The following is a 57,136-nucleotide window of genomic DNA, read 5'->3' as shown; positions in this document are numbered from 1 at the left end:
GATCAATTTCTCATTCGTTACCGTTCGACATTATTCTTAACGTCTCGCCAGCAACTCTTATAATATAACATAGCCGCCAAGCAAAAGCAAGTTTTTTTTCAGAGGATTAAGTTTCAATCTCTTTAAAAATCATTACGCCTTTAAAAGGGGCGAAATATAATATAACCCATGCTGGCTAGCTAAGTCAAGGTCTACACAATATTTTCAATATAAAGCTGTCTTTCTTGGATCAAATTGATAATTTGTCCATTAACAGAGACAAGGGGTCTAGTAGGGTGATTACGATCAGAGAAAATGATCTCTCCGATTCGATCATCGCTTAGACGAACACGGGTCCCATTATGAAACTGAGTTACTTTATTTATAAAAGTCTGAACAATTGCCGGATCCAGCTTTCCAAAAGATTCAGATTGAAGCTGTTCCAGAACCATATAAGGAGACTGCGCCTTACGATAGCGTTTCTTGAGTGTCATAGCGTGGAAGATATCTGCTACAGCTACGATACGGGAATATACATGCATTTTGTCACCTGTTAAGCGTAGAGGGTATCCAGATCCATCTACTTTCTCGTGGTGCTGAAGAGCAGCCAACCTTACCCCTTCATTCAATGCAGCAGAATTCCTTAACATCTGATAGCCGTAAGTCGTATGCATGCGCATTTCCTCAACCTCTTCAGAAGATAAAGGCAGTGGGCTATAAAGAACCTTTGGGTCGATCTTTGCATTGCCTATGTCATGAAGAAGTCCCGCAAAGGCTACCTGCATCCAATCCTTCTGAGGCAGACCATACCACTGGGCAATCAAATAAGAGGTAAGCGCTGATAATATGCCATTGTGGTACATATAATCATATTCATTCATTCCACGGGGTGAGAAAGTCAGCACATTATAGTGTCTAAGCTGTGCAATTAATGCCTCTAACTGATTTCGTAGGTCAAGTACAGGAAGCTCCGACGCCAGAATGGATTGAAAGGAACTCTTAATCAAGTTGAGCATTCTGTCATACTCGGTATGCAGCTGATCCTGTGGAGACTTTTCCAATGCTTCTACCGCTGTGCTCTGCGCCTGGGCCTGTCCGTTCTTCCCAGCGTCCTTGCCTGCAACAGACTTCGATTCACTGCCTTCTACCTCAACCTGTTGAATGAGAAAAGCTTGGAGAATATCCAAGTCCCGGGGGAGGAGAATTTTTCCTTTATTAAAAAGAACCCCGCCCAGCGGAGTATGTACAGCTGATGCAATCTTCACACCAGGTTTGAGATCTACTACAGGGATACTAGCCATGATGGTATCATACCTCGCAAATTTAGACTTATTCGAAAAGAGTGAATAGATATATTCATAATATTTTTCCGTCATATCCATTATATTACGCTACCCGCTTCGCCTACAATCAAAAAAAGAGGCCCCCATGTTGGGAGCCCTTCTTAATTAATTATTAAGCTTATTCCTCAGTGTCATCTATTTCCGGAATAACTATCTCTTCACTCTCTGTAAGATCCAATAAATCTTCCGGTCCCGGTAAGGATACTTCCTCGTCCAGAAGCTCCTCAGCCTCTTCCGTCTTATCCGTACGGCATACCGTAGCTACAGAATCCTCATCCCGGATGTTGATCAGCCTTACGCCCTGCGTATTGCGTCCCATGGTTGAAATTCCAGCCATACTTGTACGGATCAACGTGCCGCTGCTCGTAATGATCATCAGATCTTCCTCATCCTTGACGACCTTCAAACCTACCACCGAGCCATTCTTCTCGGTTACATTGATTGTCTTAATCCCTTTACCGCCACGGCTTTGTATCCGGTATTCTCCGACTGGAGTACGTTTACCATAGCCTTTGGTAGTAACAATAAGGACATCCTGCTCAGGATCTACAATATCCATGCCGATTAGCTGATCATTCTCATCCAAAGTAATCCCTTTAACCCCGGTTGCACTTCTTCCCATGGAACGAACATCACCTTCGGAGAAGCGAATTGACATTCCCTGAGCTGTACCCATGATTAACTCCTGCCCGGAATGTGTCAGCTTCACTTCAATCAGATCATCGTCATCCCGAAGGTTGATAGCTATAAGCCCACCTTTACGGATATTCACATAATCATCCAGAGGTGTTTTCTTAACAATCCCTTGTCTAGTAGCAAAGAACAAGTGTTTGTCCTCTTCAAATTTCTCGACTGGGATAACCGCATTCACTGTCTCACCCTGTTCGATTTGAATCAGGTTGATGATAGGTGTCCCGCGAGCTGTTCGTCCCAGCTCTGGAATCTCATAGGCCTTAATTCGATATGCCTTACCTTTGTCTGTAAAGAACATGAGGTAATGGTGTGAATTCGTGACAAACAAGTGTTCAACAAAGTCGCTGTCCTTGGTATCCATACCAATGACCCCGCGGCCGCCCCGCTTCTGACTGCGGTATGTCGATACTGGCAGACGCTTGATGTAACCTGTATGAGTAATCGTAATGACCACATCTTCTCTTGGAATTAGATCCTCATCCAGAATACTCTCTTCTCCCACGGTAATTACCGTGCGGCGCTCATCTGCATATTTGTCTTTAATCTCTTGAAGCTCCCCGTCAATAATCTCTAGAACAAGGGACTCATTCGCAAGAATCTCACGATATTCTGCAATCTTCTGAAGAAGTTCATTGTATTCATTCTCGATCTTCTCACGTTCTAGTCCTGTCAGGCGCTGTAGACGCATATCCAGAATCGCTTGTGCCTGTTCAAAGCTAAGTCCAAAGCGTTCAATCAAGCCTTCACGGGCAATCTCCCCGGTCTGGGAGCTTCGGATCAGCTTGATGACTTCATCCAGATGGTCAAGAGCAATCCGCAGACCCTCGAGAATATGGGCACGAGCCTCCGCCTTCTTCAAGTCGAATTCGGTCCGGCGGCGTATAACTTCAATCTGGTGCTGCAGATAGTAATGGAGTACTTCACGCAGCGTCAGAATCCTTGGTTCTTTGTTGACAATGGCAAGCATGTTAATTCCAAAAGTGGACTGCATCGACGTATGCTTGTACAGGTTATTGAGCACTACATTCGGATTGACATCCCTGCGCAGCTCAATCACAATACGCATTCCATTACGGTCAGACTCATCTCTCAGGTCGGTTATTCCCTCAATCCGCTTCTCACGAACGAGTTCAGCAATTTTCTCCACCAGACGCGCCTTGTTAACCTGGTAAGGGATCTCGTGCACAATAATTCTTGCCTTGTTGTTGTTCTCTTCTATTGTTGCGTTAGCCCGCATCGTTACGGAGCCACGGCCTGTTGTGTAAGCTTGACGTATTCCTGAACGTCCGAGAATGAATCCGGCCGTCGGGAAATCCGGCCCACTGATGTAATCCATTAATTCAAGCGATGTAATCTCCGGATTCTTAATAAGGGCCTGCACACCGTCAATAACCTCTCCAAGGTTATGCGGCGGTATATTCGTAGCCATGCCCACGGCAATCCCAGTAACCCCGTTAACCAATAGGTTAGGAAACCGAGCTGGAAGTACAACAGGCTCACTCTCTTCCCCATCATAATTGGGCATAAAGTCAATGGTTTCTTTGTTGATATCACGCAGCATCTCCATAGCGATCTTGGAGAGACGTGCCTCGGTATAACGCATAGCAGCTGCCATATCACCGTCAATCGAACCAAAGTTACCATGACCATCGACAAGCATATTACGCATTGCAAAGTCTTGGGCCATACGCACCATGGATTCATAAACCGCACTATCACCATGTGGGTGGTACTTACCTATAACTTCGCCTACGATTCTGGCTGACTTCTTATATGGCTTGTCCGGCGACATGCCAAGATCACTCATTGCGTATAGAATGCGTCGGTGAACCGGCTTAAGCCCATCCCGCACATCCGGCAGGGCACGGCTAACAATGATGCTCATTGCGTAATCCATAAAGGATTCGCGCATCTCTACGCCAATATCCCGATCTATAATTTGCGAGCTATTCTCTTCCGCCATGCTGGACCTCCTTAAATATCTTACCCATGCCTAATAATCGCTGTATGGTATGGAGTGGACAAAGGTTGACTTATCACTCCAATTAACAAAAAAATTACAAACCATAAACTGAAATATATTCATTCTCCCTATGTATAGAAAAAGCTCACAAGAGCTTGAAACGGAGGAAAACTCCAACATTTATTATATTACTTTCACAAATCAAGCACAATTAAACGTTGATAGCCAGGCGGCCCTCTTCTCCCTCACGTTTGATGAAAAATGGGGATGTGTCCACTCCCATTGTTCACCTTTCACATACACTAGGATATAGGCATTTCCTCATTCCTTTAAAAAACCTGAAAAATCCCCATATCCTATAATTATATCATTGTTTTTCTCTTCTGTCCTATGTTTTTCATCTCCAGTGGATGACCATTCTCCTAGAAATGAAAGGAAGGAAGCTGACCTTGAGTATTCAACGAATAGCGAGCAAATGGAAGAAGACACAGATTATCCTGCAGCTACCCAACCTGCAGCCTTATATTCCTGAAACCCGAAAGTTCTCGGTAGAGGACCTGAGAGCTATGATTCATCAATACGGGCTTATATATATTAAGCCTGACAGAGGAACTTACGGAAATGGGGTCATGAGCGCGGAGTACTACCTGGCTGCTCCGGAAAAGAACGGAGAAATTGAAAATGAAGCAAACCTGGTAAAGGAGAGCCCTGCTCCCCAGTATAAATTACGATTTGGAATCCAAAGTCAGATTTACAATACCTTTGAAGAGCTGCATTCTGCCCTCATGGATAAAATCAAAAAGCGCGATTATCTGATCCAGCAAGGTATTCATCTGCTGACATACCATCGGCGGAAGTTCGACATCCGGGTACTGGTTCAGAAAAATTTAAAAAGGGAGTGGGAGACCACCGGTTATATCGCGCGTCTGGGCGCCCTCCAGAAGATTATAACCAACCATCATGGCGGAGGTACCTCCTACCCGGTTGAACAGCTCCTAAGCCCTCATATGGACGAGAGACAGCTTGAATTATTACTCTCGGAGCTTCGGCAAATAGGCACACAGGTAGGCTATCAACTTCAGCATGCTTATCCCAGACTCAAAGAGCTTGGCCTTGATATAGCCGTCGATGCTGAATTTAAAGCGTGGATTCTAGAGGTGAATACCCTGCCAGCACTGTTCCCCTTTAAAGAGCTCAAGGATAAAAGGATTTATAGACGGATCAGGAGGTACGCGGTCCATTACGGGAGACTTAAGAAAAGCAAGGTTACATCCTAAGCCGCTCTCGGCACAAAAAATAAAGCCGCAGCCTGGGCTGCAGCTCTGTATGAATTAAAAGTCTAGATTGGTCACATACTTGGCATGTTCCTGAATGAAATCACGGCGCGGTTCAACATTATCGCCCATCAGCGTATCAAAAATGGCATCAGCCTGAATCGCATCAGCAATCGATACCTGCTGCATGGTCCGGCTCTCCGGATCCATCGTTGTCTCCCAGAGCTGGGTAGCATTCATCTCACCCAGACCCTTATAACGCTGGATGTTGAATTTGGCATTCTCGCCGAATTCGGCAATAATCTCGTCGCGTTCTCTCTCGGAACCTGCGTAGCGCACCACTTTGTTCCGTTCAATCTTGAAAAGCGGCGGCTGAGCAATGTAGACATAACCGGCATCGATAATTTTGCGCATGTAACGGTAAAAGAAAGTAAGCATCAAGGTCCGAATATGAGCTCCATCCACGTCTGCATCCGTCATAATAATAACTTTGTGATAGCGGGCCTTGGCAATATCAAAGTCATCGCCGATCCCCGTGCCGAGAGCTGTTATAATCGCCCGAATCTCGGCATTTCCAAGGATCCGGTCAAGGCGGGCCTTCTCCACATTCAGGATCTTACCCCGCAGCGGGAGAATGGCCTGGAAGTGACGGTCCCGTCCCTGCTTGGCTGAGCCTCCGGCAGAGTCTCCCTCAACAATGTAGAGCTCACTGATTGCGGCATCCTTGGATGAACAGTCAGCAAGCTTACCCGGAAGTGAGCTGACTTCAAGTGCACTCTTGCGCCGTGTCAGTTCACGTGCTTTACGAGCCGCTTCGCGTGCGCGGGAAGCTTGGAGAGCCTTTTCCAGAATGCGCTTGGCTACGGAAGGATTCTCCTCCATAAACTCTTGCAGCTTCTCCGCAAATAAGGACTCGACAATCCCGCGGACTTCACTGTTACCGAGCTTGGTCTTGGTCTGACCTTCAAACTGCGGCTCAGGGATTTTGACAGAGATAATAGCGGTTAGGCCTTCCCGTACATCATCACCTGTGAGGTTGGAGTCATTGTCCTTGATTAGGTTATATTTGCGTGCATAATCGTTAATAATCCGGGTGAGTGCACTCTTAAAGCCCGATTCATGAGTCCCGCCCTCATGGGTATTAATATTATTAGCAAAAGAATAAATATTCTCCGTATAGCTGTCATTGTACTGCAGCGCTACTTCAACCTGAATCATATCTCTTGCGCCTTCGACATAGATCGGCGTTTCATGAAGAGCTTCGCGATTCTGATTCAGAAACTGGACATACTCTCCGATACCGCCCTCGTATTTGAACGCATTGGATTGCCCCGTACGTTCGTCATGCAGGGAGATGGAGATGCCTTTGTTCAGGAATGCCAATTCACGAATACGAGTAAGGAGAATATCATATTCAAACACTGTAGTTTCGGTAAAAATCTCCGGATCTGGCGTGAACGTAGTCTTCGTCCCCGTCTCCTCGGAATCCCCTATAATACGGATATCATATTGAGGGGCTCCCCGATGGTATTCCTGCTGATAAATGTGCCCGTCACGCTTAACCTCGACGACAACCTTCTCGGAAAGAGCGTTCACTACGGATACACCTACACCGTGCAGACCGCCGGATACTTTGTATCCTCCACCGCCAAATTTACCTCCGGCATGCAGGACAGTCATGACAACTTCCAGGGTGGAGCGTTTCAGCTTGGGATGCTCACCGACAGGGATGCCTCGCCCGTTATCAATAACCGTCACACTATTATCCTGGTGCACGATAACGTCAATATGGTCAGCATAGCCTCCAAGTGCTTCATCGATACTATTGTCTACGATCTCCCATACCAGATGATGAAGACCTCTAGAGCTGGTTGAACCTATATACATACCTGGACGTTTCCGTACGGCCTCAAGACCCTCAAGCACCTGTATCTGATTTTCATCATAGGATTGTTCATTCATCGACATGCCTTCACCTGCTTCTTTTATTGAGATTCAGTTCTTACCTCACGCATTTGCAAAAAATTGATGCGCACGCTTCTTAAGCGTTGCTGAGGAAATGGGGGAGTAGTACACGGTTTGCTTGGTCACCACGATGGACTTCGGTTCTTCCTCGCTGATGTGAACCACCTGCTTGTTCTTCTGGGCATAGGTCACGAACTGCTTGGATATCTTCGAAGACTTCTCGATAGAAATATCAAAAATAGCGACAAGCTCGGCAGATGAAACAATCTTCTCACCGCCTAAATGAATGTACATACCGTCCCTCCATTCTAGCTGTTTACTTGTCCCTCTTGGACATGATAAATACTGGCGTCCTTCAGCTTGCCGGCATTAATAGTCTCTATACCGGTTGCGGTAATGAACGTCTGTACTTTGCTTTGAAAAGTCTCGATCAATTGAGTCTGACGATAAGGATCAAGCTCAGAGAGAACATCGTCGAGCAGAAGAACCGGATACTCACCGATCTCCTCATGAATCAGCTCAATCTCAGCTAGCTTGAGAGAAAGTGCCGTTGTTCTCTGCTGGCCCTGGGATCCATACACTTGTGCTTCTTTGCCGTTGATATAGAAGGCTAGATCATCCCGGTGCGGTCCCGCAAGAGTCATGCCCCTCCGTATCTCCTGATCCTTCATTTGTGATAACTTTATCATAAACTGCCGCAATAAGACAGCTTCATCTTCTTCCTCAGCCTCACCGAAAGACGGCAGATAGATCAACTCCAGCCTCTCGGTCCCATTGGTGATTCCCTGGTGAATATCCGAGGCCCACTTTTGCAGTTTTCTTATGAATTGTTTCCGTTTCTTTATGATTTTAACACCATGCTCGGCGAGCTGCTCGTTCCATATTTCAAGCATGGTGGTCATATCGCTGCCGCCTCCCCAGGACTGCTTGAGCATATTATTGCGCTGAATCAGCACCTTCTGATACTGCTGCAGATGATATAAGTAGCTGGGTGTGACTTGGCCGATCTCCATGTCTAGGAACCTTCGTCTGATGCCTGGTGTTCCTTTTACGATTTCAAGATCCTCAGGTGCGAACATCACCACATTAAGTGCCCCGATAAAATCACTCAGCTTACGCTGCTCAAGGCCATTAATCTTTGCCTTCTTGCCCTGAGAAGAAAGCCTGAGCTCCAAGTTAACAGCTCCATACTTCTTGTCCACCTCAGCAGCAAGCTGGGCAGCATTCTGCTGGAACCCGATCAGCTCTTTATCCTTTGAAGTCCGGTGTGACTTGGTTAATGCCAGTACGAATATGGCTTCCAGCAGATTCGTCTTGCCTTGGGCATTGCGGCCAATCATGAGATTGACACTTCCAAACGAATCAAGCGTCAGCTCATCATAGTTGCGGAAATGCTGTAAGCTTAAATTTTTGACGAACATTGAACGGTTTCCCCCTCATCTTACGCTGCCTGTGCATAGGGCAGTAGCTCCGATTATCAGGGATTGTTACTTAGCAGCAACCTGAAAAGTCCCGCAGCCTTCCACCTCGACGAGGTCGCCTGGATACAGCTTGCGTCCCCGGCGTTCCTCCAGTTCCTGGTTCACCTTCACCGCACCGTCCTGCAGCAGGGCTTTAGCCATTCCGCCTGTCGGCACGCAGTCTGCCAGCTTCAGAAATTGATCCAGCTTAATAAACTCACTGTGGATAAGTATCTCCTTCATGCCAAAATTCCTTTCTCCTGCAGTTATCAACAGGTGCATAACTTTTTTTAGTTGGTGGTGCGGTAAGGAAGAATCAAATATAAGCTGCGACTTTCATCAACCGGCTTCACAATAATTGGGCTCATTGGACCGGTAAAGCCAATATGGAGCTGCTCACTCTCCACGACCTTGAGAACATCAAGCATATATTTGGAGTTAAAAGAGATACGCAGCGGATCCCCATTAAATTCAGCAACCTCCAGCTGCTCTGTTACTTTACCCAGCTCCGATGAGCTGGAGGAAATCTCTATTGTACCATCTTCCAGTGTCTGAAGCCGAACAATATTGGTCTTCTCCTCACGAGAGAGAAGGTATGCCCGGTCAATAGATTCGCTCAGCTTCTTGGTATCAAGTACAAGTTCTGTCTTGTAGTTGGTCGGAATAATCTTAGAAGTATCGGGATAGGTACCGTCTAATATACGTGAATAGAACAGGACACGGTCAATTTTGAACAATACCTGATTATCGGCAACGACGATGTCCACGCGCGTATTCTGATCTGGAATGATTTTGCTGAGCTCGTTCAGTGTCTTACCGGAAATAACGATATTGCTGAATTTTACGTTATCAGCATCTTCTAGCGGTGCAGTCCGGCTGGCCAGGCGGTGACGGTCTGTCGCAACGAATTTGAACAGACTATCACTCAAATTCCAGAGCACCCCGGTAAGAATAGGCGTTGTCTCTTGAGTGGAAATGGAGAATACGGTCTGCTTGATCATATTCCGAAGAAGATCGCCGGGGATCGAAATCACCTGATCCTCTTCAATGCTTGGCAGAACCGGGAATTCCTCCGGATCCAAACCTACCAGCTGAATGTCTGTGGAACCTGAGCGGATAAAGGTCTGAAATCCGTCCTTAACCTCCATCTCGATCTCTTGGGATGGCAGCTTCTTAATAATTTCCACAAAAAACTTGGCTGGGAGCACAACACTACCCGGACGCTCCACCTGAACAATGGTTTTCTTGTCGTCTTCAGCGGGAATGAATGCCTGAATGGAAATATCCGTATCACTTGCGGTCAGAATGACCCCTTGAAAATTCACTTCCAGCTTAATACCGGTAAGGATGGGGATGGTTGTCCGGCTGGAAATAGCTTTGGATACATGCTGGATGGATTCATTAAGATCATTTTTTAAGATGCGAATTTTCATGTTTTCAACTCCTAAACGTTTTATCAGGCATAAGTTTGAAATCTATGGCATAAGCTTTTGTAAGCTGATTTTTGGGGTTGCCGTTTTTAAATGGTCTGGGGATATTGTATCCGCACTTGTTATGAAGAAGTATATCTTTTAATTAATTATAGAAGTAGTAGGGGGCCTGAATATGTGGATAACCAGGCTAAAGACATAAAACGAAGCCTATTCACATGTGTATAAATTGTGCATAGGCTTTTGTGGTTTTTTGCTGAATTTTTATGCTGTTGGGACCAGCTAAGTTCCATATGTTTAGGAGGAATTTTTAATTTTCTCCGTTAAGGTATTAATGACTTTGTACAGCTCCTGATCGACCTTCAAATGCTGGGTGATCTTCTCATGAGCATGGATAACCGTTGTATGGTCACGCCCTCCGAATGCATCTCCAATCTTGGGAAGAGAATAATCGGTTAACTCCCGGGATAAATACATCGCAATCTGCCTCGGAAAAGCAATAGCTTTTGTCCGTTTGCGGGCTTTGAAATCTTCCATCCTCAAATTGTAATAATCCCCGACCTTCTGCTGGATATCCTGGATGGTGATCATCTTAGGTCTGCTTGAAGGAATGATATCCTTGAGCGCTTCTGCAGCCAAATGCGTTGTAACATCCTGATTAATTAGCGACGAATAGGCGACTACACGGATTAAAGCACCCTCAAGTTCACGAATGTTCGTATCGATCTGATTCGCGATATACATCATAGCTTCGTTGGGGATGTCCAGATTCTCCGCCTTCGCCTTCTTCCGAAGGATCGCAATCCGGGTCTCCAGATCCGGTGGCTGAATATCGGTAATGAGTCCCCATTCAAACCGGGATCTGAGCCGCTCCTCGAGTGTCGGAATTTCTTTTGGCGGGCGGTCACTTGAGATAATAATCTGCTTACGCTCTTCATGCAGCGCGTTGAAGGTATGGAAGAACTCCTCCTGGGTAGACTCTTTGCCGGCTAGGAACTGAATATCGTCGATCAGCAGAATATCGATATTCCGGTACTTGTTACGGAAGCTCTCCGCGCGGTTGTCCCGGATGGAGTTAATGAACTCATTCGTAAATTTCTCGGAAGAAATATAAACGACTTTGCTGCTTGGGCTGTGCTCCAGAATATAGTGCCCGATTGCATGCATAAGGTGCGTCTTGCCAAGTCCTACTCCTCCATACAAAAAAAGAGGGTTGTACGCACGGGCTGGGGCTTCGGCCACAGCAAGCGAAGCTGCATGTGCAAAACGGTTGCCTGAACCAATAACAAACGTGTCGAACGTATATTTCGGATTAAGCATATGGGAGATCGTATCTTCACTTGGAACGGGAGGTGGCGTCTGAGTCTGGGGAAGGCTGGGCTCAGTGGGTCTTGATTCCTCAATGACAAAGGAGACATCAACCTGCTTGCCCATGATTTCCATGACGGTAGTTGCTACCAGCTTGGTGTAGCGGCTCTCCAGCCATTCCACTGCAAAAGTAGTTGGAGCGGAAATGACGATAGTCTGATCTGTAAGGGAGACCGCTTTGGTTGCTTTAAACCAAGTGTCATAACTCGGCTTGCTCAGCTTGGTTTGGATGATGGATAAAATTTGTTGCCATATTTCAGAAGTATGGCTGTCCACAGACTGTCACTCCTTTAGAATCTTCCAATTGTGGTTAAAGCCATGCGTGGAATGTCGAAAAAAACTGAAATATGGGGGAATTATCCCCATTAATCAGTGAAACGGAAGGATATACACAAAGTATAATTTCAAATTGTTCACAATTTTATCCACAGGCTGTTGATAAACATATACGAAAAACTAAGATATTCACACAGAAAACAATTCAATCATAGCAAAAGAAGTGTTATATTTCAACGTAAAGCAGGAATTTATCCACAAATTCAATAACTTGTGTATAAATATAATTCACACCACTACATATTGTTTATAAATTGTTTAAATTTCGACAGAGCTCGTAGAAAATCAAAAAAAATTATGCACAGGTTGTTATAAAAAAATAACCGGCTGTCCCCAATCGATCGGGTTCAGCCGGTTTTATATTTCTATATAGAAGCTCGATTTTTGAGCTAAAATTTTCTGAAAATCGTTCGATTTTCAGTTATACACAGTAGGAGAGGGCATCAATGATCCAAAATTTTTCGTTGAATTTTGGATATCGCTGCGTACTCTTCCTCCAAATTGCGAGAAATACGGATATAGATCGGGAGCAGCTCCTGATACATCTCCACGTTCTCCTGGATCGGCGTATGACGATGCGTCGGCCCCACCATAGTTGAGACTATGGAAAGGGAGTCCACTTTACCCAGCGCATAGAGTCCAAGCACTACAGCACCTAGACAGGAGCTCTCAAAGCTCTCTGGAACAATCACTTCCTGATCAAAGATATCCGCCATCATTTGGCGCCAAATCGGCGACCTGGCGAAACCGCCTGTAGCCTGGATGACGGAAGGCTCCATTTGCTCCTTCATGGCCAGCAGGACGGTATACAGGTTGAAGATGACACCTTCCAGAACTGCACGAACCATGTGCTCCTTCTTATGATGAAGAGTCAGCCCGAAGAAGGAACCACGGGCATCCGGGTTCCAGAGCGGGGCTCTTTCCCCGGTCAAATAAGGATGGAAGAGCAAGCCATCAGAGCCGGGCCGCACTCTTTCGGCGATTTTGGTCAGAACATCATAAGGGTTGATTCCGAGTCTCTTGGCCGTCTCCACCTCGGAGGCCGCGAATTCGTCACGAACCCAGCGGAAGATCATCCCGCCGTTATTGACCGGGCCGCCAATGACCCACTGCTTGTCCGTTAAAGCATAGCAGAACGTTCTCCCTTTGGGATCGGTAACAGGCCGGTCTACAACCGTCCGAATAGCTCCGCTTGTGCCGATGGTTGCAGCCAGAACTCCTGGCTCTATAGCATTGACCCCTAAATTGGACAGCACCCCGTCACTGGCTCCGATGACAAAAGGGGTTGATGGCAGCAAACCCATCACCCCTGCATATATTGGATCCAGCTTGTCCAGCTTGTAGGTCGTCGGCACGAGCTGCGAAAGATGGCCTCTCGTAATTCCTGCCGTACGCAGCGCTTCTTCATCCCAATCGAGCTGCTGTAAGTTCAGCAGCCCGGTAGAAGAAGCGATGGAGTGGTCAACTACGTATTCATGGAACAGCTTAGCCGTTACGTATTCTTTAATAGAAATAAATTTGCTAGTACGTTTGAAAATTTCCGGATGATCTTCACGCAGCCAGATCAGCTTGGTGAGAGGGGACATCGGATGAACCGGTGTCCCTGTTCGCAAATAAATTTCATGTCCACCCATTTCGTGCTTGAGCTTGGCCGCCCAGGCGGCACTGCGGTTATCCGCCCAGGTGATACAAGCTGTGAGTGGTGTGCCATTCTCGTCAACAGCAATGATACTGTGCATCGCAGAGCTGAAAGCCCCAAACATAATTTGTTCCGGCCTTACTCCGCTTTTAACCATGACTTGCTGCACAGATTGCAGTACGGCATTAAAGATCTGCTCAGGATCCTGTTCAGCTACAGAGGAACTTGGCGTGTGCAGGGGATATTCGTTCGTTGCCGAGGTAATAACCCTGCCGTTCTCTTCAAATAAAACAGCCTTCGTGCTGGTTGTACCCATATCGATACCTATCATATAGTTGATGAAATTCATTTGTGTACCTTCTTTCTGTAATCCTGTGCCTTACATGAAGGCGCTGAGGATAAGGATGAGAACGAGTCCCATTACGGATAAGAGTGTCTCCATGACTGTCCAAGATTTGAGGGTTTGAGGGACGGTCATATTGAAGAATTCCTTAACCATCCAGAAGCCTGCATCATTCACATGTGACAAAATAATCGAACCCGCACCCGTCGCAAGAACGACCAGTTCTACGTTAGCACCCGGATTCAGAGCCAGGACTGGAGCAACAATGCCTGCAGCTGTGGTCATCGCCACTGTAGCAGATCCGGTTGCCACACGGATTAGTGCAGCTACAAGCCATGCGAACAGGATTACGTTAATATGCGCGCTGGTTGCCATCTCGGCAATCGCAGTACCTACACCACTGTTGATCAATACCTGCTTGAATGCGCCGCCTGCACCAATAATTAAAATAATGGTTGCCGTTGGGGCCAAGCATTCACTGGTGAATTTGCTAATATCCTCTTTGGAGAATTTTCTTGCGAATCCCAATGAGAAGAAGGAGAAGACTGCCGCAATGAGCAGCGCAATAATTTCATGGCCAATAAATTCACAGAAGCGGGTGAAACCATACGCTGCTTCTGGATCCAAAATATTGGCTACAGAGCCAATCAACATCAAGATTACGGGAAGAAGAATAGTGAACAGCGTAATACCAAAGCCAGGAAGACCCCGGTCACTCTTAAGGGAGAACTGCTCAGCCAATTTTGCCGGCGGTTCAACCTTGATACGTTTACCAATATATTTACCGAACAAAGGACCAGCGAAAATGGCTACAGGCAAGCCGACTAGAATTGAGTACAGAATAGTTTTGCCAAGATCCGCTTGATAAGCATCGATAGCAATCATAGGAGCCGGATGCGGGGGTACCAGGCCATGAACCGTAGACAGACCGGCTAAGATTGGAATCCCGATTTGAAGAAGGGACATTTTGGTCTTCTTAGCTACCGTAAATACAATTGGAATTAAGAGAATAACGCCGACTTCGAAAAAGACAGGAATACCCACAATAAAACCGACGAACATCATAGCCCAGTGAACCCGTTTCTCACCGAATCTATTCACTAAAGTTGTAGCAATTTGCTCAGCGCCGCCGGATTCGGCCATCATTTTGCCGAGCATGGTACCAAGCCCAATGACAATCGCGATAGTTCCCAGTGTTCCGCCAAGGCCGCCAGTTAGAGATTTAATGACCTCTTCAGGCTTCATACCGGCAAGCAGACCAAGCATTAATGCCGAAATCAGCAGAGTAACGAAGGGATTCCATTTATATTTTGAGATCAGGACAATTAGAAAAACAATGGCGATGAGTGTCCATATTAACAAGGTAACATTATGACTTAACCCGAAGATGCTATTCATGTAGTAGTGCTCCTTTTTATTATGAGTTTAAAACGCTTACAATTATTACTCATTTGATTTATAAGGTTAGCTATTCCGAGATTTCTTATTCTGTATACTTGTCGACAAGTTGAACGGAGAGAAGCTGATGCTTCTACAATAGGGACTGATACTAAATAAAATATTTTGTTCACTCCACATGACTGCTAACGAGGGAAGCTATGATGAAGAGTGCTGTGAGAATCCGAGAAGTATTCACGAACTACCTCTTCAATGCGCTCAGGGTTCTTGGACTCTAGTCCCTCAATAAGGATACGGTGCTTATTTACCACGAATTGAACCTTATCCTCTCCTTCAGAGAACACCTCTTCAGTAGTGACAAGCATTACGGTCATCACGATATGACGAATGCTCTTCCAAAGATGGAGAATCCGGGTATGGTCTGCTTCCAGAATCATGGCTTCGTGGAACGATAAATCCTGAAATGAAAAGTCAACTACATCCCGATGTTTGGCAGCCAGCTCCATTTTGTCAATAGTTTGCTTTAATGAAGGAATCAGGCCCGTTAATTTCTTTAACGGCAGCCGCTGCTGTACAAAGCTTTCTATAAGATAGCGTACATCGTACAGTTCCTCTACATTCTTGAGGCTGAGTCCCAGAACTACAGCTCCCATTCGTTCTAACCGAATAAGTCCTTCGCCCGAGAGCGTTCTCATAGCTTCGCGAACTGGGGATCGGCTCGTACCAAAATCCGCTGCAATGCGGTTCTCGGACAGGATTTCACCGGCCTTTACCGTACCTTTTATAATTTGCAATCTGAGTTCACAAGCGATCGATTCACCCAGTGAAGCTCCTTGGAGCCACGAAGAAGGATAATGCATCATCCATAACTCTCCTATCAAAAATTCGAGTATACGTAATTAAACGCGTAACCCGATCTTAGCATAGTTTCGTTATCGGCTTCCAGAATTCTACCTGATGATCGCCTTTCATCATCTCCTTTAAGACATTAGGTATACTTGTATACAACTTATACTAACCCAGACCTCATGATCTGTAAACCAAAAATGTAAGCGATACCACAGTTATTTTTTTCCTGGTGTAATCAGTAATGTATAAGACGCTTAGTCTCGACTAAAATAATTATGCACATGTGAATAAATAGTTTTAACCGCCTGAAGTGCTCAATTATTGTGGATAAGTAAATTGCTGCAGAGTTATCCACCGAAAAACTTAGTTTTTTGTTCTGAAATGGAAGGGTCTCTGGTTGACTTTATGAGGGTTTCGTGGTTAAATGTAAAAAGGCTTTTTCTGCGGTGTTTTTAAAGTAAGAAGAAGACAGTAATCCTGTGAGGGGGTGCAATATATGAAACCGACTTTCAAACCGAATGTGAGCAAACGTAGTAAGGTTCACGGTTTCCGTAAGAGAATGAGCACAAAAAACGGCCGTAAGGTGTTGGCTGCTCGCCGTCTGAAGGGTAGAAAAGTACTTAGTGCGTAATGATACGCGTGAAGACCACTGCGGTGGTCTTTTTTTCGTAAGAGGACGTAATTTGATGCTAGATCATTTCTGATTCTCCTTAATCTGATGAGGGTTTAGGGTGGACGAGATGGTTCATAATACAAGAAAGTTAATGGGTACATCTCTTCTATAAATTAGGTGTGCATTCCAAGGAGATTTGTCGTGCATAAGAAACTGCGTTTAAGAAACCGGGCTGATTTTGGACGGGTGTATCGTTATGGTAAGTCTTTTGCTAACCGCCAGCTGGTGGTCTATTGGTCTGTGAGAAATAATGTTGAGCAGTTCCGGCTCGGCATTTCCGTAAGCAAGAAGATCGGCAATGCGGTTGTTCGCAACCGGATGAGACGCTTAATCAAGGAGATTGTAAGGCTGCACAAGAGCGAAATCCGTGAGCACGTGGACATCATTTTTATTGTAAGAAAAGGTGCTGTGTCTATGGAGTATAAGGAACTTGAGAAAAGCGTACTTCATGCACTACGGAAAGCAGGTCTTGTAAGGGCTTCACGTGCCTGACAGCTTGTTTATTTGTCTGTACAATTATGGTATGATTTAGGCTGATGGATTGGTTAAGAGAGGGGTTATGAAGTGTCGCGATTGAAGTCAACTAAAAGCAAGTGGCTGCTTATTGCACTGGCAGTTGGAATGCTTGTTCTGCTTGCCGGCTGTACACCAAGTGCAACGCCAACACACACTACAGAGGACATGGCTAACAGCAGTTCCTTCTGGCAAAAAAATGTAGTCTACTATTTCTCACTTGCCCTTGATACGTTCGCCAGATGGTTCGGCGGGGAGTACGGGCTGGCGATCTTGGTCATGGTGATTATTGTGCGGACAATTATATTGCCGCTTACCCTTAAACAGGTGAAGAGTTCGAAGGCCATGCAGGCGATCCAGCCGCAGCTTGCGAAGATCAAAGAGCAGTACAAGGATAATCCGCAGCTTCAACAGCAGGAGACCATGAAGTTGTTCCAGGAGAATAAGGTTAATCCGATGGCAGGCTGCTTGCCGCTGATCATTCAGATGCCTGTATTCATTGCGCTGTATAACTCTATTATTTACAACTCAGCTATCCGGGAGCATCCGTTCTTGTGGCTTCAACTTGGCCAGCCGGACCATTTGTTCATCCTGCCGGCATTAGCTGCAATAAGTACATTTATTCAGACCAAGATGATGTCCAATATGAATCCAAGCGGAATGCAGGGACCTATGCAGTTCATGATGTTTATCTATCCTGTGTTGATCTTTATCATGGCTTACAACTTCCCTTCCGCACTTCCTTTATATTGGTTCTTCAGTAATATCTACACGATTGTTCAGAACTACTTCCTCTATAAGAAACCGGCTGGTGAAGTGGCTGTTGTTGAGGCCGCACCCGTGAGCGGTAAATCCAAGAGAGGTGGATCCAATCTGAAGGCCGGTACACCGGCAAGAGGCACCAACAAGGAGGCCAACAAGAAAAAATGAACAAAGTTGTGACGTCGGGAAAAACCATTGAAGATGCTGTTAGACAAGGATTGGCTAAGCTCGGCACCACCGAGAATCAAGTTGCCGTGAAAGTGTTGGAGCAGCCATCAAGAGGATTCCTGGGTCTGTTTGGAGTAAAGGAAGCCAAAGTAGAGATTACTTTGCTGACCGATACGACGACAGAACCGCCAAAGGTCGAAACTACTCATGTAGAGATTATAGAGCAGCCAGCTTTAAGCAGCGAAGAATTTCAGCATGAAGGCAAAGATCCTTTTCAAGAGGCGGCGTCATTTATCTCGGATGTAGGTGAAAGCATGGGCCTGCAGGTAGAGATAGAGATTGTGCACCGCAAGGACAGCACGATTCTTAACATTTCCGGTTCTGATCTTGGTCTACTCATAGGAAGAAGGGGTCAAACCCTTGATGCACTTCAATATTTAGCCAATATCGTAGCAAACCGCTACTCGGATAGCTTCATACGGCTTGTTCTGGATGCGGAGAACTTCAGAGAGCGTCGTAAGAAAACACTGGAGGAGTTGGCTCTGAGACTTGCTGGCAAAGTGGTCCGGACACAGAAGGAAGTCTCTCTGGAGCCTATGGCTCCTCAGGAGCGTAAGGTGATTCATGCGAAGCTGCAGGATCATCCTGAAGTGAAGACTTATAGCAAGGGCGAAGAGCCTAACCGCAGGGTAGTTATTACGGTGAGACAAAGTAAATGAATGTAATGGGAGTGACGTTTGCCTCGGCAATCGTCATTTCTTTTTATTTATATAGAAGAGGTGAGAAGATGGTTACAGATACAATTGCTGCGATCTCAACAGCTGTAGGGGAAGGTGGCATTGCTGTTATTCGGGTGAGTGGGCCGGAGGCTGTTGCTGAGGTTGGACGGCTTCTTCGTTCCAAGACGCCCTTAACCGAAGCGGATAGTCACACCGTTCATTACGGCTTTATTATAGACCCGGTTACGGGAGATAAGCTTGAAGAGGTTCTTGTCACAGTGATGAGAGCACCGCGTTCGTTCACAACGGAAGATGTGGTGGAGATTAGCACCCACGGTGGAGTAATTTCGGTGAAAAGGGTGATGGATCTGCTGCTGAAGCAGCCTCTAATCCGGCTTGCCGAACCGGGTGAATTCACCAAGCGGGCCTTTCTTAATGGGCGGATTGACTTGTCACAGGCTGAAGCGGTTATTGATCTGATTCGCTCCAAGTCTGACCGAGCCTTCTCCGTTGCCCTCAAGCAGGTAGAAGGGGATCTATCCCGGAGAATCCATGAGATCCGTCAGACGCTGCTGGAGACCCTTGCGCATATTGAAGTAAATATTGATTATCCGGAGCATGATGTAGAGTCGCTGACTTCGGAGTTTATCAAAGAGAAATGCACCCAGGCCCAGGCAGGAATTGATCGGCTGCTGAAGCGGGCCAATGAGGGAAAAATCCTTCGTGAGGGGATAACCACGGCGATTATTGGCCGGCCCAATGTCGGAAAATCCTCATTAATGAATGCCCTCGTGAGAGAGAACAAAGCCATTGTTACGGACATTCCCGGTACAACTCGTGATGTGATTGAAGAGTTCGTAACCATTAACAATATCCCTCTTAAGCTGCTGGATACGGCGGGAATTCGGGAGACGATCGATGTGGTGGAGCAGATTGGGGTAGAGCGCTCCAAAGCAGCAGTGAATGAGGCTGATCTGATTCTCCTTGTGCTAAATGGGGCAGAGCCGCTGCATGAGGATGAGATTACCCTGATGCAGCAAATTCAGCATCGTCAGGTTATCGTACTGATCAACAAGAGTGACCTTCCGCAGCAGATTGATTTAGAGGTGGTCGGGCGTTATTTCCCAGAGGAGAATCGCGTTAAGCTTTCTGTAAGAACATCAGAAGGACTGGAGAGTCTGGAGGAGGCCATTACCCACCTATTCCTGGGCGGGCAGCTTGAATCGGGTGATCTGACTTATGTCAGCAACGTAAGGCATATAGCGCTCCTTAACAAGGCAGCGGCCTCCTTGAAGGATGCTTATGAAGCAGCTGACTCGGGTATCCCCATTGACATTTACCAAATTGATGTCCGTCTCGCATGGGAGCAGCTTGGAGAGGTTATCGGGGACTCCGCACCGGATTCGCTGCTGGATCAAATATTCTCCCAATTCTGCTTAGGGAAATAAGTAAAGTATTTGCTCGGATGATCAGTTTATAGGCTGGGAACGTGGTATGATGGTGGATGTAGTTATTTTTAGCTCAATGCATATAGTTCAGTAAATAAACGGTTCCGATTGCGGTTATGATGAGATTCATAAGGCTGTGGAACGCTCGATATATAAGGAGGTAAAGAAAGAATGGGATACCCGGCGGGGGAATATGATGTGATCGTCGTGGGTGCGGGCCATGCTGGTGTAGAAGCGGCATTGGCAGCAGCTCGCATGGGCTGCAGTACGCTTATGGTTACCATCAACCTAGACATGGTTGCATTCATGCCATGTAACCCATCTATTGGTGGTCCTGCAAAAGGCCACGTAGTTAGGGAGATTGATGCGTTAGGCGGAGAAATGGGCCGGAATATTGATAAGACTTTTATCCAGATGCGTATGCTGAATACAGGGAAAGGGCCAGCCGTTCATGCACTGCGTGCTCAGGCGGACAAGTTCATGTATCAGCATGCCATGAAAGAAACCATGGAGAAGGAAGAGAATTTAACGCTTCGCCAAGGGATGGTCGAAGAGTTAATTATCGAAGATGGAAAGTGTGTGGGTGTTGTCACCAAGACTGGAGCAGAGTACCGCGGGAAAGCGGTAGTGTTAACAACAGGTACCTATCTGCGTGGCAAAATCATTATGGGCGAGCTGATGTACGAAAGTGGTCCGAATAATCAGCAGCCTTCAGTAAGATTAGCCGCTCATTTGAAAGAGCTTGGCTTAGAGCTCGTAAGATTCAAGACGGGAACACCTCCGCGTGTTCACAAGGATACCATTGACTTCTCACAGACGGAGATTCAACCTGGTGACGAGAAGCCTAAATTCTTTTCCTATGAAACCAAAAGTTCTGATAACGAACAGTTACCGTGCTGGTTGACATACACTTCAATTGAGACCCATGAGATTATTAATTCAAATCTTCATCGGGCTCCGATGTTCTCGGGTGTCATTGAGGGAACGGGTCCAAGATACTGTCCTTCAATAGAAGATAAAATTGTACGCTTCAGCGACAAGCCTAAGCATCAAATTTTCCTCGAGCCGGAAGGCAAGAACACTTCAGAGTATTACGTTCAAGGTTTGTCCACCAGTATGCCTGAAGATGTTCAGCTGCAGATTCTGCGCTCGATTCCAGGGCTGCAAAATGTGGAAATGATGCGTACGGGTTACGCGATCGAATATGACGCGATGGTGCCGACACAACTGTGGCCTTCGCTTGAGACTAAGCTTGTACCCGGTCTCTTCACGGCGGGTCAGTTGAACGGAACATCTGGATATGAGGAAGCAGCAGGACAAGGGATTATGGCGGGGATTAATGCGGCTCGCAAAGTGCAGGGGAAAGAGCCGGTAGTCCTTGATCGATCCCAGGGTTATATTGGTGTCCTTATTGATGATCTGGTTACTAAGGGCACAAATGAGCCCTATCGTCTTCTCACTTCTAGAGCTGAATACCGTCTTCTTCTTCGTCATGACAATGCTGATCTTCGTCTCACACCGATCGGTTATGATATTGGCTTGATCAAGCAGGATCGATATGATCAATTCCTTAACAAGAAGCAGAATGTTGAACTTGAGATCGAGCGTCTCAAATCAACCAAGGTGCGTCCAGTGGAGGTTAATCCAATTCTGGAGTCTATCGGTTCGGCTCCAATCCAAGATGGAAGCAACATGCTTAACATTCTTCGTCGCCCTGAAGTCAGCTACACTCATATTGAGCCTTTATCTCCTTCTACTCTTGAACTGGATGATGAAATGAAGGAGCAAGTAGAGATTCAAATCAAATATGCAGGCTACATTGAGAAGCAGCTGCTCCATGTGGAACGGCTTCAAAAGATGGAGAAGAAGAAGATTCCTGATAATATCAAGTATGATGACATCCATGGCATAGCGATGGAGGCACGGCAGAAGCTGGATCGCATTCGTCCAATCTCGATTGGTCAGGCTTCCCGGATATCTGGTGTTACTCCGGCTGATATTTCAATCCTTCTGGTCTATCTTGAGCATTATAATCGAGTGACTGCTGCAGGAGGATAAATTATGGATTCAGTTCAATCTGATTTTGTCAGCTTAATTCAGGCTCAAGGTATTCACCTAAGTGATAAACAGCTGGAGCAATTTGATATCTACTTCCAGGAGCTTGTATCCTGGAACGAGAAAATGAATTTGACTGGAATTACGGAACGGAATCAGGTGTATGTGAAGCATTTTTATGATTCATTGACACTTGCTTTTTATAAAGGAATGGACGCTGTTGGCCGTATGATCGATGTGGGCTCGGGTGCCGGATTTCCAGGCATTCCACTCAAAATCGCATTTCCTCATCTTAAGCTTACAATCGTGGATTCACTTAACAAGCGCATCTCATTCCTCCAGCATGTTGTGGATACTATTGGTTTGAAGGATGTACAGCTTATCCATGGCAGGGCAGAGGATATCGCAAGACTTCCAGAGCACCGCGATGCATACGACTTGGCTACGGCTAGAGCCGTTGCACGCTTAGCTGTGTTGAACGAATTCTGTCTTCCATTTGTGAAGCCGGGTGGGGTATTCGCCGCAATGAAGGGGAACAACCCAGATGAAGAGATCAAGGAAGCAGCTTTCAGTATGAAAGAACTTAAAGGCTCTTTAGTTGAAAGTTACAACTTTAACCTTCCTGTGGAAAATTCAGAGCGGCATATTATTTTGATTAAAAAGAACGCTTCGACACCGAAAAAGTATCCGCGCAAGGCGGGCACTCCATTAAAGACACCTCTTATATAGAGGTGTTATTTTTTTGGTATTTTTTGTGTTCCACGTGAAACAATCACGGATCAAGCTCGAATCACACAATTGTTAATTATTGAGAATGATTAACTGAATAATTAGTATTTTATTCATCAATATGGATTTAATATATAGTTATAGAGTTGACTATCTATCGTAAATAAATAGTTGCCTGCCCAATCGTCTACTTCTTTAGTTCCATATGGAATGATTGGTCAGAAACTGGTAAGATAGAGAATAGGATTATAGAGGAAAAAGTGATAGAATAGATTATATCCAAAGCATACGAATCTCGTTCTGAAACAGGATGTTTATCCCTTATAAGTCGGGAATTCAAGGCCTTTATCGGATGCCATTAACTCATTCCCTCGTGAATGAAGATCATAAGGCAGTGCCTTATGCTACTATGAAATTAGGTGGTAATCTACGGAATGAAAGAACAATTTTCTAAATTGTTTGGGTTGACCGAACGAAACAGCGGGGAAGAAGTAAAGCAACTTCCGGTAGATAACATTGTCGGCGGCCCCTACCAGCCTCGGACAGTTTTTGACGATGAAAGAATTGATGAGTTATGTCAAACAATCAAAACTCATGGTGTTATTCAGCCTATCGTGGTCCGTTACCGGAATGAGAAATATGAGATCATTGCTGGAGAACGTCGTTGGCGTGCAGTGAAGAAGCTGGGATTTGACACGATTCCTGCCATAGTTCGGGACTTTAATGATTCCCAGGCTGCCTCCATTGCATTAATCGAGAACTTGCAGAGGGAGAATCTTACCTCTATAGAGGAAGCTATCGCATACCAGAATCTGATTGACCTTCACCAGCTGACTCAGGAGAGTCTGGCACAGAGATTAGGAAAGAGTCAGTCCACAATCGCTAACAAGATCCGTCTCCTGCATCTGCCTGAAGTTGTGAAGAATGCTTTAATGGAACGGAAAATTACTGAGCGTCATGCTAGGGCTCTTTTGTCATTAGATACAGAAGAACTTCAGCTGAAGGTACTGGAAGAGATCATCGCTAAAGACTTGAATGTGAAGCAAACAGAAGCAAGAATTGCTTTTTATAAAGAAGTAGCTAAAAACAAAAAATCCAAGCGTATTTCTTTTACCAAAGATGTCCGTCTAGCTTTAAATACGATTCGGCAATCGATTGATATGGTATCGGGTTCCGGACTGCAGATCAAGAAGACTGAAACTGATCATGAAGATCATTATGAAATCGTAATAAAGATTCCTAAACGTTAATGGACAAGTATGCGCTAAGAAGGCGGCAGCAGTAGCCGCTTTTTCTGTCTTTTTGTAGCTGCCTCTTTGAGTTGACCCACACATGTACGGTGAAATGGCCTGAATAATCCATTCCACTGTATGGATCTACAAGAAGATTCTTAAATAATATTGAGGTGAAACAGGTTGTCTAAAATCATTGCCATTGCCAACCAAAAGGGCGGTGTAGGAAAAACTACGACATCGGTCAATTTGGGAGCCGGGCTGGCTACGCTGGGGAAGAAAGTTCTACTTGTAGATATCGATCCACAGGGGAATACGACCAGCGGTATTGGTATAAATAAAGCTGACGTTGCTAACTGCATTTATGATGTTCTAATCAATGAGGTTCATCCCAAAGAAGCAATTACACCTACCCAAATCGAAGGCTTGGACATGATTCCAGCTACGATTCAGTTGGCTGGGGCGGAGATTGAACTTGTGCCTACGATTTCACGTGAAGTACGGCTCAAGAAATCTCTACAGCAAGTGAAGAGCCAATATGACTATATCATTATCGATTGCCCTCCTTCATTAGGCATCCTGACGATCAATTCGTTAACCGCCGCGGACTCTGTCCTGATTCCAATTCAATGTGAATACTATGCCCTTGAAGGACTTAGTCAGCTGTTAAATACGGTGCGTCTGGTTCAGAAGCATCTTAACACCTCGCTGCAAATCGAGGGTGTGCTGCTTACGATGTTCGATGCCAGAACTAATCTGGGCATACAAGTTATTGAAGAAGTGAAGAAGTATTTCCAACAAAAGGTCTACAAAACAGTTATTCCGCGCAATGTTAGACTGAGTGAAGCGCCTTCTCACGGGCAGTCAATTATTACGTACGACCCTCGCTCAAAAGGGGCAGAGGTGTATTTAGAATTGGCAAAGGAAGTGATTTCTTATGAGTAAGCGTCTGGGAAAAGGACTTGATGCGCTGATTCCATCGCTTTCTGTTAGTGATGACGATAAGGTGGTAGAAATTCCACTTAATCAGCTTCGGGCAAATCCCTACCAGCCTCGTAAGACTTTTGATGAAGAAGCCATCAAGGACCTGGCAGAATCTATTCGTCAGCATGGTGTAATTCAGCCGATTATAGTTAGAAGTGTCCTTAAGGGATATGAAATCATTGCAGGTGAACGGCGATTCAGAGCTTCTCAATATTGTGGAAATACTACAGTACCAGCTGTCGTACGCAGCTTCACGGACCAGCAGGTTATGGAGATCGCTCTTATCGAGAACCTTCAACGGGAGAATCTGAATGCAATGGAGATTGCTGTTGCTTATCAGGGGCTAATGGATCAGTTCGAATTGACGCAGGAAGAATTATCCTTAAAGGTAGGGAAATCCCGTTCTCATATCGCCAACTTTCTTCGATTGCTGGCACTTCCTGATGAAGTGAAGGATTTTGTTTCACGTGGAACATTATCGATGGGACATGCGAGAGCCATTGTCGGACTGAAGGATACAGCACTAATAAAACAGCTTGCCAAACAATGTATCGAAAATGAGTGGAGTGTTAGAGAGCTGGAGGATGCAGTGCAGCAGCTTGATCGTAAAAAACTAGACACTTCTAAAGTGAAGATTGCTGCTAAGAAGAGAGATCCTTATATTGAAGAGGTTGAAGAAAGTCTTCGTGAAAGATTTAAGACTACAGTGAAAATCAAACCGGCCAAGGATAAAGGCAAGATAGAAATTAACTATTTTAGCCAGCAGGATTTACAGCGTTTACTTGACATGCTTCAATGATGAATTGACATATTTCTCCTTATGCAAGAAGGAGAGGTATGTCTTTCTTGATCTTATATTGAGTAAAGTTAACCTAGAGGGGAAGGGTGGGAATTAGTGATTTACTTAGATCATGCAGCGACCTCCTGGCCCAAACCTGCAGGAGTTATTAGGGCAGTTGAAGAAGCGCTTTCAGGAAGTGCGGCAAATCCGGGCAGGGGAAACCATGCCATGGCTATTCAAGCGGGCAGAGTCCTCATGAGGTCACGAAGTCGATTGGCCACACTTTTCGGAGTAGAGAACCCTGTAGACATCGCTTTTACATCCAATACGACAAGTGCGCTTAACCTTGCTATTAAGGGATTTCTTAAACCAGGCGATCATGTGATTGCCACGATGGTGGAACATAATTCTGTAAGGCGACCACTTGAGTTTCTAAAGCGTACTCTGGGGGTTAAGGTTGAGTATATACCTGTAAGTCAAGAGGGCGAGATTAACCTTTTAAGTATGAAGAGGGCATTTGAAGAAAATACTCGATTAGTGGTTTGCAGTCATAGCTCCAATTTGCTAGGAAGCATAGCCCCAATTGAGGAAATTGCCAAAATGACTCATCAGCATGGAGCCGTATTGCTTGTTGACGCGGCACAGACTGCTGGAGCGTATCCAATTGATGTGAAGGAAATGAATATAGACATGCTTGCCTTTCCAGGGCATAAAGCCTTACTTGGACCCCAGGGTACAGGAGGGCTCTATATTCGCCCCGATATAGATTTGGTTCCACATCTTCATGGAGGGACTGGGAGTCAATCTGAGGAGCTGGAACAGCCATCAGTTCGCCCTGATCGTTATGAAGCAGGCACTCCTAATACGGCAGGTATTGCCGGCTTAGGGGAAGGAGTCAAAGAAGTGCTAGCAGAGGGAGTAGAGAATATCTACAGCAGAGAATGGCAGTTGACGCAGGAACTTATGCGGGGACTAGCAGATATTCCAGGAATTAGCCTGCTCGGTCCAGCGCTGGGAGCGCCTAGAACTGGAATTGTAACTTTCAATGTAGCTGATCAAGATGCTGCCGAGGTAGCCTTCCGTCTTGACAGGGAATATCAAATCGCAGTAAGAGCCGGCTTTCATTGTACTCCGTTAGGGCATGAGACAGCAGGCACTACCTTAACCGGAGCAGTAAGAGCTAGCGTAGGTTACTCTACAACTGCCTATGAAGTGAACGCCCTTATAAAGGCGATGCAGCAGTTATACAGAGCATAAATTATGATAGAGGGGTAGAGCCAGGCATGGGGGAATGGAATAAACTTTTCAGCGAACAATTGGGATTAATCATCGTGGGAACCGCCTTGTTGTTTATCTTATTTCTCATCTGGAATATCGTACAGGGAAGCAAGCTGAAGAAGATGCGTCGTAAATATGAGATTATGATGGCCGGGGCAGGAGTAGAGAACCTGGAGACACTGCTTATTGATCTCAAGGTTCAATTGGATTCTATCGAGGATGAGCAGGGGGATCAGCAGCGGCAACTGCAATCCATCCAGAAGCTGCTTCCTAAGCAAAAAGCAAAAATAGGCATTAAACGATATAATGCCTTTAATGAACGAGGGAATGAACTTAGCTTCTCTGTGGCATTTATAGATAGTCAGCAGGACGGAATTGTCCTGACGGGCATCTACAACCGAGATGGCTCTTATGTATATGCGAAGCCAGTCGTTAAAGGGGAGTCGCCTTATTCACTCTCTCCTGAGGAAAAGGACGCCATTCTTCTCGCCGAACAAGAGGCCTAAAGCTGCGGTCCCATTCCTTTATGGCACCATACAGGCTGGTTGCGATAATATCAGACAAACGCATAACAAGACTAAGCCGAGTATTTTGTAATACAAAATATTCCATAAAGCCGCCGACATTGACGATGCCCGTAAGATGGATATCGCCGACCGGCGGCAGTTCTTTGTTTACCCCTGCACCAGGGCGAAGGGGACCATGAACAACCTGAATACAACCCACACTGGATGATTGACCAAGGCAGGCATCTATACCTATAACAAACGGATTATCATGAACCTGCTGGATGTGAAGAAGTGTGTCTTTAAGGTTCATGGCATGTACAGGTTCATCTAAGGTACCATAGAGATGGAAGCTACTGCACTGCAGTTTAGACAGGGCTGTTCCGACGAGGGGACCCAGACAATCACCTGTAGACCTGTCTGTACCAATACAGACAATGACGATCTCCTGCCGGACGGATAGCTTGGCAAAATGGAGAAGAAGCCGATGAATAATAGCTGAATGTATGCCGGGCTCAGTATGTAGTATTTTTAAATAAGGAATCTCCTGAGCAGCAAGGGTTGGATCTGTATGAGACATAAAATCTTCCTTTCCATTCAATATGGGAGAAGCGCTGCCGGTTACATAGTCTGTAGTTGTACCAATATAGTAGTTAGTATATGAATATTAGGAAGATTTTATACTTGGAGAGCACCTGCAATCCGCTTAAGAAGGAGAAACGTACGATGATGGATAATTGGCTTGTGATGGCCTTTGATTCTACCCAACAGGCGCTGCGCGCGGAAATGCTGCTCGAGTATGCAGAGGTAGAGATGGACCTGTTCCCGACACCGAAGGAGATAACAGCCGGGTGTGCGCTTTCTATTCAGTTTGAACCTGAGAGTTTGTCTGTGGTGAGAAATATAATAAGATCAGAAAGGGTAGAGATCAGGGGGATCTATTCGAAAGAAATGCAGGGTTATGTTACGATTGATCTAGATTCGGAGTGAGACTTAATTCAATTAAGTCAAAGCTTTGCTGTATGGAAGAGGAGGGAGTGCCATGTTCTTCGCTGCAGAAGCACCTAAAGGAATGACAGGCCAAGCATTACAAACGGCGGCAACTTGGAAAGATAAAATTTGGGAGTGGTTCACGAATATAGATATGTGGGAGAACGTGCTATTTTCCTGCATAAGAATTATAGTCATTATGATCATCACCCGGGTATTTATCAAAATTGTATTTAAATTTATTGACCATTCTCTTCAGCGTCATGAGGAAAGCCGCATTAATGTGAATCCGCGCCGATTCGTAACTGTCGGAGAATTGCTTAAGAATGTCATATCGATCGCGAGTAACTTTGTAATGATTATGCTTTTGCTCGGGGAGTTTGGAGTTGAATTGGCTCCTCTGCTTGCGGGAGCAGGCGTCTTCGGACTGGCAATCGGGTTTGGTGCACAAAGTCTTGTCAAAGATGTGATCACAGGATTCTTCATTATACTTGAGGATCAATTCGCCGTAGGAGATGTGATCCAGACTGGAACTTTAAAAGGGACTGTAGAGATCATTGGGCTGCGCACAACAAGATTGGTTAGTTGGACAGGTGAGGTACATATAATTCCAAATGGTATGATCACGAATGTTACCAATTACTCGCTTAATAATGCTCTGGCTGTTGTTGATATTCCGATAAGCAACCAAAGGAAGCTGGACGATTCTCTGGAAATCCTGAGAAGATCCATGACGCAATTAAAAGAGAACACAGAAGCATTGGCGAACGTGCCTAATGTACTCGGAGTTCAGTCCATTACAACAAGTGAATATGTAGTGAGAATTGCAGCTGAATGCTTGCCGGGCAAACGTTCAGAGGTAGAGCGGGAGATCCAGACTTATGCGAAGGAGGCCCTGGATGAAGTCGGGGATGGGCTCGCAGCTGAGGCATAAGACACATTCTTAGCTAATCTAAGCTTACATTGCGCGAAGGAGTTGTATGTATTGGAACGTAAAGTATTTCAGCTTGGTGATATTGTTCAAATGAAGAAAAGTCACCCTTGCGGCAGTAATGAAATGGAGATTATCCGGATGGGCATGGATATACGAATTAAGTGTGTAGGCTGCAAGCATAGCGTTCTGATTCCAAGAGCCAAGTTCGAGAAAAATATGAAGAAGGTACTTAGATCAGCAGAAGGGGACCAAGGCAGCGAGATGACATCAATATAGTCAGATTAAGTAAAAAAGGGCTGCTGATCCGGGAAGATTAAGCTATATTGCAAACTGTATGGCAATATGTTAAAATCATTATTGCTGCGGAAAGGTACCCAAGAGGCCCAAGGGGGCTGACTCGAAATCAGCTAGGCGTCGCAAGGCGTGCGTGGGTTCGAATCCCACTCTTTCCGCCACTTCTGAATATGATTTTAATTGAGATAATCTCCGTAACCGCGGAGATTTTTTTGTTGTTATATTCACCACATGCGATAAGTTAAACAAGATGAATTAAAAAGGTCCCCATAAGGGGACCTCTTTGTGGTAGACGGCGCACATTTGGAATTCTTCTCTCACACAAATGCAGGAGACATTCGGCAATTGCAACCTTACGCTGGAAGCACCAGGAAGAGGGGTCCTCCTTGGGCGCCTCACGTTCCTAACCAGAGAACTAAAGCATATACCCTGCAGCTTCTTCTTCACAGAAGAGGCACCGAATATTTCTTTAATTTACACTGAACATCGAGTTGTGAATAAGACTCCTAACGGATGTTTCGCTGAACAGGTCCAACGGAACCACACCTCTCTTGTACGCCGTCTAAAGATAGAATGTGCAGTAGGGCGAAATGTTATACAGTTTAGTGATTGGTAAAATATTACATTAATGAACGCGTGCCTTTTCGGCCTTTTTCCACTTGCGATTCTTTTTACTTGTTTCCGGGAAGATGTCCCCACGTTCTAGCTCGACACGCTTCGGATCCTGAATTTGGGTATGGAAGCTGCGCGCTTCACCTACCTCCGTATAAATGCCGGGGTTTGGCGCTTTATCTCCGGGTTCGAACTCAGTTTGCTCACCCATAATCACTGATCTCCCTTCCAATATTAAAGTAGGTTTTACTGCCTTAGTGTGCACGCTCCATTGGCAGTTCATGTGGAGATGCGGCGGCAGGAACTTGGAAGTTCATAACGGATTAGGAACATATATTCTTTATTTCATTCAGTTTCACTTGCATCAGGCTTTCAAATTTGTTATATTACTATGGTGCGAGTTTACGCTCGCTCCTTGCTCCCAAGCTATGCATTGGGGGCCGTGAGTCCAAGAGGAGGTGAAAGATATGCGCAAATACGAAGTGATGTACATTATTCGTCCAGATCTTGAGCAGGAAGCTCTTCAAGCTGTAGTCGAAAAATTCCAAGGCATCATCCAAAACGGCGGGGAAATTACAAAGCATGATGTTTTAGGCAAACGCCGGCTTGCGTATGAGATCAACAAGATTCGTGATGGAGTTTACGTACTAGTGAACTTTACTGCGACTACGGATGTAATTAACGAGTTGGAACGTATTTTGAAAATTTCCGACGAAGTTATCCGTTATCTCATTACAAAAGACGTTGCTTAAGATGTGTTTGTAAATTTATCGCTCAGAGGAGGGGACCAGATTGTTGAACCGTGTCATTCTCATCGGAAGACTTACTCGTGATCCAGAGCTGCGTTATACCCCAGCGGGCGTGGCGGTCACCCAGTTTACCATTGCGGTAGACAGACCATTCACCTCACAAGGCGGAGAACGCGAAGCGGACTTTATACCGGTCGTTACGTGGAGACAGCTGGCAGAGACTTGTGCCAACTACTTGCGTAAAGGTCGTCTGACCGCAGTCGAAGGACGCATTCAAGTACGGAATTACGATAATAACGAAGGTAAACGTGTATACGTGACCGAAGTCATCGCCGATAATGTCCGTTTCTTGGAGTCGAATCGAGAAGGTGGCGGTAGCGGTCAACGGGAAGAAGCACCATCGTTTGGTGGTAGCGGCGGCGGTGCGAACCGTGGCGGCAATAGCAATTCCCGAGGCAATCAAGATCCATTCTCCGATGACGGAAAACCGATCGATATATCGGATGACGATTTGCCATTTTAATATTGGAAAGGACTGATACAGCATGGCTTTTAAACCAAGAGAAGGCGGAGACAACGACAAAAGACCGGCTCGCCGTGGCGGCCGTAACAAACGTCGTAAAGTGTGCTTCTTCACTGTGAACAAAATTACTCACATTGACTATAAAGACACTGAACTGTTGAAGAAATTCATCAGCGAACGCGGAAAAATTTTGCCACGTCGTGTAACCGGCACTAGCGCAAAATACCAACGTTTGTTGACTATCGCAATCAAACGTTCCCGTCAAGTTGCATTGTTGCCTTACACAACAGAGTAGTACGGGGTATATAGAAAGCAGCCATCTAATGGCTGCTTTTTTTGTTATATGCACATTAAATTTTAAGCTTTAATTAAGTTTGTAAAACTATAAAAAGCTCAGTGAAAAGTATTTTCTATACGTTACATTAAAAAAAAATTAAAAACTGACTGTAAATATAGTTGGAATTTTAGTAAATTTAATGTATATTATTTACTAATAATGAATCATAGCATTAATAATATACTTGTTTTTATTTGGAAAACATAATGGAAGGCATTAACATTAAATTGACCCATGGTTAACTAAAGAACCGGGGGTAGACATCCAGAGTTTGCCATTAAAATTATAATTCCGAGTAAACTTATGTATATTATTGCTTTTTTTATTAGGATATATTGAACAACAATATATTAGAAGTTAATTAAACAATTCTAGGATTCTGAAACACAAGGGGGGTCACAGCCCACGTAAGCATATGAATGAACCAATTCATTCATACCGTAGACAGAATTAGAAGAACGTGAGGTTAGCTTCGGCCCGGAGGTAGGACAGTAAGACAACAAAATTGAGAAATGGGAGGAACACGTTAATGGTAAAAACAAAAAAATGGATTGCCCTATTAGCGACGCTAACATTGTTCGGAGCATTGTTTGTAGGATGCAGCAATACGAAATCAAGCGAGAGCAGCACTAAAGCCCCAACAGGTTCCGAAGTAGATGCTAGTAAATCTACAGATAAGCCAGTTGATGGAGGAACACTGACATTCAGCAGCTTCTCCGATATCGTATCGATTAACCCAATTTATGTAGACAACTCTGCATCTTCGGATGCCGCAAGATTTGTAATGGCAAATTTGTATGACCTTGATCGTAAAGGTAACCTTGTGGCTGAACCTTGGTCTCTTGCAGCAGCTCCTCTTGAAGTGTCGGCAGATGGTAAGACTTACACAGTTAAGCTGAAAAAAGAAGCAAAATGGAGTGACGGCCAGCCAGTTACTGCGGATGACGTAATTTTTACAATTAATACATTCCGTGATCCGAAGGCAGGTTCTCCTGGGATTGGCCAATTTGATAAAGTTGACAAACTCGACAAAGTTGACGATCAAACGATCAAGATCACGCTTAAGCAAGTATTTGCGCCTTTCCAATACAGCTTGTTCAATCAACTGATTCCTTATCACGTTCTTAAAGATGTGAAGCCAGAGCAGCTGAAAGACAACCCTTATGGTAAGGATCCTGCCAAGACGGTTACTAACGGAGCTTGGAAATGGACAGAATGGAAGCAAAAGCAGTATCTTACATTTGATAAAGATCCTAATTATTGGGGTCAAAAACCGCATATTGACAAAGTCGTATACAAAATCTACGCGGATCAGAACACAGAGGTATCTGCATTGATTAAGGGAGATACTGACCTGATTCAAGCTATCCCTGTTACTCAAATTGAAGCCGTGAAGAAGAAAAGTGGAATTTCAGTTCTTCTTGCCCCAGGTCCGTTGTATGAATATGTAGCCTTTAACTTCAAGCCAGAGAACTTCCCGGACAAATTCGTACCATTCACTGGGCAGAAGACAAGACAAGCGATTGCTACGGCGCTTAACCGCCAAGGTATGATTGATAACATTCTTAAGGGTACTGGTACTAAACTCAATGCACCGTTCCTTCCAGGTACTTGGGCTGACCCAGGATCTGCCGTTACTGAGTATAAATATGATCCTGCTGCAGCTAAGAAACTCCTTGCTGAAGATGGTTGGGTTGCAGGCTCCGACGGCATCTTGACTAAAGATGGTCACAGATTCTCATTCGAGCTTCAATACAACGCAGGGAACAGCCGTCGTCAACAGGTTGCAGCTGTAATTCAGCAGAACTTGAAAGAAGTAGGAATCGAAGTTACACCTAAAGCAATTGACTTCTCTTCCTGGGCTGATAATAACTTGACTCCAGGTAAGTTCCCAGCAGTACTCTTGTCTTGGTCCCTGAATAACCCGGACCCAGATGGCGAGCAAACCTTCTCTTCTAAATACTTCCCGCCAACTGGTCAAAACATGGGCTGGTACAAGAACGATAAGCTCGATAAGCTTTGGGTAGAAGGTTACTCAACAGTTGACCAAGCAGAACGTAAGAAGATTTATGAAGAAGTTGGTAAAGAAATTTCTACTGATCTTCCATATGTATTCCTGTATCAATATGGACAGCCAGAAGGTCTGGGACCACGCGTGAAATATGCTGAAGCAGACGCACCAGAAGCTTCACTACCTTATGGATATTTCTTCCACATTCAGAACTGGTGGGTAACTCAATAATTGCAAGATCACAAACGAGGGGGAAGGAGAGTCTTCTCCTCTCCCTTTTTTGTTTTCAGGCTTAAATTGATTGTACTAATGTGCAATCCTGGGAGGATCGTTAATGACTGAATATTTCATTCGCCGGGTTCTGCAGTCTATTTTGGTTCTGTTTCTTATCACACTCATTACTTTTGGTCTTATTCATGCTGCTCCGGGTGGACCTACTAAAATTTTCTTGGCACCGGGTCTGTCGCAGGAAGCAGCAAAGATACAGGCACACAATCTAGGGCTCGATCAACCGGTAGCGGTGCAATATATAAAGTGGGTAGGCGGACTGCTTAAAGGTGATCTTGGATATACATTTAAGAATCATCTTCCAGTAGGTCAGATTCTATGGCCTACAGTAGGCAACACGGTAGTACTCATGGGCGTGGCTTGGCTTTTGTCCCTGCTGATTGCTGTTCCATGGGGGATTTACAATAGTACCAAGGAATACGGACTTTCAGATCAGACAGCTTCATTTGTTTCTTATGTGGGCTTTGCCATGCCAACCTTTTGGTTTGGTATCCTTCTGCAGGAAATGTTCGCACTCAATCTGGATTGGCTACCTCTCTCAGATATGTGGACTATGGGGAAAGAGGGGAACATTGGTAACTTATTTATGCATTTAATCCTGCCTGTTACCGTACTGACCTTGGGCTTCCTGGCTGCTTATTCCAAATATGCTCGTTCCAGTATGCTGGAAGTGTTGGAACAGGACTATATTCGTACGGCTCGTGCAAAAGGTGTAAAAGAAAGAAGAGTTATTTTCCGGCATGCCTTACGCAACGCTCTTATTCCTATTATTACTGTCCTGGGTCTGGATCTGCCAATCTTGGTGGGCGGCGCAGCTCTAACAGAAAGTGTATTTAACTGGCCGGGAATGGGACGCCTGTTCATCGATATGGCTGTAGCCCGGGAATACTCGGTTCTTATGGCTATAACGTTAATTACGGCAGTGGTAGTTATCATTGGTAACCTGATTGCGGATATATTATATGCTGTGGTTGACCCAAGAGTTCAGCTGGGTAAGGGAGGAAGATCGGCATGAGTGCGAACCTCAATAATGATATTGCACCGGGTGGACAGCCTAGCGTACAGCCCCAGAGAGAGGATGTACAGCCGACTGCTCCTCTCAAGAAGCCGCCGGGTCCATGGATGACGGTATGGAAGAAATTTTCACGTAACGTATATGCGATGACAGGATTGGTTGTGGTACTTATTTTTGTTATTGCTGCTATACTAGCACCTCTACTTGCTCCTTATGAACCATCTCATATTGACCTTATGTTCGCGAATCTGCCGGCAGGAACAGATAATCATCTGCTGGGTACAGACGAGCTGGGTAGAGACATTTTTTCAAGACTATTGTACAGTTCACGTATCTCCTTGCTGGTCGGCTTCGCCGTTGCTGCAGCATCGGTTATTATCGGATCACTGATCGGTTCGCTTGCAGGATACTTTGGCGGCTGGCTCGATACGATCTTCATGCGTTTTGTTGACGTGATGAACTCTATCCCGCTTTTGTTCCTGAACATACTTGTACTTGCGATTTTCGGTTCAAAAGTCAGTTATATGATTATGATCCTGATCTTCACAAGCTGGATGAGCGTGGCCCGACTTGTCCGGGGAACCTTCCTGCAGCTGCGTGAGACGCAGTATGTGGAAGCCGCTAAGGCAATCGGGGTATCCAGCTGGGGAATTATTTTCAGACATTTGCTACGTAATGCAAGCTTCCCGATTATCGTAAATGCGACATTGATGGTCGGTGGTGCAATTCTGAGTGAGTCTGCATTATCCTACCTTGGACTTGGAGTACAAGAGCCGGATACGAGCTGGGGTAAAATGCTGAGTAATGCGCAGGAATTTATGCTGATTGATCCAATCCAGGCTGTATACCCGGGATTATGCATCTTTATCGTGGTATTGGCTGTTAACTTTGTAGGTGATGGCATCCGTGATGCTCTGGACCCTAGACAAAAAGCGATGGTATCCCGGAGGAGGCTGAAACAATGGCGGAAAGATTACTCGAAATAGAGAATCTGACAACCGGATTCATGACAGAGAAGGGGTTCGTGAAAGCAACGGACAATATCTCTTTAACAATAGAAAAAGGTAAGACACTCTGTCTCGTCGGAGAATCTGGCAGCGGGAAGAGTGTCACATCCTTATCAATTATGCGTCTAATTGATTATGCCGGCGGTTCAATTCTTGACGGTAAGATCGTATTCCGCGGAGACGACCTGGCCGCTAAAGACCAAGAGGAAATGCGTAAAATCCGCGGTAACAAGATTGCTATGATCTTTCAAGATCCAATGTCAGCTCTGAACCCGGTATTTTCGGTGGGCGACCAGATTGCAGAAAGTCTTAGACTTCATCAGAACAAGAGTGAGTCGGAAGCCTGGAAAGAAGCCGTTAACCTGCTTAGAATGGTCGGTATTCCAGCACCTGAGATCCGTGCCAAGCAGTATCCGCATGAGCTGTCAGGCGGTATGTGTCAGCGTGTCGTTATCGCGGTGGCGTTGGCCTGCAACCCTGAGCTTCTGATTGCGGATGAGCCTACAACAGCTCTTGACGTAACGGTGCAGGCACAGATTCTTGATCTGCTTCAGAAGTTGAAGCAGGAGCTGGGCATGTCCATTCTGCTGATTACCCACGATATGGGTGTGGCGGCAGAGATGGCTGACCGGATCGCGGTTATGTATGCGGGTGCAATTGTGGAGGAGGGGACGGTAGAAGAGATTTTTGCGAATCCTTCACATCCTTACACCGTAGGGCTGCTCCAGTCTATCCCAGGCTTCGAGGGAACTCGAGGCAAGGAACTGTACACTATCAAAGGTACAATCCCAGGTCTAGGCAACCTTCCAGGTGGATGTCGCTTCCACCCTCGTTGTCCGCATGTTATGGACAAGTGCAAGACCCAGGAGCCGCTTGACTTCAAAGTGGGCAATGATCATTCTGCCGTATGCTGGCTGTACGAGGATAAGGCACCTGTAGTACTTGGCAGAAACGGGGGCGAGACAAAATGAGTATGCAGGAACCCAAGATGGAAAGCCAAGAAAACCTGATTGAGGTTAAGCACCTTAAGAAATATTTCCCTATTAAAGCTGGTCTATTCAACCGTGTTGTGGGAAATGTTAAAGCCGTAGATGATGTATCGATCTCCATTCGTAAAGGGGAGACGTTCGGACTTGTAGGTGAATCCGGATGCGGGAAATCCACCTTCGGCCGCGTTGTGCTTAAGCTTCAAAGTGCTACGGAGGGCGAGGTTCTGTTCAACGGTCAAGATGTACACTCCTTGAACAATTCCGAGCTGCGCAAGCTTCGTGAAGAAATGCAGATTATATTCCAGGATCCATTTGGTTCATTGAACCCACGCTTCCTGGTCAAAGATATTATAGGTGAGCCTCTTCGTGTTCATCGCCATATGTCAGCCAAAGAAATCGACGACCGTGTGGTTGAACTGATGCAGCTGGTTGGCCTCGATCCAACTCGTCGTAACCGGTATCCGCATGAGTTCTCCGGTGGTCAGCGTCAGCGGATTGGCATTGCCCGGGCAATAGCGCTCAATCCACAGTTCATCGTAGCGGATGAAGCTGTGTCGGCCCTTGACGTATCCGTTCAGTCTCAGGTTATCAACCTGCTGATGAAGCTGCAGAAGGAGCTGGGCCTTACCTTCCTGTTCATTGCCCACGGTCTTAATGTGGTTCGTCATATTTCTGACCGGGTTGGGGTTATGTATCTTGGCAAAATGGTCGAGGTCGCCGAGACGGAAGAGCTGTTCGCTCATCCGCTTCATCCATACACTGCGGCTCTACTGTCGGCTATTCCTAAGCCATCACCAACCCGCAAGCGGGAGCGTATTGTATTGAAAGGGGATGTTCCATCTCCTGCGAACCCGCCATCCGGCTGCCGGTTCCATACCCGCTGTCCGCTTGCACAGGAGAAATGCAGTCAGGTCGAGCCGCTGCTGGAAGAAGTCCTTCCGGGCAGACAGGTTGCCTGCCACTTCCCATTGCTTGAAGGCAATGAATTGAAAAACCTTCAATAGTTGTAATCAGGATCATTGTAGCGGGTAGAGAAGAGATTCTCTGCCCGTTTTTTGTGATGAATTAGAAGTGCTTAACATAAGTTGAATTTAAGAATTACCTATTAGGTAAGAGGTAGGAATTTCTGTGTTAAAGTGAAGCATTCGTCTCTGTGGAAAGTGCATTTCGAACTGCTATCTTTGGTGCAACAGGGATACCTTAAGCATTACTTGCAATTCAGCTGAGACCTTCCTATACTGCTCTTCGGCAGACACTGTGCGGGCAGCTGTATACTAATTAGCAATACTACCAGTGTTTAATAGTTGATAGATGATAGTTACTTAGGTTATATTGGTCGATGTGCAAAGCGATTTTAACCTTTTTGTAGTGTTTTGGCGTTTCCTAGTAGTTACAATGAAGGATAGAGTTATATTTTGTAAAACAAAGACTTGGATCTCTGGTAATACACCATTCTGCCGCTATGATTTGAAGGAGGGCTGAGACCGGCGAGACTGAGATTATGAACAAGTAATGCAAAATCTAAGTATATAGCTAAATAAATTTTAAGTATGATTGCAATCATGAACTGCTTGATTAGAACGGTATACAGCAGACATGAAGATATATAGATGAGGACTTGCAGAGTCCACAAGCAGCATATAATTGGAGGCAATTTTATGACGGAACAATCATTGAAGAGATTAAAGCCGAAGAAGAGAAACAGGCTAAGAACCTGGGGGATTGTTCTTCTTGTTATTGCTGTTCTCGGCTCGGGTATATATGTATATAGGAAACCTTTGGCAGTAATGGCTTTTGATATGTTTTTATCTGGCCATGTGGAGAAGAAGCTGCAGAAGTCCTATGCACCCCTGCAGGGAGAGCAGCCAAAGCCGGTTGTATACCAGACTAAGCCGTTCACTGCGTTATTGCTGGGTGTCGATCAGCGGGACAATGAGCCTGCCCGTTCGGATACGATGATCTACTCTGTAATACGTCCAAGGGAAGGTAAGGTCCTGCTCATTTCGATCCCGAGAGATACCTATACGGAGATTGTTGGCCGGAACAAGAAGGATAAGATCAATCACGCCTATGCATTCGGCGGAGAGAAGATGTCCAAAGATACAGTGGAAGCTTTCCTCGGACATCAAGCTGAGTACTATGCGGCGATTAATTTTAAGGGACTTAGGGATGTAGTCGATGCCCTTGGCGGAGTGGAACTTCCAATTACCAAGGATATTGTGAATAAGGATAAGGACCACGAGAAATTCACGATCAGAGCGGGCCAGCCGATCTATAATGGCAAGGATGCGCTGAACTTTGTGCGCTACCGTGAGGATAGCGATTTTAACCGGACCAAGAGGCACCAGCTTTTCCTGAATGCGATGGTAAAAAGAGTGCTCCAGCTCGACCAGGTCTCCAAGATCCCTGAACTTATGGATATCGCCGGTGCTAATTTCAAGACCGATATTCTCCCAAGCAATATTATTGACCTTGCGAAGCAGCTGCTGACGGGTGACAACCCACCGCAGATTTACAGTTATACGATTATGGGTAAGGGCACCCGTATTAATAATGTGTTCTATGATCTGGCGGACAAGAAAGATGTAGAGTATGCTGAGAAGCTGATAGAAAGCTGGTCCAATCCAGATACGGCAGATTCAGATCTTCTGCTTCCAGAAAAGCAAGTAATTGAATGATTGTTCTTGAGATGCCATAATATATACAGAAGCGACTCTTGGACTGGATCCATTCTGTATATGAGCAAGTTAGACATCTATTCGGCAGTCCGGAGTACCGGCTGCCGATTTTTTCGCCTTGGGCGGAACAATGTCCGGCCTGATACGTACCAATAGGGGGACTTATACTTTCTCCTGTTTAGAGAAAGGATAGAGGAGGATTATTTTTGAAATGAATATTGCATTTTTTTTGCTCCCGAAGAGTGATGTGGTCTCGGTAACCCTCGATTCAACTTTAAGGCAGACCTTGGAGCGCATGGAATACCATCGTTACACGGCCGTCCCCATCATTGACAAGACCGGAGTGTATGTCGGGACGGTGACCGAAGGGGATCTGCTCTGGTATATGAAGAACTCTAAAGGAAAGGTAACCTTCGAGAACGCTTCCAAGTTCCTGCTTAAAGATATTCCGCTTCGGGTGGATAACAAGCCAGTCTCGATCGATGAAGATATGGAGGATCTGATCAACCTGGCCAAAGTTCAGAACTTTGTGCCTGTTGTTGATGATATGAACCGGTTCATCGGCATTGTGAGACGGAGTCAGATCATAGAATACTGTGAGAAATTCGTGTCCCGAAGTGAGACGGCACAGAGACAGTAGACTCGGGAGCAGCCCGCCTGTAGCGGTGATCCGGGCTTAGGTGGCAGAAGATGATTTTATGCTATAATGGAGAATAAAGCTTTTTCTAGGAGAGAGAGTGATCGGTCTACCATGCATAAAGAAATGGATGTGGCCAAAAGGGCCAAGGTCATTGAATGGCTGAAAACCGAAGTGGTTGATCACGTGTCCCGTCTGTTCAAAGCTCTATGGGAAGGCAGCACGACCCGGATAACGGATAGTCTGGCCAGTCTGATTGTTAGTAGTTATATTCTTGGACGGCGACTTGGGATCTCATTCCGTGATTTGGATGAGAGTATTGTGGAGAAGCTGAAAAGGCATAAGCAGGAAGGCCATCAGCTTGAAGATTGGTATCAAGATATTTCTGCATTGGAAGAACATATGCGTAAGAGGTGAACCTATTGAAATTTCACTGGACAACTGCTGCCTGGAGCATAGTCTACTTTCTGCTCCTGCTATCTCTGGTAACACCGCTGACTGTGGTCACGGTATTGTTCCTTCTGGTGCCAGGCGTGATATTGTACACGACCTTGTCGAGAACTTCATTTATACTGCACGTTGTACCTGTACTCTTGCTTCTGCTATTTTTGCTAGGCCCTTATTATATATTGGTTCCGCTGTACTTCTTGATCCCTTCTATTATCATGGGTCATATGTACAAGACACGGGCGCCAGCCGCACGGACACTCCTTGTTGGAGCTGCTACTATTCTGGTTGAATTCATTCTGCTGCTCTTGGTCAGTACGGTGTTCTTCGATTTCAATCTTGCTCAGACCATTGAGGATGTGATTAATACCACGTCGATGCCACTGCGGGACATGACAGGCAGCAACCTGGTATCAGGGCTGGATTGGACGGAGAAGAAGACAGAGCTGCTGTCGGATCTGGTAAGAACGATTCCTTTTACCATGACGGTGACTTCCCTTGCTATAGCGGCAGTGACGCATGCTATTGCTAGGCCGACTTTAAGCAGTCTGGGGCAGATTACCCCAAAAATGAAGCCGTTTCGGGAGCTTAGGCTGCCTCGTTCCTTGGTCTGGTATTACTGCATCGGGCTCATTATTCAGCTGTTTGCAGGTACTGCTGCTAGAGAAGGGTTCCTCGGAACAGTGCTCGTCAACCTGATGCCGCTCCTTCAATTCGGGTTTATTATTCAGGCGGCGGGCCTCTTCTTCTATCTGGCTTACGTTAAGAAGTGGAATCTGGTGATCCCGATCCTGCTGACGATAGCTATGATATTTATTCGCCCTCTTTGGATTATCGGTTTGTTTGACATTGCATTTCCACTGCGGGATATGATTACTAGATCAAGACGATAGGGTGAGAAGGCATGCCAAATTTATTGCAAAAGCGCTGGTACGGCTATCAGACCGTGTGGGCGTTCATGCTCATGCTGCTGCTTGTCATTTTCATATCCTATTACAATTGGGTTCTGGGTCTGGTAAGTATGTGTCTGGTAGGAGCCTTGGCTTATGTAATGCTGCAAGCAGAGCGTAGATTCCGCAAGGAGATGGTCCAATACATTACGGATCTGACCTTTCGAATCAAAAGAGTGGAGGGCGAAGCCATCAGCCGGCTTCCCTTCGGGGTTATGCTGTATTCCGAGGATAAGACCGTGGAATGGCACAATCGCTTCGTGACCGGGATGTTCGGCCGGGGGACCGTGGTAGGACAGCCGCTCACCGAGCTGCTGCCTCCCCTTCCCCAGTTGTCCAGGGACAAACGTGAGGGCGACCACAATCGTTCTACGGTAGAGGTTATTATCAATGATCGTAACTATGAATTAACGATACAAGCCGATGAGCGGCTTATCTATGTGCATGACATGACAGAGCTTGCTGTTCTGCGTGAGAAACATGAGGATGAACGTCTGGCGCTAGGCATTATCATGCTGGACAACCTGGACGAGGCTTCTCAGGGTATGGACGACCAGCAGCGTGCTGCACTGATTGCCAGAGTCGCATCGTCCCTTACGGCATGGGCCAAGCAGTACAAGGTATATCTGCGCCGTCTGTCCTCTGAACGTTACTTGATGATGTTCAATCATCTGTCACTCAAGGAGCTTGAGCAGAGCCGGTTCGTAATTCTGGATGAGGTTCGGGAAATGACCGCCGACCTGAAGGTGCCGATGACGCTTAGTATCGGTCTTGCCTTTGGGGCAGACAGTATCAGTGAGCTTGGTGAGCTGGCCCAGTCGAGTCTGGACATGGCGCTTGGCCGCGGAGGCGACCAGGCTGCTGTGAAGTCCGGGCAAAGGCTGAGCTTCTATGGAGGCAAGACTACGGCGGTAGAGAAGCGCACACGGGTCCGCGCGCGAGTTATTGCTCATGCACTGCGGGACTTAATGCAGGAGAGCGACCGCGTTATCATCATGGGTCATAGAGTGCCGGATCTGGACGTAATTGGAGCCTCGATCGGGGTCCTCAAGGCGGCGGATATGTATCATGTTGAGGCGCACATTGTACTGGACGGTGTTAATCCTGCCATTGAACGTATCATGGAGCGCATTGAGAAGGATGAGGCCTTAAGGAAAAGGTTCATCAGCCCGGATCAAGCCATGGCGCTCATGTCAAATAATACGCTGCTAATTATTGTAGACACCCACAAGGCCTCGATGACGATGGAACCAGGACTTGTCCAGGAAGCACGGCGGGTAGTTATTGTGGATCATCACCGCAGGGGCGAGGAATTCATTAACGATGCGGTGCTTGTATATCTGGAGCCCTATGCCTCATCCGCCAGCGAGCTGGTGACTGAGCTGCTTCAGTATATCCATGAGAAAGTTGAGCTCAGTCCGCTTGAAGCTACTGCGCTGCTCGCCGGAATTACCGTGGACACGAAGCATTTTGCGCTTCATACGGGTTCAAGGACCTTCGAGGCGGCCGGCTTCCTGCGTCGAGGCGGAGCTGACACGGTAATGGTGCAGCGCATTCTGAAGGAAGACCTGCAGGAGTATATCGAGAAGGCGGAGATTATCAAGCATGCCCGTATGATCCATGGGCATATTGCGCTTGCGGTAACCGAGCCGAATCGCAAAATACCGCAGCTGCTGATCGCACAGGTTGCAGATACGCTGCTCAATATGACGAACGTGCTGGCCTCTTTTGTCATAAGCAGCCGGCCTGATGGCATGATCGGGATCAGCGCGAGATCGCTGGGCACTATGAATGTGCAGGTGGTCATGGAGCGGCTTGGCGGTGGGGGACATTTGACGAATGCAGCCGCTCAGCTGGAATGCTCACAGGCCGAAGCGGAGAGAAGGCTGCTGGAAGTATTAGATGAAATCGAAAAAGAAGAGGGGTTATTTGAATGAAAGTAATTTTCTTGCAGGATGTTAAGGGACAAGGTAAAAAGGGACAGGTGAAGGAAGTATCGGAAGGCTACGCACAGAACTTCCTGCTGCCTAAAGGTCTTGTGAAGCCGGCAACACAAGGTAATGTGAAGACACTTGAGAATCAATCCGCAGCAGAGCTTAAGCGCAAACAGCAGGAGAAGGAAGAGGCTATAGAACTTGGCAAGAAGCTTGAAGAGATGACCGTGGGGCTTAAAGCGAAATCCGGCGAAGGCGGCCGATTGTTCGGAGCGATCACAAGCAAGCAGATTGCCGAAGCTATGCAGGGGCTTGGCGTGAAGATCGATAAGCGGAAGATCGAGCTGAACGATCCGATCCGTACACTCGGTGTAACCCAGGTTACGGTAAAGCTTCATCCTGAAGTGAAAACAACGCTCAAGGTCCAAGTGACGGAGGAATAAGATGGGCATGGGCACAGAGTTATTTGTCGATCGAATTCCTCCTCAGAACCTAGAAGCAGAACAGGCGGTTCTCGGTGCCATTCTGCTCCAGTCCGAAGCGCTGATCACAGCGATGGAACGGGTGCGTACCGAGGATTTCTACGATAAGTCCCATCAAATGATCTATGAGACCATGATCGAGCTTGGCGAGGCGAGCCAGCCTATTGATCTGATCACGCTGACCTCCCGCCTGCAGGATAAAGGCGAGCTGGAGGAGATCGGCGGGGTCAGCCACCTGGCCAGATTAGCCCACGCCGTGCCGACAGCGGCCAACGTGGATTATTATGCCCGAATTATAGAAGAGAAATCGATGCTGCGGCGGCTCATTCGCACGGCCACCCAGATCGTAAGTGATGGCTACACGAACGGCGATGATGTAGGCGGGATGCTGAGCGACGCGGAGCGCAAGATTCTGGAGATCTCCAACGGACGGTCCGGAAGCGGATTTATTGCGATCCGTGACGTGCTGATGGAAGTATTCGAGCGCGTTGAGGTACTGCATCAGAATAAAGGTACGACAACCGGGATTTCGTCCGGCTTCGTGGATCTGGATAAGATGACTGCCGGATTCCAGCGAAATGATTTGATCATTGTAGCGGCCCGTCCTTCCGTAGGTAAGACGGCATTTGCCCTAAATATTGCTCAGAATGCGGCCGTGCGAAGCAAGGAGACTGTAGCTATCTTCAGTCTGGAGATGTCCGCGGCGCAGCTTGTACAGCGGATGATCTGTGCGGAAGCGAATTTGGACGCCAGTGTGATGCGGACAGGTGACTTCAAGAGTGATGATGACTGGTCGAAGCTGACGATGGGCATCGCTGCTCTCTCCGAAGCAGAGATCTATATTGATGATACGCCGGGTGTCACCGTAGCGGATATCCGCGCCAAGTGCCGCCGCCTCAAGAAGGAGAGGGGCCTCGGTATGATCGTCATCGACTACCTGCAGCTGATTCACGGGCGCGGGAAGGCGGGCGAGAACCGCCAACAGGAAGTATCCGAAATATCCCGTACACTGAAACAGATTGCCCGTGAGCTTGAAGTGCCTGTAATTGCACTGTCCCAGCTCAGCCGGGGCGTGGAGCAGCGTCAGGACAAGCGTCCCATGATGTCTGACCTTCGGGAATCCGGTTCCATCGAGCAGGATGCCGATATCGTGGCCTTCTTATACCGGGATGATTATTACAATCAGGAGACCGAGAAGAAGAATATTATCGAGATTATTATTGCTAAGCAGCGTAACGGTCCGGTAGGTACCGTGGAGCTGGTCTTCTTGAAGAATTATAATAAGTTCGCGAATTATGAGCGGGCTCATGCGGATCCTTTTGCCGGATAACGGATTCGAACTACAGAACTCATCTTTTTATAACTATGCATATTTCCGAACAATTCTGCACCGGGGTGTGGGATTGTTCGTTTTTGATTTGACTTTGAAAAAGCAGGCTGGTACACTTGTATTGCTGCTTTAGGGCAGTAAATGGATACATTATGTATAAAGTTCAAGACGTTCGGGAAGCTAAATGGATTGAGGCTTGGCCGTAAGGGAATCCATGGACGCGGACAAGGCGTCTATTCTGAATGAAAATAAAGGTGCGTGAGTGCACCGACGGGGGAATGTACATGTCAACAGTAGTCGTTGTGGGCACACAATGGGGAGACGAAGGCAAAGGCAAAATCACGGATTATCTGGCGGAGAGCGCTGATGTGGTGGCCCGTTATCAAGGCGGTAACAACGCCGGTCATACTATACTGATTGATGGCAAGAAGTACAAACTGAGCTTGATTCCATCCGGTGTTTTTTATGAAGACAAGATCTGTGTCATCGGGAACGGAATGGTCATTAATCCGGAAGCTTTGATTCAGGAGATCACATATATTCACGAGAATGGATTCAGTACAAAGAATCTGAAGATCAGCGACCGTGCGCATGTCATTCTTCCTTATCATATGGTGCTGGACGCGCTTGAAGAGGACCGCAAAGGACCGAACAAGATCGGCACAACCCGCAAAGGAATCGGGCCAGCTTACATGGATAAGGCTGCTAGAAACGGCATTCGTATCGCGGATCTACTTGATGCGGAAGAGTTCGAGCTTAAGCTTCGCCATTTAGTGAAGGAGAAGAACCACATTATTCAGCAGGTATACGGTGCGGAGCCGCTTGATGTGGAAGAAATCCTTAAGCAGTATCTGGAATATGCAGAATTCGTTCGTCCATATGTTACTGATACGTCCGTGGTCCTTAATGATGCGATTGATGAAGAACGGAAGGTCCTGTTCGAAGGTGCGCAAGGTGTAATGCTGGATATCGACCAAGGTACGTATCCGTTCGTGACTTCTTCCAACCCATCCGCAGGCGGCGTATGTATTGGTTCGGGAGTAGGTCCTTCCAAGATCAAGCAGGTCATCGGTGTAGCCAAGTCTTACACTACCCGTGTCGGGGACGGTCCTTTCCCTACAGAGCTTCATGATGAAGTTGGCGATCTGATCCGCGAGACAGGTCATGAGTACGGAACTGTAACAGGCCGTCCGCGCCGTGTGGGCTGGTTCGATAGTGTTGTTGTTCGCCATGCTCGCCGTGTAAGCGGTCTGACCGGCTTGTCACTTAACTCGCTGGACGTCCTGACCGGTCTTGAGACGGTGAAGATCTGCACAGGATATAAATTCCGCGGTGAGGTCATCACCCACTACCCTGCAAGCCTCAAGATGCTGGCGGAATGTGAAGCGGTATACGAAGAGCTTCCAGGCTGGTCTGAGGATATTACGGGTGCGAAGACGCTGGAAGACCTTCCAGAGACAACTCGTAACTACGTTAAACGGGTATCCGAGCTGACAGGGATTCCGATTGCTATCTTCTCGGTAGGCCGTAACCGGAATCAGACGAATCAAGTTCTGCCGATATACGAATAAGTTTCAGATGCAGCAAGCCTCTTTCTACGGAAAGGGGCTTTTTTTCGTGCTAGGAAGTAGAAAGTCCAGGGAATCCGTCCATACTGACTACTAGAGGGAATGAACTAAAGATATGAACGTTTGAATTCTGGGAACTGCTTGTAGCGCTAAGAAATCAATTACGCAGCAGTCTTTAGTTCAATCCATATTGGTAGAGCTAGAATGCAAGAGAGAGAAGGAGGGAACTCATTTGAAATGGGTTACAAGGATCGCATTGATCGTGCTGGGCACCGTACTGATTAGCGGGGTAACTATGCTGACAACCGGTTATGTTGTGAATGCCTATGTACAGTCCTTATTAACAAGTCTGAATATAAAGTGGGAGGGCCAGCCATCCGGCTTTGGGGGTCTTCTTCAAGGAGCCGTTGGTCTGGGTTCAGGGACGAAAACAGACAAGACCACGGGCAGCCCAGGCCAAAAATCGGGAAATACGAATGATAATAAGGCACTTGGAGAAAATAACTCAGGCGTGGACAGCAGCAATTCGAGCAGTCCCAGCAGCAGCGCTTCAGCAGCAGAGGGAGCCGATCATACTTCCAAAGGATCGAGTTATAATGATGAGAACCAAAGTGATAATCCCACAGATACGAAGGACACGGGAGATGTCCCTGACAATGCCCTGCCCGTTATGGGCAGCCAGAGTGGAGAAGCATCGACGTCCTCTTCCGGGGCCAAGGAAGATATTGTGGTCACACCTGATGATCTGGCCGCAAAGAAAAAGGAACTGCCGGACAAGGACAAGGAGGACATCTTTCAAATCTTGATGGCCAAGCTGCCGCAAAGCGAAATGCAGTCCATTACGGCTTCCTTGGAGGATGGGCTTACCGAGGCGGAAATGATCCAGATTCAGCAGATTATGTCCAAATATCTAGACAAAAGCGAATATGCAAAAGTGATGAAGGTATTAGGGAAATAAGCTGCTATAAAGGTGATATTAACAAAATTGTCACTAAAAACCTAACCGTGCCATTATGAGGTATATCGGAAAAGCCCGCGTTTTAAGCGGGTTTTTAGTTTTTTGGGTAAAGTTGAAATGGGAGTTTGGGATATGTTAAGGTTATTAAGTGTCATAAAGGTTAAAATTTTGAAACCTTTTAAACAACCGTGAAAAAGGAGAACATCATGAAAGGTTCCAATACAAAATCTAAAATGCGCTTAGGCATCATCGCTGCGGCGGGAAGTCTGCTCGCGGCAGGGAGTCTGTTCTGGGCAGGCCAGCAGTACGTCGAGGCGAATACAGTACCTTACTATCGTGTATATAAAGATGGACAGGAAATAGGTACGGTTCGTCATAAGGAAGAGCTTACGAAGCTCTATAACCGCAAGCAGGCACAGTATAAACTTGAATACCCCGATGCAAATACCCAGCTCGATACGGAGCATATTACAGCAGTGTACGAGAAGGCCTATAAGGCTAATATCGATCAGGATACGGCCCTCGCGAAGCTGGATCAGCTTCTGAAGCCTACAGCCGTAGGGGTTGAGCTGAAGGTAGACGGTAAGGCTATCGGTATTGTAAAAGACAAAGCGGCGGCAGCATTCGTACTTAACCAAGTGAAGAACAAGTACATACCGGAAGCAAGGCCTGTTTTTGCAAATAAAATTGTGCATACTTCATACTCACCCGGCAAAGCTGTGAAAGCCTCGGCTGAGCCTGCAGAACGCCTTGAATCTGCAATCTTTGTAGAAAAAATTGATCAAAGACAGGTAGAGACTGACCCGGCAAAGGTCTTGTCTGCGGAAGAAGCCTTGAGGCTGCTGACCCACGGCAGCCAGGAGACGGCGATCTATGAGGTTAAGCCGGGAGACACATTCAGCTCCATTGCCAAGCAGGCGGGGATCAGCCGGAAGCAGCTCATGAGCATGAATCCGGGGATTAAGGAGAAGGCGCTGCAGATTGGTGAGGGTCTGAAGCTATCGGCCAGCGAACCTGTCCTCACCGTGAAGACGGTCGAGAGCATCGCCAAGGAAGCGGTCACGAGTCCAGAGGTTGAAATCCGGAAGACCAACCAGCTTCGGAAAGGCGTAACCAAAGTGGTCGCCCCCGGAGTAAGCGGCAAGAAGCTAATGTCCTTCCGGGTTGTGAAGGAGAACGGGCAGGTAGTTCAGAAGCAGTTCTTAAGTCAGCAGGTCACAAGCCGCTCACAGCCCAAAGTTATTCTTCAGGGTACCAAAGTAGCCAGCACCTCGGGCTCAGGCCGGTTCGCATGGCCGGTCACTGCGCATTCCATCACCAGCACTTTCGGTGAGCGATGGAATAAGATGCACAAAGGAATTGACATGATCTCCTCCGATTATCGCATTCTAGCCGCAGACGGCGGTACAGTCAGCTTTGCCGGGGTAAAGACCGGGTACGGGAACTGCATTGTCATCAGCCACGGCAATGGATATGAGACGCTGTACGGGCATCTCAGCCGGATCAACGTGAAGCGGGGCGATAAGGTGGAGCGCGGTGAGCCTATTGGCATCATGGGCGATACCGGTCATTCTTTCGGCATTCATCTTCATTTCGAGATTCATAAGAACGGGTCGCTGCAGAACCCGATCAAATATTTAGGCTGATATAAGTTGAATTAATGACTTACACTTGCGTGCATCCATTTGAAATGTTCTTCCGATCGCTGTTGTTCCCGGATTTCCTGATTAGAGAATTTATAGGGTGGAAATCCAGTCACAAAGCATATGCTTCCGATGTAGCTTTCTTTCAGAAAGCTTGTAGGCGAACGCTCCGCTTCTACAGAATCATTTCACTCTCCTGCCTAATGTAATTCTTTAAGTTCAACTTATACAGGAGGCTGGTAGAAGGGCACCCCGAACACGGATAGACGTGTTCGGGGTGCTCTTTTTGGGTTGCCTGAATGGGAGAATGGAAGGGGAAATGGTCCTTTCAGGTTATTTTTATACCAGTTTAGGATGGAGCGGTTCAGGTATGTTAAAATAGAAGAAGCGCGTGGGCGAAAGGCCTGGAAATATGGGGTGACAAGAGAGAATGCAGGGGAAAATTCTAGTGGTAGACGATGAACAGCCCATTGCGGACATTCTAAAGTTCAATTTAGAAAAAGAGGGTTATGAGGTTATTCTTGCTTTCGACGGAATCAGTGCGGTGGATCTTGCGCTGTCTGAACATCCGGATCTGATCCTGCTGGATCTGATGCTCCCCGGCAAGGATGGCATGGATGTGTGCCGCGAGGTACGTGCCAAGCTGGAGACGCCCATTATTATGCTGACCGCCAAAGACGGCGAAATTGATAAAGTGCTGGGTCTGGAGCTGGGTGCGGATGATTACGTCACAAAGCCTTTCAGCACAAGAGAACTGCTGGCGCGAGTCAAGGCACAGATGCGCCGCCGCCAGAGCAGGCCGGGCGAGACTGCTGAGAGCGCCGAGAGCGGTGCCGGTAAGCAGGGACTTCATTTGTTCGATTTGTTCATAGATACAGATATGTATACCGTATATAAGAGCGGAGAACCGCTTGATCTGACTCACCGTGAATATGAGCTTGTCTATTATATGGCGCGCAATGCCGGTAAGGTGATGACCCGGGAGCATCTGCTTCAGGCCGTGTGGGGATTCGAATATTTCGGAGATGTACGGACCGTGGATGTGACCATCCGGCGACTCCGGGAGAAGATTGAAGATGATCCGAGCAAGCCGGAATATATTCTGACCCGGCGAGGCCTCGGGTACCTGATGCGCAGCTCGAAGACGGGTGGGCTCTAGCATGAAGCTTGAGCTGAAGCTGCCCGCCTTTTTCCGGACGATTCAAGCCAAATTAATTATAATCTACGTCTTATTAATCCTGATCGCGATGCAGTTGATCGGGGTTTATTTCGTCAGTGCGATGAAAAATTCTCTGACCAGCAACTTTACACAGGAACTGAAGGCTCGGGCCGAGCTGCTGTCCGTGCTCGCTGCGCAGAATCTGGGGGCAGCCGGAACGGCGGAGTCGCGGGAGGACAAGCTGGATAATCTGGGTGTGCTCGTAGACAACCTGTTCAACCAGACCGGGGCCGAGATCCAGGTTCTGGATCCAAGCGGCAAGGTGCTCAAGACCTCCAAATGGTCCCATGCCGATTATGTAGGACGCAAGAACACCCAGACGGTCGTCAGCATGGCTTTACAAGGCATTGAAGATAACGAAGAATATATTATTGATGATGATAATGTCCGCAAAAAAGTGGTGGCGAGACCCGTCGTCAATGACGGCAAAATCGTCGGTGCCATCTATATCGCAGCATCCATGAGCGAGCTGTACGCCACCATGGACCGGATTAACAGCATCTTCATCTCCGGGATTCTGCTCGCGCTCGGCCTGACCGCCATTCTTGGCGTCATTCTCGCACATACGATTACATCGCCGATCAAAGAGCTGACCCGCCGGGCGACCGCGGTAGCCGAAGGCCAGCTCTACCAGAAGGTTCCGGTGCTCGGCAATGACGAGATCGGCCAGCTGAGCAAGGCGTTCAACTATATGACCAGCCGGCTGCGGGATGCGCTGGCCCAGAACGAAGAGGAGAAGGAGAAGCTGGCTTCCATCCTGACGAATATGAGTGATGGGGTCATCGCGACCGATGAAGTGGGCACGGTCATTCTGATGAACCGCAGAGCCAGTGCGATGCTGTTCACGGAAGGTGAGGACAGGCTGGGGACAAGCATTCAGAGTCTGCTGAGCCTGTCCCAGGATGGACGCATGGCCTTCGCCCAAGGCAGCATGCCGACCGAGCTGCTGGAGATTGCTACGCCGGAAGGCGGCGCGTCCCTCGTGCGGGTGACCTTCACGCCGATTCACCGGCGGGAATTCGGCATCATCGGCACGATTGCCGTGCTGCAGGATGTCACGGAGCAGGAGAAGCTGGAGGCTTCCCGCCGCGAATTCGTGGCGAATGTCTCCCATGAGCTTCGCACACCGCTGACGACGATCAAGAGCTATACAGAAGCGCTCGAAGACGGCGCGCTTCAGGATCAGGAGCTGGCGCCGCGCTTCGTCGGCGTCATCCAGAATGAGACCGAGCGGATGATCCGCCTGGTCACAGACCTGCTGCATCTCTCCCGGCTCGATTCCAAAGAATCGCCGCTGCGCATGCAGCAGACGGATATTAACGAGATGCTGGACGAAGTGGCAGACCGGTTTTCTTTTCAAATGCAGGAGAAGGGTATTGAAGTTCGTGTTCAGGTGGAGGACGGGATTCACCAGGTATGGTTCGACCGGGACCAGATCGACCAGGTGCTCGATAACTTGATCTCGAATGCGATGAAATATACATCGGGGGGCTCCATTACAATCCGGGCGTATCTTACAGACGATGGGATACTTGCCATCTCGGTTGAGGACACGGGAATCGGAATTCCGAAGAAGGATCTGGATCGGATCTTTGAGCGGTTCTATCGGGTGGACAAGGCCCGCTCCAGGAATATGGGGGGCACGGGACTTGGATTATCCATTGCCCGGGAAATTGTAAAAGCGCATGGCGGGACGATCTCCCTGGAATCCGAGCTTGGCACGGGCACCAAAGTAACTTTTACGCTGCCAGTTGAGATGAAAGGGGGCCATGAACGGTGAAGAAGACCGTTAAATCTACAGTTCTGGTGCTGCTTATCGCCTGCAGTCTGGTGCAGAGTTATTTCCTGATCTATCGGCTGCCCGGTAATGACCCTGTGGTGAAGTCAGAAAGCGATTATGTAAAAACCGAGAATATGGGTACGGAGATGAAGGCGGAGGAGCTGGTTTTTCCTGCCGAAATGATCGTTCATATGGGTGCTGGGGAGCATACCCTCTTCTACCCGGGTTCTACCTTCTATAAACTGATCAATACCCGGCTGCAGGGCCGGCTGTTCGATGGTTTTCAGCGCTATGATGCTTCAGGTACGAACTGGAATACGATACGCCAGCAGAATGAGGGGATTGAGCTTCGTTTTGGCAAGGGCGTGCCGGTAGCCCTGCTGCAGAAGGTCATGCAAATCTCGAATGATCCGCTGCTTCAGGAGGAGACGATCAACCGGATTCTCATCTATAATATGAAGAATGAGGACAAGGTGCGGGCGTTCTTCTTCAGTTCCCAGGGGGGTACCGTCTATGAGGCTACGAATGCGGACCTGACGGTTCAGGATGTGAAGCAGCAGGTTGGCTTCGGCAAGGAATGGAACCCTTCCTACACCTTGATGGACAGCGGTTATTATGTCCCAGACGGGAAGACTGAGGCGCTTCAGGTTACTCTGGACACGGGTGTGTTCACTACGGATCAGATGCAGAAAAGCCTGTTCTCTGACCCAAGCATTACCCGGAATATCCGGGAGAAGGACGGGTCCGAGATCTATACCGATATTAAGCGCAGTCTTCAATTCAAGCAGAATCAGAACTGGATTAACTATACAGATCCGGCTGCCTCGGGCGGCACGGATAACAGCCTAGGCAAGAATGCGTTGTCTGCCGTGGACTTCGTGAACCAGCATGGAGGCTGGGACGCGGGAAGCGGAGGTGCTTACCGGATGGAGGTATCCGGTGAATCCGGGTATAGCGGTGACAGTAAGCGCCGGCAGGACACCGTCACATTTCAGCAGTATTATCGCTCACTGCCCATCCTGGACCTTGAAGGATTCCATTATGGCGTAATGAGGCTGGATATGCACCAAGGTACGGTGACCAGCTATGAACGCTCATTGATCTATACCAAAGGCAGGGCCACGGACAAAATGATCAAGAAGCAGCTTGCGGGCGGCAAGGAGCTGACCGATTTAATTGCTGCGGCTGCAAAGGATCGGCCTATCAGCTGGTTGTATCCGGCCTATCAGCCGTCACTTACAGACGAGGGGCTTCATCTTACGCCCGTATGGATGCTGGTGTACGCGAACGGAGAGAGCGAAATATTGCAGTAGTACCCGGAAAGGGAGGATGAATAATGCATTGGGGCAGAGCCAAAAATGTACTAATCTACGCGTTTCTGCTGCTGAATCTGGTTCTCGGCTACCAGCTGTGGATGGACAAGCAGGATCAGGCGAGTGCCAATCTGGACCTCACCTCCCTAGCCGAGAGTACGCAGAGGAGTATGGACGAGAAGCAGATTCAGGTCCGGGCTCAGATCCCGGCAGAGACGCCGGCGCTGCCGAAGATTAACTATCGGCTGCTTAAGCCGGGCAGCAAGGAGCCGGTAAAACTCGCCGAACCGGTGGACAGCCGGCTGATCTTCAATTCCAAGGACTTGGTGAGTGCTCTTGAAGCGCAGATTCCTTCGATCGGCAATTATCGTTATGATCAGGAGAGCAGCGGAGACAGTGTATTTGTCCTTCATCCGCTAGCGCTGGAGGAGTGGCCGCTGTTCAATATTAATCTGGAGCTGAATTACAGCAATCAGAAGGTGCTCTCTTACCGGCTGGAGGCAATCGAAGTGGTTCAGATGGATGAAGAGAAGATGCAGCAGGTACTGCCTGCTTCCAAGGCGCTGGGGTTCCTGATTGACAAGTTCCTGCCGCCCAAAACAATTGTTACAGATATAGAGCTTGGTTATTATGGGCAGGTATTTAATTCAGACGCCCAAGTTGCCGCGCCCGCCTGGCGGTTCACGCTGGGGAACGGGGAGAAGTATTACGTGCTGGGCAGCGGAGACGTGATTAGCCCGGATGCAGAGAAAATAAAGGAGTAATCAGGACCATGGGGATACAATTTACAGTCTTGTCCAGCGGATCGACCGGAAATGCGACAGTCATTACGGACGGTCAAGTCACGCTTATGATTGACGCGGGATTCAGCGCCCGCCGAATTGATGAGCTGCTGGGCATGCGCGATTTGACAGGAGATCAGCTTACCGGAATACTCATTACTCATGAGCATTCGGATCATATAAAGGGCCTAGGTGCCGTGGCCCGTAAATACAATCTTCCCGTCTATGCCAATGAGAAGACCTGGGAGGCGATGAACCGTAGTGTCGGCAAGCTTGCGGACGATCAGCGCATTATATTTGGAACGGGAGAGGCCCGTGACTTCGGGTCCCTGCGGGTAGAATCCTTCGCGATCTCCCATGATGCCGCGGAGCCGGTGGGTTATGTATTCCAGGACGGGAAGCACAAGCTAAGTGTTGTAACTGACCTTGGCTATGCCAGCGATAAAGTAAAAGAGACGATTGTGGATTCCGATGTACTCGTGCTTGAGGCCAACCACGATATCGAGATGCTTAGAATGGGCCGGTATCCCTGGAACACAAAGCGCAGAATTCTGGGCGATATGGGGCATTTATCGAACGAAGCCTCGGGTGAGGCGCTAAGTGAGCTGCTTAACGGCCGTCTGAGGCGGACCTACCTGGCTCACCTCAGCCGTGAGCATAATATGCTCGATCTGGCCAAGCTCTCTGTGCGGGGGGCGATGGAAGATCGGGGCTGCTTCTATAAGGACAGCGAGTTCAAGCTGTGTGAGACCTACTATGACCGGCCTACGCCGTGGGATAAGGTGGGGGAACCATAAAGGCATCAAGTTCGGCTGCCTTTCTGGCGATTTCCTCCCGGGTCAGAACGCCCTTCTCAATCAACAACTCAATAGCAACGCTGAGGGCCAGCAGAGTATGGTAGTGCTCGTCTTTCAGATCGGCCAGCTTGGCCATGATATTAACTTCGTTCATAGGGGATGATAACTGATCCATAAGTTCAGCTCCTTGAGCGTATTTTTTTTGCGATAGAGGCACTTTCAAAGGGTGAAAGACCCGGAAATCGGGTAAAAGGTGTATACAGCAAACTGCAAGCAAATGGGCCAAATCCGGTGCGTGGGTACTCCCAGCAAAATCCGTAATTTATTTCTCCTACAGCGGGCTTAATTTTGATAGAATGAATATATCTATGAGGCTTGTACTAGTGTAGTCTTCTATGAGGGAAATCATTCCTATTTTTTCGGAAAAATAGTCAGTGATTTGCTTGTGAGAGGGGTAACTTATTGAGCACTCACTACGTCAAGTATTACGGGTGAACAGGATAACAGAAACCTTCTCTTTCAATGGGTTAAAAAAGATGGAAATGAGCGGGTTCAGCCATCATACATGGATACGCACAAAGCATAACATGAAGAGGCGAATATCTAATCTAGGCGAGTAAATCCCCCTCCATAATTACCGAATACCATGCAGGCACGAAGAGTGGCTGATTAGGGATAGAGCAGAAGCAACAATGCAGCACACATATAGAGATATGATTACCAGGACAAGGAAAGTACCGGGAGTGTAACAACGGAGGGAGAGAATCACCCATGGGATTGTTTGACGACGACTTTTATTCCACCAAAGTATCAAGACGGCTAACCCGCAGGACGAACACGGACAGCACCAGATGGTCCTCAGGGTCTAAGAGCCGGAGGAGCCTGAGCACGTTTCAAATTTCATTAATCTGTTCCGTACTCAGTGCAGTTGTCGCTGTCCTGCTGTACAGCTTCATTGCAAGTCCTCCCTCCAAGATGCAA

Annotated in this window: 54 protein-coding genes and 1 tRNA gene (1 of these 55 cut by a window edge); 41 read left to right on the top strand and 14 right to left on the bottom strand. The window is 47.1% G+C overall.

Translation table 11 applies throughout. The features are described from left to right. Positions 1-191 precede the first annotated feature (191 nt). Positions 192-1,280: an HD-GYP domain-containing protein gene (locus EJP77_RS09055; protein ID WP_127198881.1), complete on the bottom strand. Its 1,089-nt coding sequence runs from the start codon at positions 1,278-1,280 to the stop codon at positions 192-194. 160 nt (positions 1,281-1,440) lie between these two features. After that, positions 1,441-3,978 (bottom strand): DNA gyrase subunit A, encoded by a 2,538-nt coding sequence (gene gyrA, locus EJP77_RS09050; RefSeq protein WP_127198880.1) that lies wholly within the window; start codon positions 3,976-3,978, stop codon positions 1,441-1,443. A gap of 449 nt (positions 3,979-4,427) precedes the next feature. Between gyrA and EJP77_RS09045 the strand changes: the two genes are divergently transcribed. Further along, positions 4,428-5,255, top strand: a complete 828-nt coding sequence (locus EJP77_RS09045; RefSeq protein ID WP_246021797.1) for a YheC/YheD family protein — start codon at positions 4,428-4,430, stop codon at positions 5,253-5,255. 54 nt (positions 5,256-5,309) lie between these two features. On the opposite strand, the gene gyrB is transcribed toward EJP77_RS09045, so the two are convergent. The 9 genes from gyrB to EJP77_RS09000 form a co-directional block, all read right to left on the bottom strand. Next, positions 5,310-7,220, bottom strand: coding sequence for a DNA topoisomerase (ATP-hydrolyzing) subunit B (gyrB, locus tag EJP77_RS09040; protein WP_127198878.1), 1,911 nt, complete (start codon positions 7,218-7,220; stop codon positions 5,310-5,312). A 39-nt stretch (positions 7,221-7,259) separates the two neighbouring features. Beyond that, on the bottom strand, positions 7,260-7,511 hold the full coding sequence (gene remB, locus EJP77_RS09035; protein WP_127198877.1) for an extracellular matrix regulator RemB: 252 nt from the start codon (positions 7,509-7,511) through the stop codon (positions 7,260-7,262). Positions 7,512-7,525: 14 nt separating this feature from the next. Continuing rightward, a complete protein-coding gene (gene recF, locus EJP77_RS09030) occupies positions 7,526-8,638 on the bottom strand; it encodes a DNA replication/repair protein RecF (RefSeq protein ID WP_127198876.1) in 1,113 nt (370 codons plus the stop codon). 66 nt (positions 8,639-8,704) lie between these two features. Continuing rightward, positions 8,705-8,920, bottom strand: coding sequence for a S4 domain-containing protein YaaA (gene yaaA / locus EJP77_RS09025; protein ID WP_127198875.1), 216 nt, complete (start codon positions 8,918-8,920; stop codon positions 8,705-8,707). A gap of 47 nt (positions 8,921-8,967) precedes the next feature. Beyond that, a complete protein-coding gene (gene dnaN, locus EJP77_RS09020) occupies positions 8,968-10,110 on the bottom strand; it encodes a DNA polymerase III subunit beta (RefSeq protein WP_127198874.1) in 1,143 nt (380 codons plus the stop codon). Positions 10,111-10,404: 294 nt separating this feature from the next. After that, positions 10,405-11,751 (bottom strand): chromosomal replication initiator protein DnaA, encoded by a 1,347-nt coding sequence (dnaA, locus tag EJP77_RS09015; RefSeq protein ID WP_127198873.1) that lies wholly within the window; start codon positions 11,749-11,751, stop codon positions 10,405-10,407. 503 nt (positions 11,752-12,254) lie between these two features. Then, positions 12,255-13,799 carry a gluconokinase gene (gntK, locus tag EJP77_RS09010; protein ID WP_127198872.1) on the bottom strand — a complete coding sequence of 515 codons (1,545 nt, stop codon included), beginning with the start codon at positions 13,797-13,799 and terminating at the stop codon, positions 12,255-12,257. 30 nt (positions 13,800-13,829) lie between these two features. After that, positions 13,830-15,191, bottom strand: coding sequence for a GntP family permease (locus EJP77_RS09005; RefSeq protein ID WP_127198871.1), 1,362 nt, complete (start codon positions 15,189-15,191; stop codon positions 13,830-13,832). A gap of 185 nt (positions 15,192-15,376) precedes the next feature. Continuing rightward, positions 15,377-16,051, bottom strand: coding sequence for a GntR family transcriptional regulator (locus EJP77_RS09000; protein WP_127198921.1), 675 nt, complete (start codon positions 16,049-16,051; stop codon positions 15,377-15,379). A gap of 485 nt (positions 16,052-16,536) precedes the next feature. Between EJP77_RS09000 and rpmH the strand changes: the two genes are divergently transcribed. From rpmH to EJP77_RS08940, 12 genes are all read left to right on the top strand, one after another. Next, on the top strand, positions 16,537-16,671 hold the full coding sequence (gene rpmH / locus EJP77_RS08995) for a 50S ribosomal protein L34 (RefSeq protein WP_068621644.1): 135 nt from the start codon (positions 16,537-16,539) through the stop codon (positions 16,669-16,671). 183 nt (positions 16,672-16,854) lie between these two features. After that, positions 16,855-17,205 (top strand): ribonuclease P protein component, encoded by a 351-nt coding sequence (gene rnpA / locus EJP77_RS08990; RefSeq protein ID WP_127198870.1) that lies wholly within the window; start codon positions 16,855-16,857, stop codon positions 17,203-17,205. A 72-nt stretch (positions 17,206-17,277) separates the two neighbouring features. After that, entirely contained in the window at positions 17,278-18,156 is an 879-nt protein-coding gene (locus EJP77_RS08985; protein WP_127198869.1) for a YidC/Oxa1 family membrane protein insertase, read from the top strand. Then, positions 18,153-18,875 (top strand): RNA-binding cell elongation regulator Jag/EloR, encoded by a 723-nt coding sequence (jag, locus tag EJP77_RS08980; protein ID WP_127198868.1) that lies wholly within the window; start codon positions 18,153-18,155, stop codon positions 18,873-18,875. The genes EJP77_RS08985 and jag overlap by 4 nt, the downstream gene beginning before the upstream one ends. 68 nt (positions 18,876-18,943) lie before the next feature. Further along, on the top strand, positions 18,944-20,323 hold the full coding sequence (gene mnmE, locus EJP77_RS08975) for a tRNA uridine-5-carboxymethylaminomethyl(34) synthesis GTPase MnmE (RefSeq protein ID WP_127198867.1): 1,380 nt from the start codon (positions 18,944-18,946) through the stop codon (positions 20,321-20,323). Positions 20,324-20,494: 171 nt separating this feature from the next. After that, positions 20,495-22,381 (top strand): tRNA uridine-5-carboxymethylaminomethyl(34) synthesis enzyme MnmG, encoded by a 1,887-nt coding sequence (gene mnmG, locus EJP77_RS08970; RefSeq protein ID WP_127198866.1) that lies wholly within the window; start codon positions 20,495-20,497, stop codon positions 22,379-22,381. Positions 22,382-22,384: 3 nt separating this feature from the next. After that, the gene (rsmG, locus tag EJP77_RS08965) at positions 22,385-23,107 is read left to right on the top strand and encodes a 16S rRNA (guanine(527)-N(7))-methyltransferase RsmG (protein WP_127198865.1); all 723 of its coding nucleotides are present in this window, start codon (positions 22,385-22,387) and stop codon (positions 23,105-23,107) included. Between the two features lie 434 nt (positions 23,108-23,541). Next, positions 23,542-24,357, top strand: a complete 816-nt coding sequence (gene noc, locus EJP77_RS08960) for a nucleoid occlusion protein (protein WP_127198864.1) — start codon at positions 23,542-23,544, stop codon at positions 24,355-24,357. 165 nt (positions 24,358-24,522) lie between these two features. After that, positions 24,523-25,284 carry a ParA family protein gene (locus tag EJP77_RS08955; protein ID WP_127198863.1) on the top strand — a complete coding sequence of 254 codons (762 nt, stop codon included), beginning with the start codon at positions 24,523-24,525 and terminating at the stop codon, positions 25,282-25,284. Continuing rightward, positions 25,277-26,122 (top strand): ParB/RepB/Spo0J family partition protein, encoded by an 846-nt coding sequence (locus EJP77_RS08950; protein WP_127198862.1) that lies wholly within the window; start codon positions 25,277-25,279, stop codon positions 26,120-26,122. Before EJP77_RS08955 ends, EJP77_RS08950 begins: the two co-directional genes overlap by 8 nt. Before the next feature lie 96 nt (positions 26,123-26,218). Beyond that, positions 26,219-27,361 (top strand): aminotransferase class V-fold PLP-dependent enzyme, encoded by a 1,143-nt coding sequence (locus tag EJP77_RS08945; protein WP_127198861.1) that lies wholly within the window; start codon positions 26,219-26,221, stop codon positions 27,359-27,361. A 26-nt stretch (positions 27,362-27,387) separates the two neighbouring features. After that, positions 27,388-27,888 carry a DUF4446 family protein gene (locus tag EJP77_RS08940; protein ID WP_127198860.1) on the top strand — a complete coding sequence of 167 codons (501 nt, stop codon included), beginning with the start codon at positions 27,388-27,390 and terminating at the stop codon, positions 27,886-27,888. On the opposite strand, the gene yyaC is transcribed toward EJP77_RS08940, so the two are convergent. After that, the gene (gene yyaC, locus EJP77_RS08935) at positions 27,815-28,468 is read right to left on the bottom strand and encodes a spore protease YyaC (protein WP_127198859.1); all 654 of its coding nucleotides are present in this window, start codon (positions 28,466-28,468) and stop codon (positions 27,815-27,817) included. The genes EJP77_RS08940 and yyaC overlap by 74 nt on opposite strands. A gap of 149 nt (positions 28,469-28,617) precedes the next feature. On the opposite strand from yyaC, the gene EJP77_RS08930 reads away from it, so the two are divergent. The 4 genes from EJP77_RS08930 (at position 28,618) to EJP77_RS08915 (ending at position 30,267) form a co-directional block, all read left to right on the top strand. Then, entirely contained in the window at positions 28,618-28,878 is a 261-nt protein-coding gene (locus tag EJP77_RS08930; RefSeq protein WP_127198920.1) for a putative Se/S carrier protein, read from the top strand. Between the two features lie 52 nt (positions 28,879-28,930). Continuing rightward, positions 28,931-29,812 (top strand): mechanosensitive ion channel family protein, encoded by an 882-nt coding sequence (locus EJP77_RS08925; RefSeq protein WP_127198858.1) that lies wholly within the window; start codon positions 28,931-28,933, stop codon positions 29,810-29,812. Positions 29,813-29,863: 51 nt separating this feature from the next. Continuing rightward, positions 29,864-30,088 (top strand): DUF951 domain-containing protein, encoded by a 225-nt coding sequence (locus EJP77_RS08920; RefSeq protein ID WP_127198857.1) that lies wholly within the window; start codon positions 29,864-29,866, stop codon positions 30,086-30,088. Between the two features lie 88 nt (positions 30,089-30,176). Then, positions 30,177-30,267 (top strand) — tRNA-Ser (locus EJP77_RS08915). Between the two features lie 464 nt (positions 30,268-30,731). Here the strand turns inward: EJP77_RS08915 and EJP77_RS08910 are convergent. Then, complete coding sequence (locus tag EJP77_RS08910; RefSeq protein WP_127198856.1) at positions 30,732-30,929, bottom strand: YjzC family protein; 198 nt, start codon at positions 30,927-30,929, stop codon at positions 30,732-30,734. A 256-nt stretch (positions 30,930-31,185) separates the two neighbouring features. On the opposite strand from EJP77_RS08910, the gene rpsF reads away from it, so the two are divergent. From rpsF to EJP77_RS08795, 23 genes are all read left to right on the top strand, one after another. Continuing rightward, positions 31,186-31,470 (top strand): 30S ribosomal protein S6, encoded by a 285-nt coding sequence (rpsF, locus tag EJP77_RS08905; protein ID WP_127198855.1) that lies wholly within the window; start codon positions 31,186-31,188, stop codon positions 31,468-31,470. A 40-nt stretch (positions 31,471-31,510) separates the two neighbouring features. Beyond that, complete coding sequence (gene ssb / locus EJP77_RS08900; protein WP_127198854.1) at positions 31,511-31,990, top strand: single-stranded DNA-binding protein; 480 nt, start codon at positions 31,511-31,513, stop codon at positions 31,988-31,990. A gap of 22 nt (positions 31,991-32,012) precedes the next feature. After that, complete coding sequence (rpsR, locus tag EJP77_RS08895; protein ID WP_127198853.1) at positions 32,013-32,285, top strand: 30S ribosomal protein S18; 273 nt, start codon at positions 32,013-32,015, stop codon at positions 32,283-32,285. A gap of 571 nt (positions 32,286-32,856) precedes the next feature. After that, a complete protein-coding gene (locus tag EJP77_RS08890) occupies positions 32,857-34,569 on the top strand; it encodes an ABC transporter substrate-binding protein (RefSeq protein WP_127198852.1) in 1,713 nt (570 codons plus the stop codon). A 103-nt stretch (positions 34,570-34,672) separates the two neighbouring features. After that, positions 34,673-35,641 (top strand): ABC transporter permease, encoded by a 969-nt coding sequence (locus EJP77_RS08885; RefSeq protein ID WP_127198851.1) that lies wholly within the window; start codon positions 34,673-34,675, stop codon positions 35,639-35,641. Further along, a complete protein-coding gene (locus EJP77_RS08880; protein ID WP_127198850.1) occupies positions 35,638-36,627 on the top strand; it encodes an ABC transporter permease in 990 nt (329 codons plus the stop codon). The genes EJP77_RS08885 and EJP77_RS08880 overlap by 4 nt, the downstream gene beginning before the upstream one ends. After that, entirely contained in the window at positions 36,603-37,619 is a 1,017-nt protein-coding gene (locus EJP77_RS08875; protein ID WP_127198849.1) for an ABC transporter ATP-binding protein, read from the top strand. The genes EJP77_RS08880 and EJP77_RS08875 overlap by 25 nt, the downstream gene beginning before the upstream one ends. Further along, on the top strand, positions 37,616-38,641 hold the full coding sequence (locus EJP77_RS08870) for an ABC transporter ATP-binding protein (protein ID WP_127198848.1): 1,026 nt from the start codon (positions 37,616-37,618) through the stop codon (positions 38,639-38,641). The genes EJP77_RS08875 and EJP77_RS08870 overlap by 4 nt, the downstream gene beginning before the upstream one ends. A gap of 654 nt (positions 38,642-39,295) precedes the next feature. Continuing rightward, the gene (locus EJP77_RS08865; protein WP_127198847.1) at positions 39,296-40,315 is read left to right on the top strand and encodes an LCP family protein; all 1,020 of its coding nucleotides are present in this window, start codon (positions 39,296-39,298) and stop codon (positions 40,313-40,315) included. A gap of 211 nt (positions 40,316-40,526) precedes the next feature. Beyond that, positions 40,527-40,955 carry a CBS domain-containing protein gene (locus EJP77_RS08860; RefSeq protein ID WP_127198846.1) on the top strand — a complete coding sequence of 143 codons (429 nt, stop codon included), beginning with the start codon at positions 40,527-40,529 and terminating at the stop codon, positions 40,953-40,955. A gap of 111 nt (positions 40,956-41,066) precedes the next feature. Then, entirely contained in the window at positions 41,067-41,369 is a 303-nt protein-coding gene (locus EJP77_RS08855; RefSeq protein WP_127198845.1) for a MazG-like family protein, read from the top strand. Positions 41,370-41,374: 5 nt separating this feature from the next. Beyond that, the gene (locus EJP77_RS08850) at positions 41,375-42,292 is read left to right on the top strand and encodes a DUF2232 domain-containing protein (protein ID WP_127198844.1); all 918 of its coding nucleotides are present in this window, start codon (positions 41,375-41,377) and stop codon (positions 42,290-42,292) included. An 11-nt stretch (positions 42,293-42,303) separates the two neighbouring features. Then, a complete protein-coding gene (locus tag EJP77_RS08845; RefSeq protein ID WP_127198843.1) occupies positions 42,304-44,286 on the top strand; it encodes a DHH family phosphoesterase in 1,983 nt (660 codons plus the stop codon). Further along, positions 44,283-44,726: a 50S ribosomal protein L9 gene (gene rplI / locus EJP77_RS08840; protein WP_127198842.1), complete on the top strand. Its 444-nt coding sequence runs from the start codon at positions 44,283-44,285 to the stop codon at positions 44,724-44,726. Before EJP77_RS08845 ends, rplI begins: the two co-directional genes overlap by 4 nt. 7 nt (positions 44,727-44,733) lie before the next feature. Continuing rightward, a complete protein-coding gene (gene dnaB, locus EJP77_RS08835; protein ID WP_127198841.1) occupies positions 44,734-46,095 on the top strand; it encodes a replicative DNA helicase in 1,362 nt (453 codons plus the stop codon). Between the two features lie 284 nt (positions 46,096-46,379). Beyond that, on the top strand, positions 46,380-47,666 hold the full coding sequence (locus EJP77_RS08830) for an adenylosuccinate synthase (protein ID WP_127198840.1): 1,287 nt from the start codon (positions 46,380-46,382) through the stop codon (positions 47,664-47,666). 229 nt (positions 47,667-47,895) lie between these two features. Continuing rightward, positions 47,896-48,621 carry a hypothetical protein gene (locus EJP77_RS08825; protein ID WP_127198839.1) on the top strand — a complete coding sequence of 242 codons (726 nt, stop codon included), beginning with the start codon at positions 47,896-47,898 and terminating at the stop codon, positions 48,619-48,621. Between the two features lie 206 nt (positions 48,622-48,827). Continuing rightward, entirely contained in the window at positions 48,828-50,267 is a 1,440-nt protein-coding gene (locus tag EJP77_RS08820) for a M23 family metallopeptidase (protein ID WP_127198838.1), read from the top strand. Positions 50,268-50,694: 427 nt separating this feature from the next. Then, positions 50,695-51,423: a response regulator YycF gene (yycF, locus tag EJP77_RS08815; protein ID WP_127198837.1), complete on the top strand. Its 729-nt coding sequence runs from the start codon at positions 50,695-50,697 to the stop codon at positions 51,421-51,423. Position 51,424: 1 nt separating this feature from the next. Continuing rightward, positions 51,425-53,263 (top strand): cell wall metabolism sensor histidine kinase WalK, encoded by a 1,839-nt coding sequence (gene walK / locus EJP77_RS08810; RefSeq protein WP_425464230.1) that lies wholly within the window; start codon positions 51,425-51,427, stop codon positions 53,261-53,263. After that, positions 53,260-54,576: a YycH family regulatory protein gene (locus EJP77_RS08805; RefSeq protein ID WP_127198836.1), complete on the top strand. Its 1,317-nt coding sequence runs from the start codon at positions 53,260-53,262 to the stop codon at positions 54,574-54,576. Before walK ends, EJP77_RS08805 begins: the two co-directional genes overlap by 4 nt. A 23-nt stretch (positions 54,577-54,599) precedes the next feature. Further along, the gene (yycI, locus tag EJP77_RS08800; protein WP_127198835.1) at positions 54,600-55,340 is read left to right on the top strand and encodes a two-component system regulatory protein YycI; all 741 of its coding nucleotides are present in this window, start codon (positions 54,600-54,602) and stop codon (positions 55,338-55,340) included. A gap of 8 nt (positions 55,341-55,348) precedes the next feature. Further along, positions 55,349-56,155: an MBL fold metallo-hydrolase gene (locus EJP77_RS08795; protein WP_127198834.1), complete on the top strand. Its 807-nt coding sequence runs from the start codon at positions 55,349-55,351 to the stop codon at positions 56,153-56,155. On the opposite strand, the gene EJP77_RS08790 is transcribed toward EJP77_RS08795, so the two are convergent. Further along, positions 56,124-56,330 carry a hypothetical protein gene (locus tag EJP77_RS08790; protein WP_127198833.1) on the bottom strand — a complete coding sequence of 69 codons (207 nt, stop codon included), beginning with the start codon at positions 56,328-56,330 and terminating at the stop codon, positions 56,124-56,126. The genes EJP77_RS08795 and EJP77_RS08790 overlap by 32 nt on opposite strands. Positions 56,331-56,926: 596 nt before the next feature. Here EJP77_RS08790 and EJP77_RS08785 point away from each other — a divergent pair. Beyond that, positions 56,927-57,136: the 5' end (the start) of a S1C family serine protease gene (locus EJP77_RS08785; RefSeq protein WP_127198832.1), read on the top strand. The gene runs 1,044 nt beyond the window's last position; the window shows 210 of its 1,254 coding nt (coding positions 1-210); the start codon lies at positions 56,927-56,929; its stop codon lies off the right edge, out of view.

Origin of the sequence: Paenibacillus zeisoli, assembly GCF_003994465.1 — a bacterium.
In the GTDB taxonomy this organism is placed as follows: Bacteria; Bacillota; Bacilli; order Paenibacillales; family Paenibacillaceae; genus Fontibacillus; species Fontibacillus zeisoli.
Note: the sequence above shows the minus strand (reverse complement) of the source record. Positions and strands in the feature narration are given on the sequence as shown.

Bases quoted from the DNA above. Each gene is read 5' to 3' on its own strand.
- EJP77_RS08950 (WP_127198862.1), top strand. From the start codon at position 25,277: ATGAGTAAGCGTCTGGGAAAAGGACTTGATGCGCTGATTCCATCGCTT.
- recF (WP_127198876.1), bottom strand. From the start codon at position 8,638: ATGTTCGTCAAAAATTTAAGCTTACAGCATTTCCGCAACTATGATGAG.
- gyrA (WP_127198880.1), bottom strand. From the start codon at position 3,978: ATGGCGGAAGAGAATAGCTCGCAAATTATAGATCGGGATATTGGCGTA.
- EJP77_RS08845 (WP_127198843.1), top strand. From the start codon at position 42,304: ATGCCAAATTTATTGCAAAAGCGCTGGTACGGCTATCAGACCGTGTGG.
- EJP77_RS08830 (WP_127198840.1), top strand. From the start codon at position 46,380: ATGTCAACAGTAGTCGTTGTGGGCACACAATGGGGAGACGAAGGCAAA.
- gyrB (WP_127198878.1), bottom strand. From the start codon at position 7,220: ATGTCGATGAATGAACAATCCTATGATGAAAATCAGATACAGGTGCTT.
- EJP77_RS08820 (WP_127198838.1), top strand. From the start codon at position 48,828: ATGAAAGGTTCCAATACAAAATCTAAAATGCGCTTAGGCATCATCGCT.
- EJP77_RS08870 (WP_127198848.1), top strand. From the start codon at position 37,616: ATGAGTATGCAGGAACCCAAGATGGAAAGCCAAGAAAACCTGATTGAG.
- EJP77_RS08860 (WP_127198846.1), top strand. From the start codon at position 40,527: ATGAATATTGCATTTTTTTTGCTCCCGAAGAGTGATGTGGTCTCGGTA.
- EJP77_RS08940 (WP_127198860.1), top strand. From the start codon at position 27,388: ATGGGGGAATGGAATAAACTTTTCAGCGAACAATTGGGATTAATCATC.
- EJP77_RS08910 (WP_127198856.1), bottom strand. From the start codon at position 30,929: ATGGGTGAGCAAACTGAGTTCGAACCCGGAGATAAAGCGCCAAACCCC.
- yycF (WP_127198837.1), top strand. From the start codon at position 50,695: ATGCAGGGGAAAATTCTAGTGGTAGACGATGAACAGCCCATTGCGGAC.
- dnaN (WP_127198874.1), bottom strand. From the start codon at position 10,110: ATGAAAATTCGCATCTTAAAAAATGATCTTAATGAATCCATCCAGCAT.
- EJP77_RS09005 (WP_127198871.1), bottom strand. From the start codon at position 15,191: ATGAATAGCATCTTCGGGTTAAGTCATAATGTTACCTTGTTAATATGG.
- rsmG (WP_127198865.1), top strand. From the start codon at position 22,385: ATGGATTCAGTTCAATCTGATTTTGTCAGCTTAATTCAGGCTCAAGGT.
- rplI (WP_127198842.1), top strand. From the start codon at position 44,283: ATGAAAGTAATTTTCTTGCAGGATGTTAAGGGACAAGGTAAAAAGGGA.
- EJP77_RS08875 (WP_127198849.1), top strand. From the start codon at position 36,603: ATGGCGGAAAGATTACTCGAAATAGAGAATCTGACAACCGGATTCATG.
- EJP77_RS08880 (WP_127198850.1), top strand. From the start codon at position 35,638: ATGAGTGCGAACCTCAATAATGATATTGCACCGGGTGGACAGCCTAGC.
- EJP77_RS08790 (WP_127198833.1), bottom strand. From the start codon at position 56,330: ATGGATCAGTTATCATCCCCTATGAACGAAGTTAATATCATGGCCAAG.
- EJP77_RS09055 (WP_127198881.1), bottom strand. From the start codon at position 1,280: ATGGCTAGTATCCCTGTAGTAGATCTCAAACCTGGTGTGAAGATTGCA.
- yycI (WP_127198835.1), top strand. From the start codon at position 54,600: ATGCATTGGGGCAGAGCCAAAAATGTACTAATCTACGCGTTTCTGCTG.
- EJP77_RS08890 (WP_127198852.1), top strand. From the start codon at position 32,857: ATGGTAAAAACAAAAAAATGGATTGCCCTATTAGCGACGCTAACATTG.
- EJP77_RS08885 (WP_127198851.1), top strand. From the start codon at position 34,673: ATGACTGAATATTTCATTCGCCGGGTTCTGCAGTCTATTTTGGTTCTG.
- EJP77_RS08930 (WP_127198920.1), top strand. From the start codon at position 28,618: ATGGATAATTGGCTTGTGATGGCCTTTGATTCTACCCAACAGGCGCTG.
- EJP77_RS08865 (WP_127198847.1), top strand. From the start codon at position 39,296: ATGACGGAACAATCATTGAAGAGATTAAAGCCGAAGAAGAGAAACAGG.
- rpmH (WP_068621644.1), top strand. From the start codon at position 16,537: ATGAAACCGACTTTCAAACCGAATGTGAGCAAACGTAGTAAGGTTCAC.
- dnaB (WP_127198841.1), top strand. From the start codon at position 44,734: ATGGGCACAGAGTTATTTGTCGATCGAATTCCTCCTCAGAACCTAGAA.
- noc (WP_127198864.1), top strand. From the start codon at position 23,542: ATGAAAGAACAATTTTCTAAATTGTTTGGGTTGACCGAACGAAACAGC.
- EJP77_RS08855 (WP_127198845.1), top strand. From the start codon at position 41,067: ATGCATAAAGAAATGGATGTGGCCAAAAGGGCCAAGGTCATTGAATGG.
- EJP77_RS08795 (WP_127198834.1), top strand. From the start codon at position 55,349: ATGGGGATACAATTTACAGTCTTGTCCAGCGGATCGACCGGAAATGCG.
- mnmE (WP_127198867.1), top strand. From the start codon at position 18,944: ATGGTTACAGATACAATTGCTGCGATCTCAACAGCTGTAGGGGAAGGT.
- EJP77_RS08925 (WP_127198858.1), top strand. From the start codon at position 28,931: ATGTTCTTCGCTGCAGAAGCACCTAAAGGAATGACAGGCCAAGCATTA.
- EJP77_RS09000 (WP_127198921.1), bottom strand. From the start codon at position 16,051: ATGCATTATCCTTCTTCGTGGCTCCAAGGAGCTTCACTGGGTGAATCG.
- yaaA (WP_127198875.1), bottom strand. From the start codon at position 8,920: ATGAAGGAGATACTTATCCACAGTGAGTTTATTAAGCTGGATCAATTT.
- rpsR (WP_127198853.1), top strand. From the start codon at position 32,013: ATGGCTTTTAAACCAAGAGAAGGCGGAGACAACGACAAAAGACCGGCT.
- jag (WP_127198868.1), top strand. From the start codon at position 18,153: ATGAACAAAGTTGTGACGTCGGGAAAAACCATTGAAGATGCTGTTAGA.
- mnmG (WP_127198866.1), top strand. From the start codon at position 20,495: ATGGGATACCCGGCGGGGGAATATGATGTGATCGTCGTGGGTGCGGGC.
- walK (WP_425464230.1), top strand. From the start codon at position 51,425: ATGAAGCTTGAGCTGAAGCTGCCCGCCTTTTTCCGGACGATTCAAGCC.
- rpsF (WP_127198855.1), top strand. From the start codon at position 31,186: ATGCGCAAATACGAAGTGATGTACATTATTCGTCCAGATCTTGAGCAG.
- yyaC (WP_127198859.1), bottom strand. From the start codon at position 28,468: ATGTCTCATACAGATCCAACCCTTGCTGCTCAGGAGATTCCTTATTTA.
- remB (WP_127198877.1), bottom strand. From the start codon at position 7,511: ATGTACATTCATTTAGGCGGTGAGAAGATTGTTTCATCTGCCGAGCTT.
- gntK (WP_127198872.1), bottom strand. From the start codon at position 13,799: ATGAATTTCATCAACTATATGATAGGTATCGATATGGGTACAACCAGC.